The sequence below is a fragment of the Thiomicrorhabdus chilensis DSM 12352 genome (assembly GCF_000483485.1).
Taxonomy (GTDB): Bacteria; Pseudomonadota; Gammaproteobacteria; order Thiomicrospirales; family Thiomicrospiraceae; genus Thiomicrorhabdus; species Thiomicrorhabdus chilensis.
Window position 1 is genome coordinate 2161903 of the sequence record NZ_KI519609.1, and the last position, 57671, is coordinate 2219573.

Genomic DNA, 57671 nt, shown 5'->3' on the forward strand with positions numbered 1-57671 from the left:
ATCCAATTAGGCAAAGAGGTGGTTGATCTGGTCATTGACCCGATTTTTGATGAAGAGCGAAACCGCATCGGCACCGTTGCCGAATGGAAGCGCATGACCAGCCAATTGGCGATTGAAGACGAGATTTCCCATATTGTCTCGCAAGCAGCCAAAGGCGAATTAAGCGGCCGTATCCATACCGAACAACTTAAAGGATTTGAAAAACAACTGTCTTCGTCAATCAACCAGCTACTCAACAGTTTTGCCGATACCACACAGCGCTTGAACGACATTCTTACGCAAATGAGTCACGGCGATTTGACGCAGCGCTTACAGGGGGAATTTGAAGGTGAACTGCTGTCCATGAAAGAAGCGGTCAACGGCGCGCTATCCAACATCAACCAAACGTTTGGACAGGTAAAACAAGGCGCTCAGGAAATTGGCAACATGTCCAAAGAGGTCGCCGATGCGAGTATGGACCTGTCCGACCGCACACAACAGCAAGCCGCCTCCGTCGAGCGCACCACCGCCAATATGGAAGAACTCAACACCACATTGCAACGCTCCGCGGAAAGCACCCAGAAAGCCAATCAGCTTTCCCTTGAATCGGCCAACCAAGCGGAAAGCGGGATTAAGGTGATGCAAGACACCATGCACGCCATGAACGGCATCAGCGAGCTGAGCAAACAAATTGGCGAGATTACCAGTGTGATTGACGGCATCGCCTTCCAGACCAACCTGCTTGCATTGAATGCCGCGGTTGAAGCCGCACGTGCCGGTGAGCATGGCCGTGGTTTTGCCGTGGTAGCCGGCGAGGTGCGCAGTCTCGCTCAAAAATCGGCTGAGTCCTCCAAACAGATTTCCTCCCTGATCTCGTCAGCCTCAACCCAAATCGAGAACGGCACCCAGCTGGTCAACGAGACCAATGAGGCTTTCAAGGAAATGGTGCTTAAAATTCAGGAAGTGGAAACCTTGATTTCAGAAATCTCCACCTCCACCAGCGAACAGGCTGAAGGCGTGTCCCAGGTCAATCAGGACATTTCAAGTCTGGATCAGATGACGCAGCAAAATGCGGCGCTGGTGGAGCAACTTTCGGCCACAGCAGGCAATATGAGCGAACAGGCCAGAATACAGGCGGAATTTGTCGACCGCTTCAAACTATCAGGCATGCAACATGCCAATCCGATTCCCAAGGCTCGCCTTGAAAGCCCAAAGCCAGCGCCAAAAACCTTAACCGCGCCGGCCAGATCCATTGCACCGCTAAAATCACCTGAAACAAAACAGGTTCAAGACTCCGGGGAATGGAGCGAATTCTAGTCCGCTTGCAAAACCAACAGGCCTGCCCATTTTGCACAGGCCTGTTGATATTAGAGGCTAAACGACCTCTTTACACCTCGGCCAGATCCCCCTTATCTTCAAGCCATGACTTACGGTCTGAAGCGCGTTTCTTATTCAACAACATGTCCATCATCTCATGCTCCTCGTCCAGAGGATCAAGCTGCAACTGAACCAAACGACGGGTTTCCCGCATCATGGTGGTTTCCCTTAACTGAAGCGGGTTCATCTCACCCAAGCCCTTGAAGCGCGTGACCTGAATCTTGCCGGGCAACTTTTCGGCTGCGATGCGATCCAGAATGCCTTCGCGTTCGGCTTCGTCCAAGGCATAAAACACTTTTTTACCGACATCGACCCGGTATAAAGGTGGCATGGCGACATATACATGCCCCTGCTCCACCAATCTCGGAAAGTGACGCACAAACAGCGCACAGATCAAGGTGGCGATATGGGCTCCATCCGAATCGGCATCAGCCAGAATGCAGATTTTACCGTAACGCAATCCGCTCAAATCGTCCGACCCGGGATCGACCCCGATGGCCACACTGATGTCATGCACCTCCTGCGATGCCAGAACCTGCCCGGCTTCAACTTCCCAGGTATTCAAGATCTTGCCTCGCAACGGCATGATCGCCTGATAGTTCTTATCACGCGCCTGCTTGGCCGAACCGCCGGCGGAATCCCCCTCCACCAGAAACAGCTCGGTCAAGGTCAGGTCGCTTTCGGTACAATCGGCCAACTTGCCGGGCAGAGCCGGACCCGAAGTGATTTTTTTACGGGTGATTTTCTTGGCTTTTTTGCTGCGATTGCTGGCATTTTGAATCACCAATTCTGCGATTTTCTCGGCCACTTCGGTATGCTGATTAAGCCAAAGGCTCAAAGCATCCTTGACCACACCGGAAATAAACGGCACGCACTCGCGTGACGACAGGCGTTCTTTAGTTTGCCCGGCAAACTGGGGCTCATGCACCTTGGCCGAAAGCACAAACGCCACATTTTGCCAAACGTCTTCCGGGGTAATCTTCACCCCGCGCGGAATCATATTACGAAATTCGCAGAATTCACGCACCGCATCCGTCGCGCCGGAGCGCAGACCATTCACATGGGTGCCGCCTTGCGGCGTAGGAATCAGGTTCACATAACTTTCCAACAAGGTTTCACTTGGCTCCACCAACCAGGCAATCGCCCAGGACACGCCCTCGTAATCGGTCTGGCTTTCACCGATAAAGCCTTCCAAAGGCAGGCGCTCCAGACCATCAAGCGCTTCGTTCAGATAATCCTGAAGACCGTTTTCGAAATGCCAGACATCGGTCTCATTACTGACTTCATCGACAAAGGTCATTTTCAGGCCCGGACTCAATACCGCTTTGGCTCTGAGAAGGTGTTTGAGCTTGGCCAAGGCGTATTTGGCCGAGTCAAAAAACTTGGCATCCGGCCAGAAACGCACGAAGGTGCCGGTGTTTTTCTTGCCGACCTTGCCCACCACTTCCAAAGGAGAAGCCAAATCTCCGTTTTCAAAGGCGATATCAAACAATTTGCTGTCACGACGAATCTGAATCTCTACCCGTTTCGACAGGGCATTGACGACCGAAATCCCCACCCCGTGAAGACCGCCGGAAAACTGGTAGGCCTTGTTGGAGAATTTTCCCCCGGCATGCAAACGCGTCATGATGACTTCAACCCCCGGCACTCCTTCTTCGGGATGGATGTCCACCGGCATGCCACGACCATCATCCAGAACACTCATGGAGCCATCCGCATAATGGGTCACGGTGATTTCACTGGCGAAACCAGCAATCGCCTCATCCACACTGTTATCGATGACTTCCTGCGCTAGATGGTTGGGGCGCGTGGTGTCGGTATACATTCCAGGACGTTTACGGACGGGATCCAAACCGGTTAATACTTCAATTTCAGCCGAGTTGTAGTTTCCACTCACAGTGAAGACTCCTAGTGATAAAATGGGATAAATTTCAATGAATTTTCAGAATCATATCATAGAATCATGCCACAAAACCTCATCAAACTCCCTTGCGGCTGGGAGAATGTGCTCGCCGGTGAATACCAAAAACCCTACCTGCAGACTCTGCAGTCTTTTTTGCAAAAAGAGATCGCCGCCGGCAAACAGATATTGCCCAAACAAGAAGAATGGTTGAACGCATTAGAAAGCACACCGTTTGAAAACGTCAGGGTGATCATCATCGGCCAGGATCCCTACCCAACACCCGGGCACTCACATGGACTCTGTTTCTCAGTTAAACCCGATGTCAAACCCCTGCCCAAATCCTTACTCAACATCAACAAGGAACTGCTGAGCGATCTCAATATCGATAATAACCATATCGGTTACCTGCAACCCTGGGCCAAGCAAGGTGTGCTTCTGCTCAACGCGGTGCTCACGGTGGAAGCCTCAAACAGCAACTCCCACCAGAATAAAGGCTGGGAACAGTTCACCGATGCGGTTATCCAACAAATTAACGACCGCCTTTCACATTGTGTTTTCATTTTATGGGGTGGCTACGCACAAAAGAAGGGACGCTTCATTGACCGCACCAAACACTTGGTGCTTGAGAGCGCCCACCCGTCACCGCTCTCCGCCTATCGCGGTTTTTTCGGTAGCCACCCGTTTTCCCAAACCAATAACTACCTAATCAGTCACGGCAAAAGCCCAATCAACTGGCAACTTTAATCATAAACAAATTTAGTGTCACGACCATTAAATGCTTTTATTGCGGCATGCAAATTTTCAACTGCAGTTCACCTAAAGCCCGTGCTATGCTTCGTTCTTACTAAAATCACGTACTGACAAGGAATCTCCGTGAAAAAAACCAGTTTATGGAGCCGCACCAAAATTTCCACCTTAAGCACTCTGCTACTCGCCATGATGGTCATGGCGGGAATCTTCTTTACGACGGCTTTTTCATTAATCAAATCCGACACCCAGACCATCCAAGAGCACTGGCACCAATATCAGGAAGCGAACACGCCCGAGCAATCCAAACACCATGCTGAATTGTTGGAAACCCAGATCATCGAAGTCAACCAGCTGACCACCTATTTTATCGTCGCAGTCTTGTTGGCAGTGATTGCCTTTATCATTCTGATGTATGCCACCCTGATTGGAAAAATCGCACGGCCCCTGCAAAGAATGCAGAAAGGCATCACCGAAATCACCCAGAGCAATGACTTCTCCACCCAATTGCCGATACAGTATCAGGATGAGGTCGGACAGGTTCTGCAAAGCTTCAATCACCTGACTCAAAACCTGAAAAACGTATTTGACGAAACCAACCAACAACTCGACAAGGTCGCCAACGGTCAGTTCGATCAGCAGGTAAGAGTGGAGGTGGGCGGCGACTTGTTGCGTTTCAAAGATAACGTCAATGCCTCAATTCAAAGCGTATCGCACACCATGCACTCATTGGAATTGGTGGTGGATGCGATTGCCCAAGGTGATTTTTCGGTACGTATGGACAGCGCGGTCAAAGGCGAACTCAAAGAGAAAGTCGATCATGCCATGATCTCCATGGACCAGGTGGTGGACAATATCAACCACGTCATGCAACAAGTCTCAAACTGCGAACTTCGTGAACGCATTGAGGTTAACGCTTTTGGCCGCATGGACGAATTGAAACGCTATATCAATAACGCATTGAACACCTTGGAAAACGGGCTTGACGCGATCAACTCCTCAATCCAATCGCTTTCGGAGCAGAACTTGACCTTCCATATAGATGGCCAATTTTCCGGCGAGATGGAATTGGTCAAGAACCAACTCAACCACACCACCCGGAAACTCAATAACACCTTGCAGACGGTCAATCAAACCTCGGAAATGGTCAACCAGAACGTGACACTCATTTCCGACGGAAACCAAGCATTGGCACAACGCACCCAACAGCAGGCCGCAGCGATCGAACAGACCGCCTCGACCATGGAACAGATGACGGCCTCAGTCACTCAATCGGCCGACAACGCCTTGCGCGCCAGCCAACTAACCCAAGATACTCGACGTCTCGCCAGTGACGGAGCCGACGTGATGCGCTCATCGGTCGATTCGATGCAAAAAATCCAAAGTTCAAGCATTCGCATCAGTGACATTGTGGGCCTAATTGACAGCATCGCCTTTCAAACCAATTTGCTGGCATTGAATGCGGCAGTGGAAGCCGCTCGTGCCGGTGAGCAAGGGCGAGGGTTTGCAGTCGTAGCGGGGGAGGTGCGCAATCTGGCACAAAAATCTTCAGAGGCCGCCAAAGACATTCGCAACCTGATCGATGAAGTGGTAGAACAAGTCAACCAAGGAGCGGATCAGCTAGACGAGACCAACGAAGCCTTTGAGCGCATCAATCAAGGCATCCAACAGGTTAATGACATCGTCATGGAAATTACCGCCACGACCAAAGAACAGGCCGCCGGCATTCAACAGGTCAACCAAGTCATCGGCGAGCTGGACAACGGCATACAACAAAATGCGCGTATGGTTGAGGAAAGCTCGCGAAACTCCATGCAGCTGCTGGAACAGGCCAACCAACTCAACGACGAAGTACACCTGTTCGAATTTGATGAGGCGCCTGCACGCCTGCCAAATCCTTAACTCAAAAACGGGCAGGCCTGCCTGTTTTGAACATCAAAAAAACCAAAACGCCCTGCAAGCGCAGGACCGACAAGCCGACTTAACTTACAAACACTGCCTAAACCAGGCTTCGATTTGTGCATTGACCTCGGCCGCTTTCATTCCGCTGACATCCAATGGCTTGCTGATATAAACATCAATGATACCCGGTTTCTTGATAAAACTGTTTTTGGGCCAGCAGCTACCGGCATTGTGCGCCACCAGATAAACCGGCTTCTGCGCCTTTATCGCCAACATCGAACCGCCGACATTAATTTTTCCCAGTTCACCCACCGGCATACGTGTTCCTTCCGGAAACACGACCACCCAATCGTCACCCTGCAAACGCGCCACCCCTTCACTCAACATCTGATTCAATGCCTTGCGTCCGGCGGAACGGTCTATCGCAATCGGATTAAGCAGCTTCATGCCCCACCCGAAAAACGGCACCTTCAAGAGTTCACGCTTGAGCACGTAAGCCTGTCGCGGAAAAATCTGCTGAAACGCCAGTGTTTCCCAAGCGGATTCATGTCTCGATAGAATCAAACCAGTTTGGCTCGTATCGATATGGTCGGCACCATGCACACGGTACTTGACCCCACAAGTAAAACGCAGCCAGAACAGACAAAAACGCGCCCAATAGTGCATAAAAGCGTAACGTGTCTTAAAGGAGAAAGGTCGGGTCAACTGCCCCAGCACCGAAAACAGCACCAAGGTCAAACCTTGCCCAATTGCAAACAATAACGAACGCAAAAACCAAATCACTTTCATTTTAAAATCGCCTCCACAGCGGCCAGTAAATTGTCATATACCGGAATCTCTTCCAGCAGTGCATCCTGAGTTTCCAAAGTACGTTCCCCTTTGCCCGTTCTTACCAGATAAGGATTTAAACCTTTGGCCAAGGCAACGCGCATATCCGCCAAGGTATCGCCCACCATCGGCGCGCCCTGTAAAGACAAAGCAAACCGGTTTTCTATGGCGGTCAACATACCTGTAGACGGCTTGCGGCAAGGCGTATTATCCCCACCGACATAAGGCGAAAAGTTGATCCAATCGATTTTTGCACCCTGTGCGCCCAAAAGCGCCTGTAATTTTTGATGCATGGCGCTCAGGGTCGCCCGGTCGTAATAGCCTCTGCGTACACCAGACTGATTGGTCGCCACCGCCACCAGCCATCCGGCCTGCTTGAGCTTTGCAATCGCCTCAATGCTGCCGGGTACCGGGTGCCATTCATCTGGCGATTTGATAAAGGCATCAGAATCCTCATTGATGACCCCGTCCCGATCCAAAACGATGATTTTCTGTTTAGCGGTTTGCTGCATAAATCCTATTCCATAAAAATGCAAAAATCCCGCCGAAGCGGGATCGATTCCATTTATTCACGCCTTAAGAACATTGCCATACGTTACAGGCGTGAAATATCCGCGACCTGCAAGAATAACTGATAAATCTGATTCAATAACGCCAAACGGTTCAGACGGACATCTTCATCATCCACCATCACCATCACATCATCAAAGAAACGGTCAACCGCGCCACGAATACCCGCTAAAGACTGAATCGCCGCCGTATAATCACGCCCGGCAATCAAACTGCTGGCCGACTCGCGTAGGCTTTCCAGTTCCTGCCATAAAGCCTGTTCCGCCGCCTCGCTTAATAATGACTCATTCACTGTTTCAGGAATCGAACCGTCAATTTTTTTCAACAAGTTGTTGATACGCTTATTGGCGGCACTCAAACTTTCTGCCGCGTCCAACTCGGCAAACGTCTTGACGGCCTGGATACGTTTGGCGAAATCAACCGGATGCGCCGGGCGGCAGACTCTGACGGCCTCAAACTGTTCGGCCGTGACGCCCTGATCGGCATAATAAGCGCGCAGACGGCTGATAATGAAATCGTAGATTTCATCAATCAGCTGTTCACCGCTTTCAATACCGTCATGCAAGTCCAGGCTATACTGGATCAACAAACGCAAATCCAGATCCAGCTCTTTCTCGATCATGATACGCACCAGACCCAAAGCGGCACGACGCAACGCAAACGGATCCTTGTCTCCGGTCGGCACTTGGCCAATTCCGTAGATACCGGTAATGGTATCGAGCTTGTCGGCAATCGCCAAAGCTTGCGCCAAAGCCGACGCTGGCAACGCATCCCCGGCAAAACGCGGTTGATATTGCGCATCCAACGCTTCGGCGACATCAGCGGTTTCATTCTGCTGTTGTGCATAATAACGTCCCATGACGCCTTGAAGGTCCGGAAATTCGCCGACCATTTCCGACATCAAGTCACACTTTGAAAGACGCGCCGCACGCTCGCATAACTCCGGAGAGACACCCAAAGGTTTTCCGACTTTAACGGTCAGGGTTTCCAGACGTTCGACCTTGTCGAACAGGGTGCCCAGCTTCTGCTGGAACACCACGGTCTTCAATCTCGGTAAAAAATCATCCAACGGCTGTTTACGATCCTGATCCCAGAAGAACTTGGCGTCCGACAAACGCGGTCGAATGACACGCTCATTACCGAATTTAACCGATTCCGGATTGGAGCTTTCGATATTGCTGATGGTGATGAACTTGGCCATCAATTTGCCATCCGCTCCAAACATATGAAAATATTTTTGATGTCCTGCCATGGCTGAAATCAACGCCTCCGGAGGAACCGCCAAAAAGGTTTCGTCAAAATCACCCACAACTGCGACCGGCCATTCGTTCAGGGCGGTGACTTCTTCCAGCAGTTCCTCGTCGATTTCGGCCACGCCACCCGCCTGCCTGGCAACCGCCTCTACCTGCTGACGAATGTCAGCCGCACGTTTTTCAAAATCGGCCTGCACGTAACCTTGTGTGAACAGAGTATTCGCGTAGTCAGACGGCTGATTGATCACCAATTCCTGAGGGGCGTGGAAACGATGACCGCGAGTGGTATTGGAAGTTTGGTGCCCCAGAATCGTTGCTGGTACGACATCCTCGCCCAACAGCATCAAGGCCCAATGCACCGGACGGACAAATTCGACGTCTGAATTACCCCAGCGCATGCGTTTGGGGATCGGCAGCTTCGCCAAGGATTGATTGACGATGTCCGGTAAAAGTCGGGTTGCAGGCAAACCTTTCTGTTCGAGGTTATAGGCCATCCACACGCCTTTTTCGGTGTCGATTTCAATCAACTCTTCAACCGCAACGCCACAACCACGGGCAAAACCCTGTAATGCTTTAGTCGGGTTGCCGTCTGCATCAAACGCGGCTTTTTTAGCCGGACCTTTACGCTCGACAATTTTGTCCGCCTGTTGAGTCTGCAAGGCTTCAATTTTGACCGCCAAACGGCGCGGCGCGGCATAAAGAGTCACTTCCCCATGCGACAGTTCCGCTTCCACCAGGCCTGCTCGAATTCCGTCGGCAAAGGCTTGGCTTAACTTTTTCAAGGCTTTAGGAGGCAGTTCTTCTGTACCGATTTCAACCAAAAAGTCTTCAGTCATTGTTAAATCAGCCATTATTTCTCCTCCTGATTTTTGACTAATGGGAATCCTAAAGCTTCACGCCCTTCGTAATACGCTTCGGCGATCTGTCTGGCCATGGTGCGCACTCGTCCGATAAAACGGGCGCGTTCAGTCACCGAAATGGCGTGACGTGCATCCAGCAGGTTAAAAGCATGAGAGGCTTTCAATACCTGCTCATAAGCAGGCAGCGGCAATTTATCCGCCACCAGGCCTGCAAAAATCTCCTCGCATTCGTCAAACACGCGGAACAACTTATCCGTATCCGCTTTCTCGAAGTTGTAGGTCGACATTTCCACTTCATTCTGATGGAACACGTCACCGTAGGTCACTTTGCCATCCGGCCCGTTCACCCAGGTCAGGTCGTAAACGCTGTTGACCCCCTGCAAATACATGGCAATGCGCTCCAGACCGTAAGTGATCTCTCCAGTCACAGGACGGCATTCCAGCCCCCCTACTTGTTGAAAGTAGGTGAACTGGGTGACTTCCATACCATTCAGCCAGACCTCCCAGCCCAGACCCCAGGCCCCCAAAGTCGGTGATTCCCAGTTATCTTCAACAAAACGGATATCATGTTCCAAAGGATCGATTCCCAGCATACGCAGCGAATCCAGATAGAGTTCCTGAATATTATCCGGCGAAGGTTTGAGCATCACTTGAAACTGGTAATAATGCTGCAAACGGTTTGGGTTCTCACCGTAACGGCCGTCGGTTGGGCGACGACAAGGCTGAACGTAAGCCGCACGCCAAGGCTCCGGCCCGATTGATCTCAGAAATGTGGCCGGGTGAAACGTCCCCGCCCCCATTTCAATATCGTAAGGCTGCATAATCACACAGCCGTGCTCGGCCCAAAACGCTTGTAGGGTTTGAATCATTCCTTGAAAGGTGCGGATATCCGTTGCTGCTTGTGATGACACAATCAAAACCTCTTAAACACTAAAATTAGGGAAACGCCTGCTATATTGACTTAAAGCGTGTAAAATCCGCTAATTATAACGTATTTAATGGACACTTTAGGAGTGTTCGAAGCGCTTATTTAACAAGATTGGCCACAATTCAAATCCGGTACCACTATGAACGAGAAAACTGAGAACCCAAGCCCCGCTCTTCGCATTGATGCCAAAGGCCTGAAATGCCCGATGCCGGTCATTAAACTGCAACAACAAGTGCGCTTGAGCCAACCCGGGGATCGAATTGAAATTGAATGCACCGACCTTGGCGCGGAGAAGGACATCAGCAGCTGGGCAAACGTCAACAAACACCTAGTGGAAGAGTGCCAACACACCGATTTTGGTTTACGCATCAGCCTTCGCGTTGAAGGTCGAAGTCGGGTATAATCGAGTGAAATTTGAATTTAAGCGGCCTCCTTTCTGAACGCCAACTGGCGTGGGCTGGACCCGCACATCAAAGAGAATGCGTAGCAAAACAATGAAAACCAAACACCATTCCATAAAACTATCAGGGTTGACGCTTTTATCCATCGCCCTGTTTGCCTTGACCTTATCGGTTCCTCACATTTCCACCGCCAACCTGCCGCTGGAACGAACCCAACTACCATTACCGGCGCTTAAATCAGACTATCAAAGCGCCGACATCCAGAGCGTTGAAAGCTTTTCTGAAAACGACTGGCAAAAACATGAAGTCAAAATCCCTAAAAACGGTTCCTTAGGGAGCGCCCTGGCCAGCCTCAATATTTCAGCGGCGACCACACACCAGATTGGTCAGCTTGAAAACAGTCGTCTGTTGACCCACTTAAGGGTCGGCGATACCTTGACGATCTGGGTGGACAAACACGCCACCCTGCAAAAGATACTCTACCCAAAATCCAAAACGCTAAGATATGAACTGCAGAAAAACGGCGATCAGTATCAAATCAAAACCGTACAGGAACAGGTTGATCTGCGTACCGAAGTGGCCACCGGAACCATTAGCAACTCATTTTATCTGGACGGACAGAATGCCGGCCTCAGCGCTAAGACCATTATGAACCTGGCCGACATTTACGCTTGGGACATTGATTTCATCCGCGAATTGCGCCCTGGAGACACTTTCAAAGTCATTTATGAGACCAAGTACCTGAACAACGAATACATTGGCGACGGCGACATCATCGCCGCACAGGTCACCACCAATAATCAACGCGAAACCCACAATGCCTTTCTGCTGAAAGACGGCGACGAAATCATCGGTTATTTCAATGAAGAAGGCAAAAACCTCAAAAAAGCATTTCTACGCAACCCGGTTGACTATGTGCGCATCACCTCCACTTTCAAACCCAAACGTTTCCACCCGGTACTCAAAAAATGGCGTGCTCATCGCGGCGTGGATTACGGTGGGCCAATCGGCACGCCGATTCGCGTTACCGGCAATGGAAAAATTGTTTTCAGGGGCTGGGGACGTGGCTACGGCAACTACATCAAGGTGCAGCATGCTGGCAAATACATGACCGTTTACGGCCACATGTCGAAATTCGGAAAATATAAAAAGGGAAGCTGGGTCAAGCAGGGTGATGTCATAGGCTACATCGGAAAAACCGGTCTGGCCACCGGCCCGCACTTGCATTATGAATTCCGCATTAACGGCAAACACCAGGATCCGTTGAAAATGAAATTCCCGGCAGCCAAACCGGTGGCTACCAAGTACAAAAAGCAGTTTAAACAGCAAAGTAACTTAATGCTCAGCCAACTTGAACGCTTCAGTCCAGAGCTGCAGATGGCTAGCTTCGAGTAGTCGAGTTAGCCACATGAACGACAAGCCTTCCACAGAGCGTTACATCGGCCTGATGTCCGGCACCAGTGCCGATGGTGTGGATGCGGCTCTGGTTGAAATTGATGCCCAGCAAATCCGCCTGATCGATTTTATCGACACGCCTATGCCAGTCGAACTTAAGACAAGACTGATTGATTTGAACCAAAACCCGCAACTCTCCCTGAGCGACTTGAGCAAACTCGAATTTCAAGTCGCCATGGAGTTTATCAGCGCCACCCAAAAACTGCTGCTTCAGGCTAACTTATCGAAACAAGACATCCGCGCCATTGGCAGTCATGGCCAGACCGTTTTTCACGCACCCGAGATCCCGATGAGCCTGCAAATTGGCCATCCTGCGTTCATTGCCAAACAAACCGGTATTGATACCGCGGCCGATTTCCGCATTGACGACCTTGCGGTTGGTGGTCAAGGTGCGCCTTTGGCGCCGGCCTTTCATCAACACCTATTCAAAACTAAAACGACCTGTTGCGTGGTCAACATAGGCGGCATTGCCAACATCAGTTACCTTAACCCTGAGTCGGGTGAGGTTTATGGCTTTGACTGCGGCCCCGGCAATGCATTGATGGACGAGCTCTGCCAGCAGGAATTTGGCTGCGATTACGACCGAAATGGCGAAATCGCCGCATCGACAGAACCCAACGCCAACTTGCTTAAACAACTGCTGTTACACCCTTATCTGCATCAACTATTCCCAAAAAGCACTGGTCGTGAAACCTTTCATTACCAGTGGTTTGCAGAACAAGCGGCCTTAATCGACGAGAACACGACCCCAGCAGAACAGATGGCAACCCTAAACGCATTCACCGCCACCAGCATTGCCTTGGGAATCCAACAGCTCAAAATTGCGCCATGTAACATCTGGATTGTTGGCGGAGGCGCCTTCAACCCGACACTGTTAAACAACATTCAGAACCAGCTTCCGGATTTTAATATTCGCAGTAGTGAAGAAATTGACATCAATCCCAATGCAATTGAGGCGATGATGTGTGCCTGGTTGGCGCATCAAAGGATTCATCAACAACCAGTCGCACTGAAAAGCATAACCGGGTCCCAACGTGACGTCACACTGGGCGGGCTCTGGCTGGCAAATTAAACAACATTGCTTCAATTCATAAGAAATAAAAAACCCAAATGAACAGGCCTGCTCATTTGGGTTTTTAGTTAGGTGAACGCCACTTATCGACTATGAATTAACGTCGTGCTTCTTGGGAATCATCCATATGGTTTCCGGTTCCACGTTGTTCAACCGGTAAATAGCAAGAAGTTCCGGCACCCGTATAAATCTGGGTCGGACGGAAAATCTTGTTGTTTTGCAACTGTTCGCGCCAATGCGCCATCCAACCCGCCGAACGCGCCACCGCAAAAATCGGCGTAAACAAACCTGCATCAAAGCCCATCTCTTTATAAAGAATACCCGAATAGAAATCGACGTTCGGATAAACACCTTTATGCCCAAGCAGCTCTTCGCAGATTTTTTCGACTTCCATCGCGGTTTCAAAGGCGATGCTCAATTCGCCCGCACCGGATTTCTTCTGCAACAACTCTGAGGAAATCTTTTGCAGAATGGTAGCACGGGGATCCTTGGTCTTGTATTCGCGATGCCCCATGCCCCAAATCACTTTTTTCTGGGCAAGGCGGTTCTCGATGTAGGCACGTGCATTTTCAGGGGTTCCGATCTCCTCCAGCATCTCGATGACTTTCTGGTTGGCTCCGCCGTGCAAAGGTCCGGACAATGAGGCAATGGCCGAGGAAATGACTGAACATGGATTCGCTAACGTCGAACCGGTCACCATGGTGGTAAAGGTAGACGCATTAATGGTGTGCTCCGCATGCAAAATCAAACACGCATCCAACAATCGTGCCCAATCTTTGTCAGGCTCCTCTCCGGTAACCATATACAAAAAGTTTTCCGCATAGGTCAAATCGTTTCGCGGTGCAATCGGGTCATAACCGTTGCGCATGTGTTCCCAGCTGGCCACCAGCGTCGCCATGTGGGCGATGATCTTAACCGTCACATCATTGATGTAAGTCTGGTTTTCCGTACCACCCTTCATGTATTCGGTACTGGGATAAAAACTCGCCAAACTGGCGACCACAACCTGCAGCATGTGCATAGGATGAGTGGTCTGAGGCAGGTTTTTCATGATTTCACGGATATTGTATTTAACACGGCGATTTTTACGCAGCTCGGCATCAAACGAAGCCAGCTCTTCAGCGGTGGGCAACTCACCAAATAACAACAACAAGGTGGTTTCTTCAAAGGAAGATTTTTCCGCCAATTCCATAATATCGTAACCACGGTAGGTCAAAATCCCCTTCTGGCCATCAATAAATGAAATTTTTGACTCCGTTGCCGGAACCCCCGCTAAACCTGGAATATACTGCATATTTTTTCCCGAAATGACTTTTAAACGACCATTATCAAGCACCTAAGTGCTTTTTACTTGCTAAGGACAGGACGTCCAGTCAGCCAAAACTATGTTAAACACTAAAAGAAGAACCGCAACCACAGGTTGTCGTGGCATTCGGGTTCTCGATCACAAATCGAGCCCCTTGCAAATCTTCTAGATAATCGATTTTCGCCCCAACCAAATACTGGAAACTCATCGGATCGACCAGCAGGGTGACGCCGTTCTTTTCGACAACGGTATCATCATCCGCCTGATCTTCATCAAAGGTAAAGCCGTAAGAAAATCCGGAACATCCACCGCCGCTGATATAAACACGCAACTTCAAGTTAGGGTTTTGTTCCTCTTCGATCAGCCCGCTGACTTTGCTTGCAGCGGCTTCGGTAAAGGTTAAAGGGGTTGGAATTTCAGACATACTCTGTTCTCTCCAATTGCAAAGGCCTCCTTCGTATGAAAATAGCCATACCAAAACAAAGGATTTGCCTTAAATCTAAAAAATTATTATAACAAAAAGCCCGATCTTTTTTATAAAGAGAACCGATATAGGGAAATGCAGGCCATCAACTGAAGTCGACATCTTACAGAAACCGGGAATGCGACTGACACAAAGCGCGTTGTGCCAGGCGTATTTGTTGATTTATGGCAATAGGGCCACTTGAGTCAGACCGCTGTTTTCCGGCAACCCAAACAAGATATTCATATTCTGAACCGCTTGTCCGGCGGCCCCTTTTACAAGATTATCGATGACCGATGTCACCACCACCTTACGACCACCCTGTGGACGATACACGGCCATGCGACACATGTTGGAGCCTTTGGCCATACGTGTTTCCGGCAAGGTACCGGCAGGCATTACATCCACAAATATCTCATCCTCATAGGTTGTCTCAAACAACTGCTGTAAGTCCTGCTGAGTCACCTCCTCGGTCAGGGTCGCATAAATGGTCGACTCCATTCCACGCACCATCGGTACCAGGTGAGGCACAAAAGTCAAAGCCACTGGTTCACCGGTCAACTCGGAAAGCTTGTCTTGCATTTCCGGAAGATGACGGTGTCCTCCTACTCCGTAGGCCTTGAAGCTTTCACTCATTTCCGCCCCCAGCATGGCGACATTGGCACCGCGACCGGCTCCACTGACCCCCGACTTACCGTCGGCAATGATGTCGTCCAGTTCAATCAGTCCGGCGCGCAACAAGGGCATCAAACCCAATAAGATACTAGTTGGATAACAGCCCGGGTTGGCGATGATGCTCGCCTGCTGGATCTGCTCACGGTAGAGTTCTGGCATGCCGTAAGCGACCTGCTCCATCAACTGCGGACAACCGTGATCCAGCCCGTACCACTGGCTCCAAACCTGCAGGTCTGAAATACGGAAATCCGCCGCCAAATCGATGACCTTGACACCTGATGCGGTCAATTCCGGTGCCATGCTCATGGCCACACCGTGCGGCGTGGCAAAAAACACCACATCACACCTACTCAACACCTCAAGTGTCGGCTCACTGAAAGCCAGATCGTAATGACCACGCAAATTAGGAAACCTATCCGCCACCTTAACACCCGACTCACTACGGGAGGTGATCGCCACCACTTCGGCGTGTGGATGCGTCGCCAAAATCCTCAAGAGTTCGACACCGGTGTAACCGGTCCCCCCAACGATGCCAATCTGGACTTTCTTCATTTTATTCACTCGTTACTTAATACTGTTCACAGTCTATTTTATCGAAAATATCGGGCCCAAACAGTACTTTCTCATCGCGACTCGGCCTTTTCCAAAAACTGATCCCGAGTTTGTAAATCGGGTTCATTCACCCATAAAGCCACATGGTTCGGCTGCCAAACCGGACGGTTTTTCATCACAGCGGCAAAAAAATCCTCGCCTAATAACTTGTGCAACCATGCCCTGACAGCTTCATAGCAAGATTCTGCAAACCAGACCTTGTCCACATTGGCAAACTGGCGAATAAACGGAAACACCGCCAAATCGGCCATACTCATCTGCTCGCCGATTAAATAACTCTGAACTTGCAATGCCTCGTCCAGCTTTGCCAAAAACCGCTCACCCCGCTGTCTGTAATAAACTTTGGACTGCTCCGGAAAGCGATCGGCATACTTATAACGATCCAGCCAATGTTTGAAATCGCCGTCATTTTCATCAATCCAGGCGTTTATTCGCTCCAACGTTTCAGTCTGTTGTGAAACCCAAGGGACGTCCACTTTGTCAAAGGCCCATTCCATGATCTCCCGACTCTCTTCAATCACACAACCGTCTTCAAGAACCAGCACCGGCACGGTTGCCTTGGGCGAAGCCTGCAGCATCGGCTCAGGCTTATCCCAAAACACGATCTCACGCTGTTCCACCTGAAGACCAGCCAGGTAAATCGCCATTCTGGCGCGCATGGCATAAGGGCAACGCCGATACGAATATAAAACCGGATGCTTATCCATTGTCACTCTCTTGTTTAAAAACGTTTTGAAAATAAGCAGGCCTGCCCATTTTCGAAAAAGCTCTCAATCACAATTACAAAAAAGCCCGCAAACGCGGGCTTTAAAATACAAACGAAACTGTATTTTCGAGTTTATTCAGTCAGATTTGCGGTGATGGCAAGGCGGCGGGTAGAACCGAAGCGCAGTGGACTTGACTGTCCATGAGCATCGGAAGCGACCTGCCAACAAAGCCAGTGCCGTGAATATGGCTGAATCAACCAAAAATTACATCATTCCGCCCATACCTCCCATTCCTGCCGCCGCATCGGCCGCACCACCATCTTTAGACGGCAGATCTGCGATTGCCGCACCGGTGGTAATAACCAAACCGGCAACGGAAGCGGCGTTTTGCAAGGCTGAACGAGTTACCTTAGCCGGATCGATGATACCGGCTGCCAGCATGTCCACATACTCTTCTTTGGAAGCATCGAAACCGAAGTGACCTTCACCTTCAATGACCTTGTTGACCACAACGGAACCTTCTAAGCCGCAGTTTTCAACGATTTGACGCATTGGCTCTTCCATCGCACGCAAAGCGATTTCAATCCCGACTTGCTGATCATGGTTATCACCTTCAACCTGGACTTTAGACTTGGCGCGAACCAAAGCTACACCACCACCGGCGACAATCCCTTCCTGAACCGCTGCACGGGTAGCGTGTAGTGCATCGTCAACACGGTCTTTCTTCTCTTTCATTTCCATTTCGGTCGCGGCACCCAGCTTAAGTACAGCCACACCGCCGGCCAATTTAGCTAAACGCTCTTGCAATTTCTCTTGGTCATACTCAGAAGTCGTGGTCGCAACCTGCGACTTGATCTGCGCACAACGAGCATCAATATCTTCTTTAGCGCCGGCACCGTCAATCAGCTTAGTGGTATCTTTACCGATAACCGCAGACTTGGTCTCACCCAACATATCCAAAGTGACGCTTTCAAGGCTTAGACCCACTTCTTCAGAAATGACCGTACCGCCAGTCAAGATCGCCATATCCTGCAACATCGCCTTACGACGCTCGCCGAAACCAGGTGCCTTGACAGCCGCGACCTTAACGATACCGCGCATGTTGTTGATTACCAAGGTCGCCAGAGCTTCCCCGTCAACGTCTTCGGCAATGATCAATAACGGACGACCGGCTTTAGAAACCGCTTCCAGGGTAGGCAGCAAGTCGCGGATGTTTGAGATTTTCTTATCGAAAAGCAGAATGAACGGATTTTCCAGTTCCGCCACCATTTTTTCCTGATTGGTCACAAAATAAGGTGACAGGTAACCACGGTCGAACTCCATCCCTTCAACCACAACCAATTCATCCTGCAAAGAAGAGCCTTCTTCGACAGTGATGACACCTTCGGTTGAAACTCTTTCCATTGCGTCCGCAATCATTTTACCGACAGCCGCATCCGAGTTTGCAGAGATGGTTCCCACCTGGGCAATCGCCGCAGAAGTCGTGCAAGGCTGCGCCATTGCTTGGATTTCCTTAACTACGGCTTCAACCGCTTTGTGGATACCGCGGTTCAAATCCATTGGGTTCATGCCCGCCGCAACCGATTTCATGCCTTCACGAACAATCGCCTGAGCTAAAACGGTCGCCGTAGTGGTACCGTCACCGGCCACGTCATTGGTTTGGGAAGAGACTTCCTTAACCATTTGCGCACCCATGTTCATGAACTTGTCTTCAAGTTCGATTTCACGTGCAACCGATACACCATCTTTGGTCACGGTTGGCGCACCAAAAGATTTTTCTAATACAACATTACGACCTTTTGGCCCTAAAGTGACTTTTACCGCATCAGCAAGAATGTTAATCCCTTCAACCATTTTCTCGCGAGCATCAATACCGAATTTGACTTCTTTTGCCATCTTCTATTCCTTTTAATTCTGTTGTTTTCGATTCAATTACTAATTTGAATACCGTTTTAAAACTATCTGGACAGTCCTAAGCGGACTCTTTAGGCAAGCCTAAAGAACTCCTTAATTAGTCGATGATTGCAATGATGTCGTCTTCACGCATCACCATCAAAGTCTCACCCTTGTCGTCTTTTACTTCCTGACCTGAGTATTGACCAAACATAACCTTGTCGCCGACCTTAACCGTCATCGGAATCACACTGCCAGCCTCTGAAGCCTTACCCGGACCTACCGCAACGACTTCGCCCATGTTCTGCTTTTCCTGCGCAGAACCTGGCAATAAAATCCCACCGGCTGATTCTTGTTGTTCTTCAACCTGACGAATCACAACACGGTCATGTAATGGTTTAATGTTCATAGGTTTTCTCCTAAATTAATGCTTATAAATGAATTTGTTATCTGTCAATGAGCACCAATTTTTAGCACTCAACACTTTAGAGTGCTAACCATTTTAGTCATCTCATGATTCATGTCAACTCTGATGGTGACCTTGACACCCAACAAGAAACGGGATGCCGCTCTCAGATATAGAGTCGGGAAGGAATAATTCAAGAGCGAACCTGAAAATTTTTAACTAAAAACCGGCAGGCCTGGTAAAAGAGAGAACAAAAAGAGGGGGATGAAAGAGCGCCATCAACTGTCAGCAAAATGATGGCGGTTTATTCACAATATTAAATTAAGTTATTCAGACAAAACCAAATTATCGCGATGGATCAGAGATTCTTCATCAACATAACCTAAAATCGCTTCAATCTGATGACTGGGCTGGCCGACGATTTTCTGGGCTTCATGAATAGGGTAATTAATGAGGCCGCGTGCCACTTCTTGACCGGCCTGATTGAAACACACCACCATCTCTCCGCGCTGAAAACGACCTTCAACAGACTTGACGCCAATCGGCAGCAAGCTCTTGCCGGAATTCTGCAACATCGCGACCGCGCCATCGTCCAACACCACCTTGCCTTTGGCCTGCAAATGCCCGGCCAACCATTGCTGTCGCGCCGTCAAGGGTTCCAAATCTGGTACCAACAAGGTTCCTTGCTGCTCACCTGCGAACAGCCTCGGTAAAATATCGGCTTCACGGCCCGAAGCGATCAAAGTGGCAGTGCCCGAACGCGCGGCACGTTTGGCGGCCATGACCTTGGTGTACATACCGCCTTTCCCCAAGGCTCCGCCCGTCGGACTGGCCATCGCCTCTATGTCCTTGCGACTCACCTGCGCCTTACCAATCAATTTGGCATTCGGGTTCTCACGCGGATTATCGTCGTACAACCCCTGCTGGTCGGTCAAAATCACCAACACATCCGCTCCGATCAGATTAGCGGTCAAAGCCGCCAGAGTATCATTGTCGCCAAAACGAATCTCGTCGGTCACCACCGTGTCGTTCTCATTGATGACTGGAATCACACCATAAGACAACAAAGTCTGCAGGGTGCTTTTGACATTCAGGTAACGCTTGCGGTTTGACAAGTCATCGTGCGTCATCAGTATTTGCGCGGTGCGGATGTCATAATGGGCGAACTCGGATTCATACGCCTGCACCAACCCCATCTGCCCAACGGCAGCGGCGGCCTGCAACTCATGCAATGCCGACGGACGTGTTTTCCAACCCAAACGCTGCATGCCTTCGGCCACCGAACCGGAAGAGACAATCACCACTTCAACACCTTGCTCACGCAAGCGTACCATCTGCTTGACCCATTTCTTGAGTTCGGCCAGATTCAAACCCTGACCGTCATTCGTCAATAGGGCGCTGCCGATTTTAATGACCCAGCGCTTACTCTGCTTTAACTCTAAACGTTCCATTTACCTAAACTCTACCAGGCCTGCTAAAATTCAAAATCGTCGTCAACCGAAGCGCGCATCGGCACCTCTTCCTCTTGGTGCTCAAGACGATTCTGCTCCAACGCATAAGCGATCTCATTGACCAATTGAGTAGTGCCCTCGCGCTGTACCGCCGAAATTACGTGAACCGGGCCTTGCCACTGGGTTTCTTCGACGATTCGATCACGCAATTCCGCCACCTCATCTTCCAGCAGCAAATCAGCCTTATTCAACACCAGCCAACGTTCTTTTCCGGCAAGCTCTTCACTGTATTTCTCAAGTTCTTTCTGGATGACTTTGATGTTGTCCACCGGATCCGATTCATCCATGGGTGCGATATCAACCACATGCAATAACAAACCGGTTCGCGAAAGGTGCTTCAAGAACTGAATGCCAAGCCCGGCACCTTCGGCCGCCCCCTCGATCAACCCGGGAATATCGGCGATGACAAAACTCGATTCCGGAGAGACACGTACCACCCCTAAATTTGGGTAAAGCGTGGTAAACGGATAATTGGCTACTTTGGGGCGAGCAGCAGAAACGGCGGTGATCAAACTCGACTTTCCGGCATTCGGCATACCCAGCAGCCCCACATCCGCCAAAACCTTCAATTCCAGCATCAGGTTACGCTCTTCACCGTCCTCACCCGGAGTGCACTGGCGTGGCGTACGGTTTCGACTGCTCTTGAAATGAATATTACCCAAACCGTGGCGGCCGCCATGCGCCACCAGAAGCTTTTGTCCGTGCTCGGTCAAATCGCCGATCACTTCGCGGGTATCCATGTCGGTCACCGTGGTGCCCACCGGCACAGGAATAACCATATCCTCACCCGCCGATCCGGTTTTCTGCTGCCCCATTCCGCCCTGGCCATTCTGCGCACGGTAATTTTTGGTATAGCGAAAATCCACCAGCGTATTCAGATTACGGTCGGCCAACAGATAGACACTGCCGCCGTCACCGCCGTCACCGCCATTGGGTCCACCAAACGGAATGAACTTTTCGCGACGAAAACTCACGACACCATTGCCGCCTCTTCCTGCTTCAACATGTATAGGAGCTTCATCTACAAATTGCATGGGATATCCTTTTAACTTCTGTGCGAACAATCAAGAGCCAAAAACAAATTGGCCTTTTTGAACTAAGAATTTTATCATCAGCGGCAAAAAAACCACCAACTAAAAATGAAATGACAAAAAAAACGCCCCGACAAAGCGGGGCGTTTTTTATCAATCGTACTGAATGAATATTATTATTCAGATACAATCGTTACATAGGTACGTACTGGCTTACCTTTAGATACGAAAGCAACGTGTCCGTCTGCTTTTGCAAATAAAGTATCGTCCTTGCCGCGACCAACGTTCACACCAGCGTGGAACTTAGTACCGCGCTGACGAACAATGATGCTTCCCGCTGAAACCACTTCACCACCAAAACGCTTAACACCTAAGCGTTTGGCGTTGGAATCGCGACCGTTTTTAGTACTACCTGCAGCCTTCTTATGAGCCATGGTATAGTCCTCTTCTTAACCCGGTTACCCCCTACTCAGAAGCAACCCGGTTTTGGATTCAATTGAAACTTAAGCTGAAATCTTACCGATTTTAACTTCAGTATAGTTTTGGCGGTGGCCTTGCTTAGTTTTAGATCGGTTCTTACGACGACGGAACTTGATGATGGTTACTTTTTTACCACGACCGTTTGACTCAACGGTTGCAGAAACTTTTGCACCTTCAACAACAGGCGTACCGATTTTGACATCAGCGCCTTCACCAACCATCAATACTTCGTCAAATTCAACTGCATCGCCTGCTTCTGCATTCAAAGACTCAATGCGTAGTACTTGACCTTCACGAACTCGATATTGCTTACCACCGGTTTTAATTACCGCGTACATGGAACTTCTCCCGGATTCAAAATTCTTTTCTATTAGCCGTCAACTTCGGCAAAGGCGGGATTATATAGCTTTTTTAAAATCAGGTCAAAACTATTTACAAAAAAATGCAAATAAAATTCAACAGGCCTGTCCGTTGAGGGCAAGGTCTCGTCAACTTATCTACAAGAACGGCCTTCTGCCCTTTGCAAGAGCCCGATTATAAGCCTGGCAACGACCCTATGAGACCGCCTATCAAAGCGCCTCAAGATTCACGGTAAAATACTAGCACAGACACTCAAATCATACTAGAATAACGGCTTTATATTGACTGGCACCAACCTGCCTCTTGGCCAAACCTATGAACCTATCAGAAATTCGAGAGTTAATTCAAGATGACATCCAGGCGACCGACTCGCTTATTCTTCAACGCTTGTCTTCTGATGTGGTCCTCATTAATCAAATCGGCCATTACATCATCAATAACGGCGGTAAACGCCTGCGTCCCCTGCTCACACTTTTGAGCGCCCGAGCCTGTGGTTACCAAGGCAGCGATCACCAATTGATGGCGGCGGTCATCGAGTTCATCCACACCTCAACCCTGTTGCACGATGATGTCGTGGACGAATCTGACACCCGTCGCGGCAACAAAACCGCCAATGAAGTCTGGGGCAATGCGGCCAGCGTGCTAGTTGGCGATTTTCTCTATTCACGTTCATTTGAGATGATGGTGGAGCCCGGCATTTTACGCATCATGCAAGTCATGTCAGAAGCCACCAATGTGATTGCAGAAGGTGAGGTACTACAACTGCTCAACTGCCATGACGCCGACACCACTGAAGCCCGTTACATGGAAGTCATCCACCGCAAAACCGCCAAGCTGTTTGAAGCCGCAACCCAAATGGGGCCGATACTCGCCGAGAAACCTGAACTGGAAGACGCTTTCATTCTCTACGGCCGGCATATCGGCGCAGCGTTTCAGCTGATTGACGACGCTCTGGACTACATGGCGGATGAAGCTGAATTGGGGAAAAATATCGGCGACGACCTGGCGGAAGGCAAACCGACCTTGCCGCTGATCTATGTACTCGAAAACGGACAAGAAGAAGAACAGTCCGTGGTTCGCCGGGCAATCGAAAACGAAGGCATCGCCCTGCTGGATGAAGTCACCCGCATCATTCAGAAATCGGGCGCCATTGATTACACCACCGGCCTGGCCCGACAAGAAGCGCAAAAAGCCAAGCGGGCCCTAGAAGTGTTGGAGAAGACGCCAATCAAAGAAGCTTTACTGGCTTTGGCTGACCTGGCGGTGAACCGCAACCATTAACCTTTGCCGGCGTTTTATAAAAAACGCCAACACTTGAACAGTCTAGCGTCAGCTTCTGTCGCCTATACCTTGCCTTTGAGTTTCTTCATCGCTTCAGCCATCTGCTCTTCCAGCATTAAGGCTTCCTGTTCCGCCATTTGCTTTTCAAACTCTTGCTTCTGCTGCTCCAGATATTGTTTGTAGAGCTCCAGATTATGCAAATGTGTCTTACTCCAATCGATGCGGCGCATCAACCAACGAACCATAAAGCGAATCACATGGCATTCGTCATGCGACTGGTAAAGTATCTCGGGTTTTGGACGGAAACCATGCATCCTTTCGACGACAATGATCTGCTGCTCATTATGTGGCATGATCCGAATAAAGCCACTGTCGTTCTCATCATAACTGGTGCTGTAATAGACCCTCACCACCCGGTTCATACTGAAAACCGCCTTAGCAAGGATAGTAGATTCAGGTCTCCCGTTTTGCCCCACGGTATGTATAAAAATATTTTGCGACATGATCCGCCTGAAAAAGCTTTCTACTTCATCAAACGGAACCATCCTGCGGGCATGCTCTTCAAACTCACGTTCCTGTTTCAGGGCGTTGGAACGCCGTTCAAGCTGTTTGAAAAAATACTTCACCGACGGCGAAATGGCATTGCGTTCATTCATTGTAAATACCTCTAAACAGGGTATCGACCACCGACGCCATTATTAAAGTCTAATTCGACTAAAAGTTTAGATTTTTTCCGTCAGGACTTCAGCTCAATGCGCTTGACCACCAGCAGAATCAGCAGGCTCATGCCAATCAGCAACAAAGAAGGCAGTGCCGCGCGCTCATACAAACCTTCCGCGGCCAGCTCATAAACCTGAATCGCCAAGGTATCCCACCCATAGGGGCGGAGCAGATAGGTGGCGGGCAACTCTTTCATCACATCCACCGCCACCAATAGAAAAGCCACGGCGACACCCGGCAACACCAAAGGCAAATAGACCCGTCTGAATATCTTAAAACGGTTCGCTCCCAGTGTTTGCGCCGCCTCTACATAACTGGGATGAATGCTTTCAAAGGCGCCTTCAACCGGACCGATCGCAACGGCGATAAAACGGCTCAAATAGGCATAAAGCAAAATACCCAAACCACCGGACACCAATAACAGAAGTTCAAAACCAAACCACTGCTTGACCCACGTCTCAACAATAAAGAGCACAAACAGCAAGCCAATCGCCATGACTGATCCCGGCAAGGCATAACCCATGCTGGCAAAACTCAACAGCAGATTAGCGCTTTTGGAAGGCTTACGACTGCGGTACTTGATACTCAGCAACATCAGCGCCACAGACACCGACATCAAAGCGGCCATGACCCCTAAAGCCAGGGTATTGAACATCCAGCTCCAATACTGATCCTGCCATTCAACAGTGAACGTCTGCCAGCCCCAAACCAGCAACTGCAAAAGCGGCGCGATGAAACTTAGACCAACCACCAACAGACTCGCAACCACCGCCAGAAAGGCACGCCTACCTTGCAACTGAAACGGCCGACTGATCATACATTGATCGGTATAAAACTTGGCGCGCCCGCGACTGTAACGCTCAACCGCAATCAGAATAAAGCTAAACAACACCAAAAGGCTCGCCACCTGAGCCGCCACTTCGATACTGCGGTAATCTTCCCAGGCTGAATAAATCACCGTCGTGAAGGTATCGTAGTTAAACATCGAAACCACACCAAAGTCGGAAATGGTTTCCATTAAGGCGAGAGTGATGCCGGCGACAATGCTCGGGCGAGCCAAGGGCAAACTGACGGTCCGAAAAGTACGCCAGTGACTGGCGCCAAGCATCTGACTGGCCTCCACATAAGTGTGCCGCTGTGCCTGAAAACCTATCTTGGCCAGCATATAGACATACGGATAAAAAACCAGTGTGAATACCGTTATTACGGCGGCATGACCTGAACGAATATCCACCCCCTGGAAGGGAGTAACTGACCTCAAAAAACCTTGCACAGGCCCGGCAAAGTCCAGCAAACCCAAATAAACAAACGCCACTACATAAGCCGGCAATACAAAAGGCAGGAAAAACAATATCTCAAAAGCGCGTCGGCCGGGAAATTCACACATGGTAACCAACCACGCAAGCCCTGTGCCCAGCAAGCCTGCCCCCAAAGCCACACCCAGCAATAGAATCAGCGTATTCATCAGCATGTCAGGCAATAAAGTGTCAGCAAAATGTGCAAACAGTTCCCATTGAGGGTTCAGCCAGGCAAACGCCACCACCACTACCGGAGCAGCTAAAAGAAATGTCAGAAAGATGAATACAAGGCGGCCTTTAAACACAGGCCACCTCAAGGTTTTGAACCACTTCGAGTCTCAAGGCTTATCGATATCCATTACGCTGCATCAACTTCACTGCGTCGGCTTGCAATGCACCGACCTGTTGCAGATTCAGCTTGTCCTGCTCAAACGTCCCCCAAGCCGCCACCAACGGATCCGACTTGACGGCGGGATTGGCCGGAAACTCTTTATTCAAACGTGCAAACAATTCCTGAGCAGAATCACTGGCCAACCAAGCCAATAAGCGGTTCGCGAGTTCTGGGTGTTTAGCATGCTTTAGGATTCCGGCGCCCGAGACATTCACATGAGTACCGGTGGTTTGCTGGTTAGCCCAATATAACTTAAGCGGTACCTCCGGGTTTTTCTCTTGCAAGCGCCCAAAATAATAGGTGTTCACCAAACCAACATCACACTGCCCCGCTATGATCGCATCCATAATATGCGAATCCTTAGCCATAGGAACCGCCGCCAGGTTGTCTACCCAACCCTGTATGACCTGACTGGTTTGCGACTCGCCATGATGCGCCAACAGCGCCGACACCAAAGACTTGGTATAAACCTTCTTGGCCGTTCTCAAACACAAACGCCCTTTCCATTGCGGCTCGGCCAGCTGTTCATACGAAGACAATTCTGAGGGTTTGACGCGTTCGCTACTGTACACAATGGTACGGGCACGAATCGACAGGCCTGTCCATAATCCGTCCGGATCACGCAAATGCGCCGGAATGGACTCCTTCACCAAAGGGGTTTGAATTGGCTGAAATACATCTTGCGAGGCGGCATACCACAGGTTGCCGGCATCCACAGTCATCAGCACATCGGCTGGAGTGGCCGCACCTTCGGCCTTAACCCGCTCAATCAAAGCGTTGTCCTTACCTGTTAAATAAGAAACCTTAATTCCTGTTTCGGCGGTAAAGGCATCAAACACCGGTTTAATCAGATGCTCCTTGCGGGAAGAGTAAACCACCACCTCTTTTTCACCACTGACATCCGCCGCTTGAACCTGAAGCGAATGAAACCCTAAAACGGGCACGGCAAGCCATAAACTCAAAAACCAAATATTGAAACCGCTTAGGGTCGTTTTCACTGCATTGCGCATAAAAGCTCCTTCCTTATCCCAAGTTTGCTGACTTTTAATGTAATTGCTGCCAGTTTTCAATGACACCCGCTTCAAGCAACCCAATGCGATCGGCCATCAACTCGGCCTCTTTGGGGTCGTGGGTGACCAAAATGGCTGAGACCCCTTCCGACTTCAATACAGACTTCATTTCCAACACCAGTGGGTAACGCGTACTGGAATCCAAACTGGAAAAAGGCTCATCCAATAAAATCAAACCCGGTCGCGGAGCCAAGGCGCGCGCCAACGCAACCCGTTGTTGTTGCCCGCCTGACAACTCATGTGGATAACGTTTAGCCATCTCCTGAGGTAGACGCACCAAATCCAACAACTCGTTCAAACGGTTTTGCTGGTCTTTTTTAGACCAATCGGCAATGCCGAATGTAATATTCTGTTGCACGGTCATATGAGGAAACAGCGCATAATCCTGAAATACCATGCCGATTCCACGCTTCTGAGGTGGCACCAAACACCGGCCTTCACAGAGAACACAGGCTTGATTCAAGTGCACCTCTCCGGATTGTGCACACTGCAACCCGGCAATGGCCCGCAACACAGTGGTCTTGCCGCTGCCACTCTGTCCTAGAATGGCGACAATTTCACCCTGTGGCATATCCATCACAAAGTTTTCCAATATTGGACGCTCTCCCAAAGAGATGCTCAAATCCTTCACTGCCAACATGTCGCAAACTCCACTTTTATCATTAAGCTGCTTAACCTAGGACAATATCTTACAAGCTATAAATACAAACATCAATACAAAAAAGAATTATTATCATTTACAAAACAAATAGGATCACAAACAAACCCCTGCTTTAATTTATACAACCATATGTTATGGGATTGCCTCCCCTTCACCGAGGCACAAAAAACCCGCTATATAAGCGGGTTTCAAACAAAATTAAACAGTTTTTAATTTTATCTTAAATTAGAACGGCACATCATCATCGTCAAAATCATTCGGCACATAGGCCGGTGCCTTTTGAGGCTGAGCCCCCCCCATGGGTTGTTGCGGCTGTTGCGGGGGCTGCATACCGCCTTGATTCATAGGCTGCTGCCCCATCTGGCCGCCCATTGGTGCCGAGGCCGGCTGTTGAAATCCACCTTGCCCCATGCCTGCTTGATTCTGGGCTTGATTCTGCCCACCGCCGAATCCGCTGTTATCGTATGAGGTATCACTGCCTCCTTGACGACCACCCAACATCTGCATGCTGCCAGAGAAGCCATCAATCACCACTTCGGTGCTATAACGGTCCTGGCCGGTATTCTGGTCTTGCCATTTTCGGGTTTGCAATTTACCTTCAAGGTAAACCTGTGAACCTTTTGTCAAATATTGACCGGCGATCTCTGCCAACTTGCCGAAAATAACCACACGATGCCATTCGGTTTTTTCTTGTTTCTGTCCAGTGGACTTATCATTCCACTGTTCGCTTGTGGCGACATTAAGGTTGGCAATGGCATTGCCATTGGCTGAATACTTCACCTCAGGATCTCGACCCAATGTTCCGACTAAAATGACTTTATTTACACCACGCATACCGCTCTCTCTTCCAATTAATTTCTATAATGTTAATGACTGACTTTACTTTGCTGAATGTAGCGAATCAAGGATTCTTCATTCTGTACTTTTCGATCCACCTTAAAGTAGGCGCGCTGCTCTTCCGGCAAGATCACCACTTCATATACACCGTCATAAGCCAATAACTTGTTCTGCAAGTCTTCAATTTCATTCTCAGCCACTTGGCCAACCGGCACCGATGCGATGCTCAGAGGCATGGGTTTCTGCATAGTGGCCGCAGCCAGAAACCAAAGCAACCCGATGATTGAGGTAAACATAAAGACACCATTATAACCATAATGCTGATAAAAATATCCACCGAATAAACCACCCAATGCGGCACCTAAAAACTGGCTGGTTGAATAGACGCCGCTGGCGGTTCCTTTTTTATCGGCCGGCGCCAGCTTGACCACCAAGGAAGGTAAAGAGGCTTCCAATAAATTAAAGGCGGTAAAGAAAATCAACAACAAGAAAAACAACGACCAGAAACCTTCATGGAAGTTCATAAATCCAAGCTGCATCAAAGCCACCACGGCGATCGCTCCTACAAAAACCGGCTTCATACGGTCGCGACTCTCGGCCTGAATAATGAAAGGCACCATCAACACAAACGACAACAGCATGACCGGCAAATAAATATGCCAATGTTGCAAACTATCCAGTCCGGCGCCGTCGCGCAACGCCAAAGGCAACACCACAAACATCGCCGTCAAGATCGCATGCAGTACAAACACCCCAAAATCCAGACGCAACAACTGGGGGTTTTTGAGGATTTCACCAAACTGACTTAGATCGGTTTCGGCTTCGCGTTGGAACGCCTGATTTTGAATTTTGGGCATGGCGAAAAGCACCAGTAAAATTCCGATAATTCCCAACAGGGCGGTGACCCAAAAAATGCCGCGCACACCAAACCAGGCCGACAGAACCGGCCCGGCGATCAGCGACAAGGTAAAGGATAAACCGATGGTGATGCCCACGATCGACATGGCCCTGAGTCGAAATTGTTCACTCACCAGGTCGGCCACCGATGCCATCAACACCGCAGCAACCGCTCCCATGCCCTGCAAGGCGCGCCCTAGGATCATCATTTCAATGGAATCGGCCAAGGCACACATCACGGAACCGGCCATAAACACCAACATTCCAGCAATGATTAAAGGTTTGCGTCCATACTTATCAGACAGCATGCCATAAGGAATCTGCAACAGCGCCTGAGTCAAACCGTAAATACCGATGGCGATACCGATTTGCGTTCCGGTCACCTCTGCAAATTCAGCCTCGGCAAACAAGGCGAACACTGGAAAAATCATAAACAACCCGAGCATACGGGTGGAAAAGATTCCGGCAACGGACAGGGCGGCGCGTTTCTCGGTCGGATTCATAGCGGCGGGAGAGGGTTCAGACATTCAGAAATCCTTAATTTCAGCTTCTTAAGTATGAAAAGGTTCGCTTAGGGAAGCTCCAATTGAATCCGTTTGGATTCTGGCAACGCCAAGTTTGTCAGATCAAGGCGTGAAGTTGCAGTCATGTCTAGACCTTACAAAACTTCACAACGCAGAGATGGCAAATTTGGCTAAGCCCCGCAGAATTTCAAACGGATTCAATCAGAGGTTCCTTAGATAAAGTCGCCAATTATAACACCCCTGTTTGTGACTCACGCTATAATTAAAACTTGTCTTTTTTCACCGGTGATAAACATCGAAAACGCAGCATGAGACACAAATCGTGCATCATCCACCGGCTGAGATTCAAGCAAACAGAAACGCTCACCACGACTTCACTGAAAGGGAACATTATGAGATTCGTACACACCCTGCCCCCAGCATTCACAATCGTCTTGGCCCGCTTGACGGCCAGCCTGATTTTCACTTTAGGTTTCCAGTCGATGGCTTACGCACAAAACGACGACATTCACAGCAAGCCGTTGCATCAAGTTCATTTCAGCATCAGCCAGGCCCAACAACTGGACAATGACGTAGCGGAAATCCGTTTTCGTCATATCGCCCAAGCCCCTTCTGCTGAAGGCGTAATGCAAGAAATCAACCAACACATGCAAGCCGCGCTGAAGGTATTGAAATCTCAGCCGCATATACAATTGCAAACCTCTCCCTATCAAGTCTACCCCGCTTATAACAAACAACAGATCATCACCCATTGGAAAGGCCGGCAGTCATTGATTTTGACGACCGAAAAACTGGCAGGCCTGCCTAAATTGCTGACCCAATTGCAGCCATACCTCAGTTATGAATCGACCCAATTCCGCATTTCGGAAGAGGCCCGCCAGAAAACCCTTGTCAACTTGACCCAACAAGCACTGAAACGTTACCAAAAGCAAGCGGAGCTCATTGCCCAAAGTTTTGGCAAGCCGCATTATCAGCTGGTGAAAACCCAAATTCATTCACCTTCAGCAATTCAGCCCCCGCGACCCTACCTGCAAGCCGCTCGAAGCATGTCGGAAGCCGCGCCGGTGATTGAATCCGGGCAAAGCGAATTACGCATTCAAATTGACGGCACTTTGCAATTAGGCTCCCCGTCGCCCTAAAACCGAACCGGTTCACACGCTTTATCGCCCAACCCCATGTTGCAGATGAGTGACAAGCGTCTCATCTTGTTATAATGGTTTTTTTATTCAAACGACGGACGCACATGCTAGAAGAAATCATTATCCAGGGAGCACGAACCCACAATTTAAAAAACATTGATGTCACCTTGCCGCGTGACAAACTAATTGTGATTACCGGCCTGTCCGGTTCTGGAAAATCCTCCCTGGCATTTGACACCATCTATGCGGAAGGTCAGCGCCGCTATGTGGAATCGCTATCGGCTTACGCCCGTCAATTCCTGTCGATGATGGAAAAGCCTGATGTGGATCACATTGAAGGGCTCTCTCCAGCCATCTCGATCGAGCAAAAATCGACCTCTCACAATCCACGTTCCACCGTCGGAACCGTTACCGAAATTTACGACTACTTGAGACTGCTCTACGCGCGTACCGGCACACCGCGCTGCCCGACCCACCTTTGTGACTTAGAGGCTCAAACCGTCAGCCAAATGGTTGACCATACGCTGACCCTGCCGGAAGGCAGCAAATGCCTGCTGATTGCTCCGGTGGTTCGCGGTAAAAAAGGCGAGCACCACCAGCTGCTGGACGAACTTCAGGCACAAGGCTATATTCGCGCACGTATTGACGGCGTAGTGCATGAACTCGATGGGCAGATCCAACTGGATAAAAACAAGAAACACGACATCGATGTCATCGTTGACCGCTTCAAGGTTCGAGCCGACATCAAACAGCGCCTTGCGGAGTCGTTTGAAACCGCTCTGCGCCTGGCGGACGGAATCGCTCGAGTGCTGCCGATGGATGAATCGGACGATTTTGAACTGCTTTTTTCTGAAAAGTTCTCCTGCCCGCATTGCGGCTATTCGGTTCCGGAACTGGAACCGAGAATCTTCTCCTTCAACAACCCGCACGGCGCCTGCCCAAGTTGCGACGGGCTTGGTGTCAAAGACAACTTTGACCCCAAACGCGTCATCACCCATCCCGAACTGAGTCTCGCCGGAGGGGCAATTCGTGGCTGGGACCGTCGCCATAAATATTATTACGACCTGCTCAAAGCGGTCGCCGACCATTACGAATTCGATGTGGAAACGCCTTGGGAAGAACTTTCCGAGGAACATCGCCAAGTCATCCTCTATGGCTCCGGCACCAAAAAGATTCCGTTACCGCACGGCAAATACAGCGACACCCGCCGTTTTGAAGGGGTCATTCCCAATATGGAACGCCGTTTCGCGGAAACCGAGAGCAAGTCGGTGCGAGATGAGTTGGATAAATATCGTGTCAGCACACTCTGTCCGTCGTGTGAAGGCACTCGTCTGAATACCGCCGCCCGCCATGTTTATATCGCGGACCGCACCCTTCCCTCTTTGACCGAACAACCGATCAATGAACTGCATGAATTCTTTAGCCAGCTTCAACTGGAAGGTGCCAAAGGCAAAATTGCCGACAAAATCATCAAAGAGATACACGAACGCTTGAGCTTTCTGGTCAATGTCGGACTCAATTATTTGACCCTGAGCCGAAGTGCGGAAACCTTGTCTGGTGGTGAGGCCCAGCGAATCAGGCTCGCCAGCCAAATCGGAGCAGGCCTGGTTGGGGTCATGTATGTACTTGACGAACCGTCGATCGGGCTTCACCAGCGCGACAACGATCGCCTATTGGCGACCTTGACCCATCTGCGTGATTTGGGCAATACCGTCATTGTTGTGGAACACGATGAGGACGCCATACGTGCCGCCGATTATGTGTTGGACATTGGCCCCGGAGCCGGTATCCACGGTGGTCGCATCATGGCACAGGGAACGCCGGAAGAGGTGACCAATAACCCGGAATCCCTGACTGGGCAATTCCTCAAAGGCACCCGAAAAATTGAAGTCCCGGGCGAACGCCTGGAACCGAGCAAAAACAAGTGGCTCACAATCAAAGGAGCCAGCGGCAACAACCTGCAAAACGTCACTCTGGAAATCCCAGCAGGCCTGTTGACTTGCGTAACCGGCGTTTCAGGTTCAGGAAAATCGACTCTGATTAACGGAACCCTGTCCAAAATCAGCGCCAACGAACTCAACGGCGCCATGCAAATCACCGCGCCTTACGAATCGGTTGAAGGGCTAGAACATTTCGACAAGGCGGTCAATATCGACCAAAGTGCGATTGGACGCACTCCGCGTTCAAATCCGGCGACCTATACCGGACTGTTCACACCGATTCGTGAACTGCTTGCAGCCACGCCAGAGTCGCGCACCCGTGGTTATACGCCCGGACGTTTCAGTTTTAACGTCAAAGGCGGACGCTGTGAAGCCTGCCAGGGGGACGGCATGATCAAGGTGGAGATGCACTTCCTGCCGGATGTCTACGTGCCTTGCGATGCCTGTCAAGGCGCGCGCTACAATCGAGAAACCCTACAGGTGCAATACAAAGGCAAAAACATTCACGAAATCCTGGAAATGACCGCTGAAGATGCCCGTGCTTTCTTTGATGCCATCCCGGTCATTGCCCGCAAGCTGCAAATGCTGATAGAAGTGGGGCTGGGCTATATCAAACTCGGTCAAAGCGCCACCACCCTGTCCGGCGGTGAAGCGCAACGTGTAAAATTAGCCAAAGAACTCTCCAAACGCGATACCGGCAATACGCTCTACATTCTGGACGAGCCCACCACCGGTCTGCACTTTCATGACATTGAACTGTTGCTCAAAGTGATTCGCCATCTGCGAGATCAGGGAAATACGATTGTCATTATCGAACACAATCTGGATGTCATCAAAACCGCAGACTGGATTGTGGACTTAGGCCCCGAAGGTGGTTCCGGCGGCGGCCAGATCGTCGCCAGCGGCACACCCGAACAGGTGGCCAACACCCCTGAATCCCATACCGGCTATTACCTTAAAAACATGCTCTAAAAACGGGATTATGACACTTAATATTTAAAAACAGGCAGGCCTGCCTGTTTTACAGAAGATTCTGGAAAGTCTATGCATTTAAAATCTCGACGACCAGGCCTGCCGGTTTTGCTGCTGCTCTTTTTTCAAAGTTTACCGAGCCTGGCTGATACGAAACTGAATCAATGGCAAAGCGCCGATTATATTGAAAAAGCCTTTGTGGAAATCGCCTTGAAAAACGAATATCAACAAACCGATTTCAGACTGCTGAAATGGGAAGCTCCAATTCGTTATGTCTTCCAATATCACGGCCTAGCGCCTAACCCAATGATTGAAAACCTATTCGAAGTCCATCTAAAACAATTACAACAGATCACCCAACACCCAATAGAACAGGTTGAAAATGCGGATGACGCCAACCTAAAAATCCTGCTTACACAGGATCAACATTACCGAGCGGACATAGCACGTTTCACCCAGAGCACCATCCCAGATATTGAACGCAACAGCCATTGCATGGGATCTTTTAAAACGGGGGAAAATGGCGCAATTATAAATGCTGTAGTCATATTGCCTGTCGATCACATAATGAGCAGAGGCTTGCTGCCGGCTTGTGTGGTGGAAGAAACCACCCAACTATTGGGATTGCCCAATGATTCAGACTGGGTGGCTCCAAGCATCGCCAACGACAGCAGCAAATTAGACCTGCTCACCGGCTTGGATTACCTGTTTTTGAAGATACTGTACTCGCCCGAATTAAAGGCGGGCATGCCTTTGGATCAAAGCCTGCCAATTATCCGAGCAAGGATACAAAAACTGACAAAGGACGGCACAGTGAAAAATGCCCAGCGTAACGTTAATCAACAGGGCCTGTATCCCATACTTTATTAGCATCCATCTGACACAGTCCTATTGAATTTAGGCAGAATGCTCGGTTGCCGCCAGCTTCTGTATAACGTAGCCGGCCAGCATCAATCCGAAGATACCGGGCATATAACTTGCGGTGCCATTGACAACCCTACCACGGGCACCTTCAATCTCCTCCATTGGCCCTGGCTCTTTTGGCAACTCGGTTGAAAAAACCGTCATCACCCCTTTTTTGATGCCCTGCTTTTTCAACCGTTGACGCATATTGCGTGCAAGCGCACATCCGTGGGTTTTGGAAATATCGGACAAGGCGATCTTGGCAGGATCAATTCGACGTCCAGCCCCCATGCTGGAAGCTACCGGAATGCCTTTTTGCACTGCGGAGGCCACCAAAGCAACCTTACAATTCAAGCTATCGATCGCGTCTATGACATAGTCAAAGTCACCCGCCAACAAGGCATCCATATCGTCTGGGCGTATGAATTGTTTGGAGATGGACACCTGGCAATCGGGATGGATGTCATGAATTCGTTCACGCATCACTTCCGCCTTGTTCTGTCCGATTGAAGAGTGCAAGGCGATGATTTGTCGGTTTAAGTTGGATTCGGAGACATCATCATGATCCACAATAGTCAAACGGCCTACCCCGGCACGGACCAAGGCCTCAATCACAAAACCGCCGACCCCACCGACCCCGGCAACCAATACGTGTGACTGTTTTAAATTATCGATTCCAGCTTGCTGAAAAACCAAAAGACTACGTTCAAAAAGCGCAGACATAGACATTCATTCCTTAACTAAATTAAAAATACGCTGGGCATTGCAGCCGGTAACCTTTTCTATGGAGTCAACCGATTCACCGGTTAAACGTGATACAGCGGATAAAGTCTCTAAGATATCGTATAACTGGGCTTGATCCTGTCCAGGCACGATGACATTAGGGGCATCCGTTTCCAGAACCAAGGACTTGCTTCCAAAGTGACTGACCAATTGATGATAACGCCGTGCATTAGAACGTAATATAACTGCATTAACACCAAATAACAGCCCTAAATCAAGATAGGCTTGTGCAATCTGAATACTGGCGCCCAATCCATGTAGAACACCTTTCACAGGATATTGCTTGAGCAAGGCCAACATTTCATTATGCGCTTTATAAACATGCAATGACACCGGTAAATCAAAGCGCAAAGCCAACTTAAGTTGAAGTTCAAAGATTTCAAGCTGTAGCGATTTAGTATTCGCATAATCCTTCGAAAAGTCTAAACCAATTTCACCCAATGCATGGATAGACTCGTTTTCCAAAAGGCTTTCTAAATGCACGAGTGAAGAGAAACTGTTGTGATCGACGAACCAGGGATGCAAACCAAGGGCTGGAAATACGTTAGGATACTGGCTAGAAAGCCTTAAGACTGTACTCCAGTTTTGCAGAGAAGTTCCCATCGTAAGATAATGATGGTTTGAGTTGAGCTGAGCAGATAATTCATCGGCCGTAAAGGCGTCTAAATGACAGTGCGTATCAAAGATCATAAAATTTAAGCCAAAAAAAAGCCGGTAAAACCGGCTTTTTTATATCGTTATAGCTTATTCTGCTGAATCGTTAGCGTCCGTGACCGGACGATCTACCAACTCAACAATAGCCATTGGCGCATTATCACCAGGACGGAAACCACATTTCAAAACGCGGATGTATCCACCTGGACGAGCTTGGTAACGTGGACCTAACTCTGAAAATAACTTACCAACTGCTGCTTTATCACCTAAACGTGCAAAAGCGATACGACGGTTATGAACACTGTCTTCTTTTGCAAGTGTAATCAAAGGCTCAGCCACTGTACGAAGTTCTTTTGCCTTAGCAACCGTAGTACGAATCACTTCGTGCTCAAATAGTGAAGCAGACATGTTTTTAAACATTGCCTTTCGGTGTGAGCTATTACGATTAAACTTACGACCTGATTTACCATGACGCATGATAGCTTCCTTATATTATACTGACTCTTTGCTCACCAAGCTTGCTGGTGGCCAGTTTTCTAATTTAGTTCCCAAACCTAAACCTCTTTGGGCAAGAACGTCTTTAATTTCCTGCAAAGATTTTTTACCTAGGTTAGGTGTTTTCAATAAGTGTGTTTCAGAACGTTGAACTAAATCACCAATGTAGTAGATTTGTTCTGCTTTCAAGCAGTTTGCTGAACGCACAGTCAACTCAAGATCATCAACCGGTTGCAAGAAGATAGGATCAAACTCGTTCTCTTCTTCTTCTGGTGCGGCAACTTCTTTATGCTTAAGATCAACGAACGCATTCAATTGATAGTGCAATACAGTAGCGGCTTGTTTGATCGCATCTTCAGGATCCAAAGTTCCATCCGTTACGACATCAATGATCAATTTATCCAAGTCTGTACGCTGTTCCACACGTGCATTCTGAACTTCATAACTCACAGTATGAACAGGACTGAAACTGGCATCAAGCTTTAAGCTTCCAATTTGGGTTGATTCTGTTTCTGACTGAATAGCTGGACGGTACCCAATACCGGTCTCAACTTTCAGTCTCATGTTCAACTCAGCCCCTTCACTCACATGCGCAATGATGTGATCAGGATTTGCAATCTCTACATCATGATCAACTTCTATGTCTGATGCACGAACAACTGCTGGTCCTTTTTTATGTAAAGTCAATTCTGCACTGCTTTTCGCGTTCAGTTTTACAGAAACTTCTTTTAGATTCAGAAGAATTTCTAAAACATCTTCTCTGACACCCTCAATAGATGAATATTCATGAAGAACTCCATCAATTTGGGTTTCTACAATCGCAGCACCAGGCATAGAAGATAACAAAATACGACGTAATGCATTTCCCAGTGTATGACCAAAACCTCTTTCCAGAGGTTCTAAAGTTACACGACTGTGAAAATCTGATCGTCTTTGAATATCTACTAAACGAGGTGTTAACAGCTGTTCTAACATCTCTTGCATTAGAAGTTATCTCCGTTTGAAAGTATTACTTAGAGTAAAGCTCAACAATTAGGTTTTCAGAAATGTCTGCAGATAGATCTGAACGATCTGGCACAGATTTGAAGATTCCTTCAAATTTAGTGCTATCTACTTCAACCCAACCTACCGTACTGGACTGAGCACTTAATTCAAGTGCAGACGCGATGCGGCTTTGGTTACGAGCTTTCTCTCTAATAGTAATGGTATCGCCCGCAGTCACTTCATAAGAAGGAATGTTTACAGTCTGACCATTCACTAAAATAGCTTTGTGAGAAACTAACTGACGCGCTTCTGAACGAGTAGAAGCAAAGCCCATACGATAAACAACGTTATCTAAACGGCTTTCAAGAATCTGTAGCAAGTTGACACCTGTTGATCCTTTACGACGGTCCGCTTCTTTATAGTAAAGACGGAACTTCTTCTCAAGTACACCATACATACGACGTACTTTTTGTTTTTCACGTAACTGTAAACCATATTCAGTTACACGCTTACGACCTGCACCGTGTTGACCAGGTAGTTGATCGATTTTACATTTTGATTCGATGCTACGAACACCGCTTTTCAAAAATAAATCAGTACCTTCACGACGGGCAAGTTTACACTTTGGTCCAATATATCTAGCCATGTTTACCTCAAATATTAAACGCGACGTTTTTTAGGTGGTCGGCAACCGTTGTGTGGGATTGGAGTTACGTCTGCAATAGCCGTAATCTTGAATCCTGCACTATGTAAACCACGAACAGCTGAGTCACGACCAGGTCCTGGACCTTTAACCATAACTTCCATATTCTTGACACCATAGTCATGAGCCATTTGACCGGCTCTTTCTGCTGCAACCTGTGCTGCGAATGGTGTACTTTTACGTGATCCGCGGAAACCACTTCCACCAGAAGTTGCCCAACATAAAGTGTTACCTTGACGATCTGTAATCGTCACGATGGTGTTGTTGAAAGTTGCATGTACATGCGCTACAGCGTCTGTAACGACGTGTTTGACTTTCTTTTTTACACGCGAATTTGCTTTTGCCATATCTACTCTCGCAATTATGCGTTATCTCTTAATCGGTCTTACTGGACCTTTACGAGTACGTGCATTAGTTTTTGTACGTTGTCCACGTAAAGGCAGACTACGACGGTGACGGATACCACGGTAACAACCCATGTCCATTAATCGCTTAATGTTCATAGAGACATCACGTCGTAAATCACCTTCAATTTTATACTTTTGTACTTCTGAACGAAGTGCTTCTAACTGATCTTCAGTTAGCTCTCTAACCTTAGTGGTTGGATCCACGTTAACAGTCGAACAAATTGCTTTTGAAATAGTTGATCCAATCCCGTAGATTGAAGTCAACCCAATAACAACATGCTTGTTAACTGGTATGTTTACGCCGGCAATACGAGCCATTTTGACGCTCCCTTAAATTCCATCTACTGAAAAACAGAGCATTATACTCGTTTTCCAAATCAATTACTAGATAAATAACAGTAAGTTATTTTCCTTTAAATTTTGCTTTTTTCATCATGCCTTCATACTGGGTAGATTGCATTTGCGCTTGAACTTGGGTCATGAAATCCATAACCACAATCACAATGATCAGCAATGATGTTCCTCCAAAATAGAAAGGGACATTCCAGTAAAGAATTAAAAATTCTGGCAATAAACAAACAGCCGTAATATAAATCGCACCTGCTAGAGTCAATCGACCCATAATGCCATCAATATGTCGTGCAGTTTGTGGACCTGGACGAATACCAGGCAAATATGCACCCGATTTTCTTAAGTTATCTGCTGTTTCATTAGGATTAAATACGATCGCCGTATAAAAGAAACAGAAGAAAATAATCGCTAATGCATACAACAAAATATACAGTGGCTGACCAGGAGACATTGTGGTTGCAATGTCTTTCAACCAACCCATATTCTCAGCGGTACCAAACCAACCACCCAAGGTAGCCGGGAATAAGATAATGCTAGAGGCGAATATAGGAGGAATAACACCTGCCATGTTTAACTTCAAAGGCAGATGGCTTTCTTGACCACCGTACAGTTTACGACCACGCATTTTTTGAGCATAGTGAACAGGAATACGTCTTTGACCCCTTTCAACAAAAACAACAAATGCAATAACCGCAAAAATCAGAGCAAGTAAAACAAATACAGTAATAGCATGTAATGCACCTGTATTTACTTGTTCAAACGTACCGCCTAACGCAGAAGGTAACCCAGCTACGATACCGGCAAAAATGATTAATGAAATACCATTCCCAATTCCACGTTCGGTGATTTGCTCACCCAACCACATCAAGAAAATGGTTCCACCAACCAATGTCGTAACCGCAGTCAACTTAAATAAGAAACCTGGGTCTACAACGACAGACATACCATTTATATTTTGTGACTCTAACGCCACTGCAACACCTAGTCCCTGGAAGGTAGCTAAAACTACCGTACCCATTCGAGTGTATTGAGTTATTTTGCGACGTCCGTGCTCACCTTCCTTTTTAAGCTGTTCCAATTTTGGTGAAACAACCGTCAAAAGCTGCATGATAATCGATGCAGAGATGTAAGGCATGATCCCTAAAGCAAAAATTGAGAGACGCTCAAGGGCACCACCTGAGAACATGTTAAACATGTCTAGGATGGTACCCTTTTGCTGTTCAAACATTGCTGCCAAGGCGACTGGATCAATAGATGGCACAGGAATATGTGTACCTAAACGGTAAACAATTAGAGCACCTAAAACAAATAATATTTTGTTTTTCAGATCACTCATGGCGTTGGATGCAATTGAACTAGTCATAAAGATTAATCTTCGATTGACCCGCCAGCTGCCTCAATTGCAGCTTTAGCACCAGCTGTCGCTTTGATTCCAGACAATTTTACTGCTTTAGTAATTTCGCCAGAGTTCACAACTTTAACTGATTTAATCTTTTCGCCAATTAGATCAGCTGCCTTCAAGGCTGCTAGATCAACGACATCCGCTTCGACTTTAGAAAGGGTGTCTAAACGAATCTCGGTAACATATGACGCTTTACGTGAAGAGAAACCTAATTTAGGCAATCTTCTCTGTAAAGGCATTTGTCCACCTTCAAAACCGATTTTAGGCATACCACCTGAGCGAGACTTTTGACCTTTATGACCACGTCCACCCATTTTACCTAAACCAGAACCTTGACCACGTCCAACGCGCTTTCTAACAGACTTAGAACCTTCTGCTGGTTTTAGAGTATTTAAATGCATTTTAAGCTTCCTCAACCTTTAGCAAGTAGGATACCTTATTGATCATCCCACGATTTTCTGGAGTGTCAATAACGGCAACTGTTTGGTGCATTCTTCTCAGACCAAGGCCAGACACACATGCTTTATGTGCTGGCAAACGCCCAATCGTACTTTTCACCAATGTCACTTTTACATATTTATTATCTGACATTTTACTCACCTAAAATCTCTTCTAGAGTTTTGCCACGCTTAGCAGCGATTTTCTCTGGGCTGCTCATGCTGGTTAAAGCATTAACAGTACTGCGAACAACGTTAACAGGACGAGTGGTACCAACGCATTTAGACAATACGTTTTTAACACCCGCTGCTTCTAACACTGCACGCATTGCACCACCGGCAATGACTCCAGTACCTTCAGAGGCAGGCAACATTACAATGTTAGCTGCACCCTGCTTGTAATTAATTGGATATTGAAGAGTACCATTATTAAGAGGTACATCCTTCATGTTACGACGTGCTTTTTCCATTGCTTTTTTGATCGCAACTGGTACTTCACTGGCTTTACCACTTCCATAACCAACTCGACCTTCACCATCACCGACAACGGCAAGTGCTGAGAAACCGAATACACGACCACCTTTTACAACTTTAGCAAGACGGCGAACGGAGACTAGCTTTTCAACTAGACCATCTTGTCCATCTTGTAATTCACGTGAAGACATAATTCATCCTTCCTTTAAAATTCAAGACCGCTTTCACGGGCTGATTCTGCTAATTGTTGTACACGTCCATGATATTTGAATCCAGAACGGTCGAATGCAACTTTGGTAACACCCGCTGCTTTTGCTTTTTCAGCGATCGCTTTACCAACAATTTGAGCAGCTTCTTTATTACCAGTGTTGCTGACTTCTTTTTTAATGTCCGCTTGTACAGTAGAGCTAGAAGCAATTACATCAGCACCATTAGCTGAGATTAATTGAGCGTAAATATGTTGAGAAGTACGATAGATACACAAACGTGGAACTTCCAACTCTCTAATTTTAGCTCTTGTTTTCTTCGCTCTACGAAGACGGGCTGCTTTCTTATCCATAATTACTTCCAGCCTTATTTCTTCTTAGCTTCTTTACGTAAAATGCGCTCATCAGCATACTTAACACCCTTACCTTTGTAAGGCTCAGGTGGGCGGTAAGCACGGATGTTTGCAGCAACTTGTCCAACAAGCTGCTTATCAGCACCTTTTACAACAATTTCTGTTTGACTTGGCGTTTCAATGGTTATTCCTTCAGGAATAGCATGCTCTACTGGATGTGAAAAACCTAGTGTCAAATTAAGGACTTTACCTTGCGAGTTTGCACGGTAACCAACCCCGACCAACTGTAGCTTTTTCTCAAATCCATCAGTAACACCAACAACCATGCTGTTTACTAATGAACGAACCGTTCCAGCTTGCGCCCAACCATTGGCAGCACCTTCAACCGGAGCGAAGGTAACAGTGCCATCTTCAAGTGTAACTTTAACAGCTGAATTGAACGTCTTTGTTAATGTTGCTTTACTGCCTTTGACAGTAACGTCGCTTCCATTAACATTCACTTCAACACCAGCTGGAAGTACAACAGGATTCTTTGCAATTCTTGACATAATAAATCCTTATGCAACGTAGCAAATAACTTCCCCAACAATACCCGCTTTACGAGCATCACGGTCAGTCATAATACCTTTTGATGTTGAAATTAAGGCGATCCCTAGACCACCAATTACCTCTGGAATTTCATCTTTGTTCTTATATACACGAAGACCAGGACGGCTGACACGTTTGATCATGTCAATAACCGGTTTACCTTCATAATATTTAAGATCAACTGATAATTCAGATTTACCATCTTTTTCATTAACGCTGTACGTTGAAACAAATCCTTCTTCAGACAAAACTTTAGCGATTGCCAGTTTTACTTTAGATGAAGGAATTACAACATTCGCATGACCAGCAATTTGGCCATTACGGATGCGAGTTAACATATCAGCTATTGGATCAGACATACTCATAGATATTTATCCTTACCAACTGGCTTTTCTTAAACCAGGAACATCACCTTGCATAGCTAACTGACGTAGCATGTTACGTGACAAACCAAACTTTCTATATACGCCGTGTGGACGCCCTGTTAAACGACAACGATTCTGTTGACGGACAGGAGAAGCATTGCGTGGCAACTTAGCCAACTTTTCCATTGCTTCCATACGCTCTTCGAAACTTAAAGACATATCGACAGATGCTTTTTTCAATGCAATACGTTTGTCTGCATATTTAGCAACTGCTTTAGCGCGTTTCTTTTCTCTTTCAATCATTGATTGCTTAGCCACAAGAAAACCCTCTATTTCTTAAATGGAAAATTAAAGGCTTCTAGAAGAGCTTTAGCTTCTTCATTTGAACCGGCAGTCGTCGCAAAGTTAATATCCATACCACGGATTTTATCAACCTTCTCAAACTCGATTTCTGGGAAGATAATCTGCTCTTTTAAACCTAGATTGTAGTTCCCGCGACCATCAAACGCATTCGGGTTTACACCACGAAAATCACGTACACGTGGAAGTGCGATATTAATTAGTCGATCCAAGAACTCATACATCTTTTCACCACGCAATGTCACCTTACAACCAACAGGATAACCTTCACGAACTTTAAAACTCGCTACTGACTTACGTGCTAGAGTTCTCACTGCTTTCTGACCTGCAATAGTTTCCAAGTCAGATACAGCGTTATCTAATACTTTTTTGTCACCAATTGCATCGCCCACACCCATATTAATGGTGATTTTTGACAAACGCGGGGCCTGCATAGGTGTTTTGTAACCAAATTTCTCAGTCAATTGTGAGACAACCTGGTCATTGTAGACTTTCTGTAATCTTGCCATTCTTCTAACCTATCTTAAGCATCAACTGCTTTACCAGTAGACTTGAAAAAGCGGATTTTGGTTTCGCCTTCTAACTTAAAGCCGACTTTATCAGCCTTATTAGTCTCAGGGTTCAACAAAGCCACATTTGAAGCGTCCATAGGCATCTCTTTAGAAACAATACCACCTTGAACACCTGTCATAGGATTTGGTTTTGTATGCTTCTTAACCAGATTAATTCCATCAACTAAAACCTTGCCGTTTTCTAAAACGGCAGAGATGGAACCACGCTTTCCTTTATCTTTACCAGTGATGACGATTACTTCATCACCTTTTCTTAATCGATTCATCATTTAATCCTTATAAAACTTCAGGAGCTAATGAAACAATTTTCATAAACTTTTCATTACGAAGCTCACGAGTAACTGGTCCAAAGATACGTGTACCGATCGGCTCTAGCTTAGCATTAAGAATAACAGCTGCATTGCCATCAAACTTAATAAGCGATCCGTCGTTTCTTCTAACGCCTTTTGCAGTACGAACTACAACAGCATTATAGACATCACCTTTCTTGACCTTACCACGTGGTGCAGCTTCCTTAACACTCACTTTAATTACGTCACCAACGCTGGCATAACGACGTTTTGAACCGCCTAACACCTTAATACATTGGACACGTCGTGCTCCACTGTTATCTGCAACATCAAGCACTGTTTGCATTTGAATCATGGTGGTACTCCATCCATAAAAGTAAAATTATTACAGCACAAAAACCGCTACAGTGGTCAGTTCCTATTGGCTTAACCACTATAACGGTTCGAATTAAACTATTATAGCAAATAGTTTAACGCTATGCTACTTAAGTTTATTAACTTTAAATTTTTGCTTTTTCGTCTACACTTACTAAAGTCCAAGATTTATTCTTAGACAATGGCTTACATTCCTGAATAGTGACAGAGTCACCCACACCACAGGTGTTTTCAGAGTCATGAGCCATAACTTTAGTAGACTTGCGAACGAATTTCTTATACTTAGGGTGCTTAATAAAACGATCTGTACGGACAACAATTGATTGCTCCATACCGTTGCTTACTACAACACCTTGCATTGTACGTGCTTTTTTCTCTTGACCAGCCATTCTTACTTACTCACTTTTTGACGAATGATGGTTTTAACTCGTGCAATTGTACGACGAACCGTCTTTAATTGCGCAGAGTTAGATAACTGACCAGTTGCATGTTGCATTCTTAAGTTGAATTGCTCTTTAAGCAAATCAATAAGTTCTGCTTTTAGTTCATCAACTGTTTTGTCATGTAGTTCTTTTGCAGTCATTTACATCACCGTTCTGGTTACAACTTGGGTTTTAAATGGGAGTTTAGCCGCCGCTAAAGCAAAAGCTTCACGCGCTAAATTTTCATCTACACCCTGAATTTCATAAAGGATTCGACCAGGCTGAATTTGAGCAACCCAGTATTCTACACTCCCTTTACCTTTACCCATACGAACCTCAAGAGGTTTGTTTGTAATCGGCTTATCAGGAAACACACGAATCCAAATTTTAGCACCACGCTTTACATGACGCGTCATAACACGTCGACCAGCTTCGATCTGACGAGAAGTCATTCTTCCACGCTCTAAGGCTTTAAGGCCAAAATCACCGAAGCTAACTTTGTTTCCAACTTGTGCCAAACCGCGGTTACGCCCTTTATGAACTTTTCTAAATTTGGTACGTTTAGGCATTAACATAGTTAGTTATCCTTTTATTTACGGCCTTTCTTGCCCTTAGATTGTTTATTATCGTCCAGTGCTAACTTACCTAGCTTTTCGCCTTTGAAAATCCAGACTTTGACGCCGATTTTTCCGTAAGTTGTATCTGCTTCGAACGTTGCGTAATCGATATCTGCACGGAATGTATGAAGCGGTACACGCCCTTCTCTATACCATTCTGCACGTGCAATATCAGCACCATTCAAACGACCTGAAACGGTTACCTTAATACCTTCGGCACCTAAACGCATCGCATTACCCACAGCGCGCTTCATAGCACGACGGAATTGAATACGCTTTTCAAGCTGTTGAGCAATGCTTTCAGCAACTAACTTAGCATCAAGCTCAGGCTTTTTGATTTCTTCAATGTTGATATTTACCGGCAAGCCCGTCTTTTTAATCAAAGATTGCTTTAGCTTTTCAATATCTTCACCTTTCTTACCAATCACAACACCAGGGCGAGCGGTATGAACCGTAACACGAATTCCATTAGCAACACGCTCAATGTTCAATTTACTAATTGAAGCATGCTTTAATTTAGAGTTTAATTCGTTACGAATTTCAACATCACTGACAAGAAAATCAGCATAGTTCTTGCTATCAGCATACCAACGAGCATTCCAATCTTTTGTAATACCTAGTCGGATACCAGTAGGATTTACTTTTTGACCCATTCTGATTCTCCTTATTTCTCGCCAACAGTAACAGTGATATGACTGGTACGTTTTAAGATACGGTTACCGCGACCTTTAGCACGTGCACGCATGCGCTTCATGATCGGCCCCTCATTGACATAAGCGGCTGTAACCTTTAATTCATCAATATCCGCACCTTCATTATTTTCAGCATTTGCAATCGCTGAATTTAAAACAGTCTTCATAAGTGAAGCTGCTTTTTTATCACTGAAGGCCAAAATATTAACGGCTGTCTCGACATCTTTTCCACGGATCATATCCGCGACCAAGCGTACTTTCTGAGGAGAGATGCGAGCGAATTTATGAGTTGCACTTACTTGCATTACATCGTCTCCTATTTACGCTTAGCTTTCTTATCCGCAGCATGGCCACGGTAAGTACGAGTCATTGAAAATTCACCCAATTTATGGCCAACCATATTTTCAGATACGAAAACAGGGATATGTTCCTTACCATTATGAACGGCAATTGTTAAACCGATCATTTCAGGCAGGATCATTGATCTTCTTGACCATGTTTTAATTGGACGTTTATTACCAGATTCTTGCGCCTCAACCACTTTCTTATACAAGTGGTGATCTACAAAAGGTCCTTTTTTAACTGAACGTGGCATCAGTGTCCTTCCTTATTACTTATTTCTACGTCGTACAATCATCTTATCTGTACGCTTATTACTACGAGTTTTCTTACCTTTAGTAGGCACACCCCAAGGAGTTACAGGGTTACGACCACCAGAGGTACGCCCTTCACCACCACCATGCGGGTGATCTACAGGGTTCATAGCAACACCTCGAACAGTAGGTCGAACACCGCGCCAACGAGTGGCACCGGCCTTACCTAATTTACGCAGACTGTGTTCAGAGTTACCAACTTCTCCGATTGTCGCTTTACATTCAGCCAGGATCTTACGCATTTCACCAGAACGTAACTTAACTAGAACATAAGCCCCGTCACGACCCGCGATTTGTGCATAGGCACCTGCTGAACGTGCAATTTGTGCACCTTTTCCAGGGCGCATTTCCAAAGCATGGACAATGGTACCAACCGGAATATTACGCAAAGGAAGGCAGTTACCCGCTTTGATTGAAACATTCTCACCAGACTCAATCACATCACCAGCAACCAATTTTTTAGGTGCTAGGATATAAGCGCGTTCACCATCTGCATATTTAATTAACGCAATATGCGCAGTGCGGTTTGGATCATATTCCAAACGCTCTACAGTCGCTGGAATGCCAGTCTTGTTACGTTTGAAATCGATTAGGCGATAGTGTTGCTTATGACCACCACCGTGATGGCGTACAGTAATACGACCATTGTTATTACGACCACCAGACTTTGATTTTTTCTCTAACAAAGCTGAATGAGGCTTGCCTTTGTGCAATGTCGGCTCTACCACATTGACAACAAAACGGCGTCCTGCAGAGGTCGGCTTAGACTTTTTAATAATTGCCATTATTAGACTCCTTACTCAGCACTTGCAAAATCAATTTCTTGACCAGCAGCCAATTTAACGATGGCTTTACGCACACCATTTCGCTTACCTTTACGGCCTTTGAAAACCTTAGTTTTACCTTTGATGTTGATGACATTCACAGACTGAACCTTAACATCAAATAAACTTTCTACAGCTTGCTTAACTTCTGTTTTCGTAGCAGTAGGCACAACCTTAAACACATACTGACCTGCTTGATCAGCAATGATTGCTGCTTTTTCAGAAACATGTGGGGCAAGCAATACTTTTAAAATTCTTTCTTGGCTCATGCTAATTGCTCCTCTAGTCGCTTAACTGCACCTTGAGTCATAACAACATTCTGGAATCCAACCAAGCTCACTGGATCAATTCCAGCGACATCACAAACATCCGCACTGTAAAGGTTACGACTAGACAAATACAAATATTCATCAAACGCTTCAGTAACAATCAACGCATCTTTAATATTTAACTGTGACAACTTAGCATTGAATTCTTTCGTTTTAGGCGCATCAACCTTAAAATCATCAACAACGATAAGACGACCACTTCGATTAAGTTCAGAAAGAATAGAACGCATCGCACCGCGATACATTTTTCTGTTTACTTTTTGCGAGTAGTCTCGGTTATGACCAGGGAAAGCACGTCCACCGCCAACCCAAATCGGGCTACGACTAGTACCGGCACGAGCACGACCCGTTCCCTTCTGTCTCCATGGCTTAGCACCACCACCACTTACTGCAGCTCTGTTCTTTTGACCTTTGGTTCCAGAACGGCCAGCTACCATATAAGCATTGACAACCTGGTGAACCAAAGACTCATTAAAATCTACACCGAATAAAGAATCTGCAACCTTAACAGAACCTGATTCTTTACCTGTAGAAAGCTCAATTAATTTTAAATCCATCATGCCCACCTTACTTAACAGCTTTACGAACAATGACAGTACTATTTTTAGCGCCCGGGACTGCACCCTTGATCAATAGAAGACCATTTTCTGCATCCACTTTCACTAAATCTAAGTTCTGTGTTGTTTGTCGAACGTCACCCATATGTCCAGACATCTTCTTACCTTTGAAGACGCGACCTGGAGTCTGGTTTTGACCGATTGAACCATTTGCTCGGTGAGACAAGGAGTTACCGTGAGTGTTGTCTTGCGTAGCAAAATTATGTCGCTTAACACCACCCTGAAAACCTTTACCTTTGGTAGTTCCAGTAACGTCAACCACTGAAATTTCATTAAAACGCTCAACAGTCAGCTCTGAACCAACTTCAAGACCTTCAACTTCATCTTCAGCTTCAACGCGGAATTCCCATAAACCACGACCTGCGTCAACACCTGCTTTTGCGAAGTGTCCAGCTTGTGGCTTACTAATACGACCTGCATGCACAGTACCTGTTGTAACCTGAATAGCAGCATAGCCATCAGACTCAAGGGTTTTAAGCTGTGTAATTCGGTTTGGTGCCACTTCTACCACTGTAACAGGAGTAGAAACACCATCCTCATTAAACACACGAGTCATACCGATCTTTTTACCTACTAGACCAATACTCATTTCAATACCTCATTATTATTTTTGTCAGCCATTACGATTGATGACCAACCACTATACGTTTAACGAAATTCTAGCTGTACATCAACACCAGCAGCCAAGTCCAACTTCATCAATGCATCAACTGTTTTATCAGTTGGATCAACAATGTCTAACAAACGCTTATGAGTGCGGATTTCATACTGATCACGCGCATCTTTATTAACGTGCGGTGATACTAGAACAGTAAAACGCTCTTTACGTGTAGGCATAGGAATTGGACCACGTACTTGTGCGCCAGTTCTTTTTGCCGTCTCTGTAATCTCTCGAGCAGATTGATCGATAAGTCTATGATCAAACGCTTTCAAGCGAATACGAATATTTTGAGTCGCCATTATGATTTCTCTTCTTGTAAAAAAAAGAAAAGCAGCGATTTTTTCAAATCACTGCTATTTGAGGTTGCGAATTATAAACAAAACAAAGTTACATTACAACAACTTTGTCTTTTTTATTAATCACTTAGTTTTCAACAGGCCTGTTACAGGCCTGTTGATTAATCGATGATTTTAGCAACAACGCCAGCACCAACAGTACGTCCACCTTCACGAATCGCGAAACGTAAACCTTCTGACATGGCGATTGGGTTGATTAGCTCAACGGTCATCTGAACGTTGTCACCAGGCATTACCATTTCAACACCTGCTGGCAGTTCACAAGCACCAGTTACGTCAGTAGTACGGAAGTAGAACTGTGGACGGTAGCCGTTGAAGAATGGAGTGTGACGTCCACCTTCGTCTTTACCTAGCACATAAACTTCAGCTTCGAACTTGGTGTGTGGAGTAACGGTACCTTTGTGTGCCAATACTTGTCCACGTTCGATGTCTTCACGCTTAGTACCACGCAATAGGATACCTACGTTATCACCGGCTTCACCTTGATCTAGAAGCTTACGGAACATTTCAACACCGGTAACAGTGGTTGTTTGAGTTGGGCGGATACCGACGATCTCGATCTCTTCACCTACTTTAACCACACCAGTTTCAACACGACCAGTTGCTACCGTACCACGACCCTGGATTGAGAAGATGTCTTCTACAGGCATTAGGAATGGCTTGTCAGTTGCACGCTCTGGAGTCGGGATGTAGCTGTCTAGTGCATCGATTAGACGCTGGATAGATGGCTCACCGATTTCAGACTGGTCACCTTCGATGGCTTTTAGTGCAGAACCAATGATAACTGGAGTGTCATCACCTGGGAATTCATAGGTATCTAGAAGTTCACGAACTTCCATCTCTACTAATTCCATTAGCTCTTCATCATCAACCATGTCGGCTTTGTTTAGGTAAACAAGGATGTATGGTACACCTACCTGACGTGATAGCAGGATATGCTCACGCGTCTGTGGCATCGGGCCATCAGCCGCTGAACATACTAGGATTGCGCCATCCATCTGTGCTGCACCGGTAATCATGTTTTTAACATAGTCAGCGTGCCCTGGGCAGTCTACGTGTGCGTAGTGACGGGTTTCTGATTCGTACTCAACGTGTGCAGTTGAGATAGTGATCCCACGCTCACGCTCTTCTGGTGCGTTATCGATTGCAGCGTAGTCTTTTACGTCTCCACCGAATTTCTTACCTTGTACGATTGTCAATGCCGCTGTTAGAGTTGTTTTACCATGGTCAACGTGACCAATCGTTCCAACGTTTACGTGCGGTTTCGTTCTTTCAAACTTTTCTTTTGCCATTTTAAACACCTTATTAAGCAAAGACCCTATCCGAAAACAGGGCCATTAATTTAATTAAAAGATTTAAGAGCCTTTTTGGACACTTGCAATGATTTCATCCTGAATGTTCTTAGGAGCATCATTGTATTTCAAGAATGTCATGCTGTAGTTAGCTCGACCCTGTGTCAATGAACGCATCTGGTTTGAGTAACCGAACATTTCAGATAATGGAACTTCAGCCTTGATCGACTTACCTGTCGGAATATCATCCATGCTTGATACCATCCCACGACGACGGTTAAGGTCACCGATAATATCACCCATGTATTCTTCTGGCGTAGTCACTTCAACTGCCATGATTGGTTCAAGAATAACCGGGTTTGCATCAGCAACACCATTCTTGATACCCATACCGGCCGCAACCGAGAACGCCATTTCGTTGGAGTCAACATCATGGTAAGAACCATCGATCAATTCGACACTGACATCAACCATAGGGAATCCGGCAATGACACCGTTTTCAAGCTGGGCTTTCGCACCTTTTTCAACCGCACCAATATATTCACGTGGTACAGCACCACCAACGATACTGTTGATGAACTCAAAACCACTGCCTGCTTCGCGAGGAGCAATTTTAAAGACAACGTGACCGTATTGACCACGACCACCAGACTGACGAACAAACTTACCGTCCGCCTCAACAGCACTTTTGATCGTTTCACGGTAAGAAACCTGAGGTGCACCGATATTCGCTTCAACGTTAAATTCACGCTTCATACGATCAACAATGATATCCAAGTGAAGTTCACCCATACCAGAGATAATGGTTTGGTTGGTCTCTTCATCCGAATGGACACGGAAAGAAGGATCTTCAGCCGCAAGCTTCTGCAGAGCGATACCCATCTTCTCTTGGTCAGCCTTTGTTTTTGGCTCGATTGCAATCGAGATAACCGGATCCGGGAACTCCATACGTTCAAGAACAATTTTATGATCCGGATCACAAAGCGTATCACCTGTAGTCGTATCTTTTAGACCGACGGCACAAGCAATCTCACCCGCACGCACTTCTTTGATCTCTTCACGAGAGTTAGCATGCATCTGTAGGATACGCCCGATACGTTCACGCTTTTGCTTAACCGAGTTGAACACAGCACTACCGGCATTCAATACACCGGAATACACACGGAAGAATGTCAGAGTCCCTACATATGGATCCGTTGCGATTTTGAATGCCAAGGAAGCGAATGGAGCATCATCACTTGATTCACGAGCTTCTTTGGTACCGTCTTCCAACTCACCTTGAATAGGAGGCACATCAACCGGAGCTGGCATGAAGTCAATCACACCATCTAACAAGGTTTGAACCCCTTTGTTCTTGAACGATGAACCACAGAACATTGGAACGATTTCTACATCGATACAACGCTTACGGATACCCGCTTTGATATCATCTTCAGACAAGTCACCTTCATCCAGGTACTTATCCATCAACTCTTCAGAAGCTTCAGCAGCAGTTTCAACCAGGTTTTCACGCCACTCTTGGCAAAGCTCAACCATATCTTCCGGGATATCTTCATAGGTGTACTGCATACCCATGTTTTCTTCTTCCCAGTAAATCGCTTTCATTTTGACCAAGTCGACCACACCACGGAACGTGTCTTCAGCACCGATAGGCAACTGCATAGGAACCGGGTTAGCGCCCAAACGGTCAATAACCATTTGATTAACATTCAGGAAGTTTGCTCCAGCTCGGTCCATCTTGTTGACGTAACCCATACGTGGCACGCCATACTTATCCGCCTGACGCCAAACTGTTTCTGATTGAGGTTCAACACCTGATACCGAACAGAAACAGGTAACCGCACCATCTAGAACACGCAGTGAACGCTCTACTTCAATCGTGAAGTCTACGTGACCCGGAGTATCGATAATATTGATTCGATGCTCAGGGTACTGCTTTGCCATACCGCTCCAGTGAGCAGTTGTCGCAGCAGAAGTGATGGTGATACCACGCTCCTGCTCCTGTTCCATCCAGTCCATTGTTGCACCACCATCATGTACCTCACCAATCTTGTGAGACACACCTGTGTAGTAAAGAATACGTTCAGTAGTTGTGGTTTTACCCGCATCAATGTGCGCCATAATACCGATATTGCGGTATCTTTCAATTGGGGTTTTACGTGCCACGTTAATTAACCTTTTAATTAAATGCCAAAACAATAAAGGCCCTTAACCGGGCCTCAATCAGATTACCAACGGAAATGTGAGAAAGCCTTGTTGGCTTCTGCCATCCGGTGTGTATCTTCTTTCTTTTTAATCGCAGAACCACGATTTTCTAGCGCGTCACCTAACTCGCCAGCCAATCGGAGCATCATGCCCTTTTCACTGCGTTTTCTGGAAGCTTCAACCAACCAACGCATGGCTAAAGCCATCTTACGTTCAGGGCGAACCTCTACAGGTACCTGGTAAGTAGCACCACCTACGCGGCGTGACTTAACTTCAACCATTGGTCCAACGTTATCAAGAGCTTCTTTTAAAAGCGCGGCATGATCCCCACCTTTCTTACGCTCAACCACAACGTCTAAAGCACCATAGACAATTTTTTCGGCAACGGATTTTTTACCGCTAACCATGATCATATTTACAAACTTTGTTAAAGTCTTATCTCCGAACTTAGGATCAGGTAACACCTGTCTTTTCGGAATTTCTCTTCTTCTAGCCATTCTTAACTCTTCCGGTATAAATGTAACACTAAAATTGCAAAACGTATGTTAAGGATTATTTATTATCCATTAACCCTTAGGACGCTTCGCACCGTACTTAGAACGACCTTGTTTACGACCATCAACACCAGCACAATCTAATGCGCCGCGAACTGTATGGTAACGTACACCAGGCAAGTCTTTTACACGACCACCACGGATTAGGATAACCGAGTGTTCCTGTAGATTATGTCCTTCACCACCAATATAGGATGAAACTTCATAACCATTCGTTAAACGTACACGCGCAACTTTACGCAGAGCAGAGTTAGGCTTCTTAGGGGTTGTTGTATAAACACGCGTACATACACCACGACGCTGAGGACAAGCCTGCAACGCAGCAACATTAGATACCTTACGCTTATCTTTACGCGGCTTACGCACCAACTGGTTAATAGTAGCCATTCAATTTTCTCCAAATTTGAGATTAACTCTTACATACAAACAAATCTACGGCCATTTTGGCCGCAAATAAGGATTGAAGATTTTAGTTACCTATTCAGAATAAGTCAAGCATAAATACTTGAATTTATTATCTGAATTAGATTTCGTTACCAATATCTTCGACTTCCACTTCATCTAGCGCATCCACTTCTTCCGAAGACTCTACTTCCTCCGGTTTCATAAATGCTTGCAGTTCACCCATCGTCGCTTCGGTAGCGGCTTTACGAGCCTGATGATAAGCGAAACCTGTACCTGCAGGAATCAATCGACCCACAATTACGTTCTCTTTCAAACCAATCAACTTGTCTCGCTTGCCACTTACAGCCGCTTCAGTCAAGACACGAGTCGTTTCCTGGAAGGATGCAGCGGAAATAAATGACTCAGTCGCCAAAGAAGCTTTAGTGATACCCAGCAACACACGTTCAAAGGAGGCTTCCACCTTACCTTCTTCACGCGCTTTTTCATTCAATTCAATCACACGTGCATACTCAGTCTGCTCGCCTTTGATCAGGCCTGTATCACCAGGTGCCTTAATCTCAACTTTACGCAACATCTGACGAACGATCGTTTCAATATGCTTATCGTTGATCTTAACCCCTTGCAAGCGGTATACATCTTGAACTTCGTCAACAATGTATTCTGCTAGTTTCTCAATGCCCAAGAGTCTCAGGATGTCATGAGGGTTAGGGTTACCTTCTACAACGATATCCCCTTTCTCAACACGCTCACCTTCAAAGACACTGACACTTCTCCATTTCGGAATCAATGTTTCATACTGCTCGCCACTGTCTTGAGTAATGATCAGACGCTGCTTACCTTTGGTCTCTTTACCAAAACCGACCACACCTGCAACTTCAGCCATAATGGAAGGCTCTTTAGGTTGACGCGCTTCAAAGAGGTCAGCCACACGTGGCAGACCACCCGTAATATCTTTTGTTTTCGAACTCGCTTGTGGAATTCTAGCCAAGACATCACCGGCACCAATCTTAGTGCTTTCTTGCACCACTACGATACCGTTTTCAGGCAAGTAGTAGATGGCCGGAGTTTGCGTACCAGGGAAGCACATGGCTTCACCGGCATCATCAAGCAATGCAATATAAGGTCTGGCTTCTTTTGCAGAAGTCGCACGCTCTTTTGCATCCTTAACGACGTGAGTCGTCAAACCGGTTAACTCATCGATGTTCTCTTCGACTGTCCCCTCAAAGTTCCCGAACTGAACCACACCTTCGGCTTCCGTAATAACCGGGTGAGTATGCGGATCCCACTGAGCAAGGATATCGCCCGCCGTCACAGAACCACCATCTGCAACCGATAAGACCGCACCATAAGGAATCTTATAGCGCTCTTTCTCTCTTCCGGTTTCATCGGCAATTGAGATTTCACCCGAACGTGAAGACACGACAATCTGACCATCCGAGTTTACGATTGTTTTCAGGTTATACCACTTCGCCGTACCGGTATGCTTGATTTCAATCTGACTTTGTGCCGATGAACCAGATGCCGTTCCACCGATATGGAAAGTACGCATAGTCAGCTGAGTACCCGGTTCACCAATGGATTGCGCCGCCATAACACCAACAGCTTCACCCATATTAACCAAGTGACCACGAGCCAAATCACGACCATAACATTGCTGACATATACCGAAACGTGTTTCACACGTCATCGGTGAACGAACAGTAACATGGTCGATCCCGTTATCATCAATCAAGCTGACCAACTTCTCATCCAACAAAGTACCGTTTGGAATCAATAATGTGCCGTCAGCAGCCTGAACATCTTCACTTGTGATACGACCCAGCACTCGATCCTTCAGGGTTTCTACAACATCACCACCCTCAATGTGAGCGGTCATCTTAACGCCGGAAATCGTTCCACAATCGTTTTCAGTGACGACAACATCCTGTGCAACATCCACCAAACGTCGCGTTAAATAACCTGAGTTGGCTGTTTTAAGTGCCGTATCGGCCAAACCTTTACGTGCACCGTGTGTTGAAATGAAGTACTGAAGTACGTTCAAACCTTCACGGAAGTTTGCTGTAATCGGTGTTTCGATAATCGATCCATCCGGCTTAGCCATCAGACCACGCATCCCACCAAGCTGACGCATCTGAGCGACAGAACCACGAGCACCGGAGTCTGCCATCATATAGACAGAGTTAAATGACGTCTGCTTGACCTCATTCCCCTCTTTATCGATCACGGTCTCAAATTGCAATTCATCCATCATAGACTTGGTGACAAGTTCGTTCGTATGCGACCAGATATCGACCACTTTATTGTAACGCTCACCATCTGTTACCAAACCTTGAGCAAACTGCCCCTGAATTTCCGCAACCTGGCTTTCAGCTCGGTCAATAATCTCGGCTTTAACGTCCGGAATCAACATGTCGTCAGAACAGAATGACAGGCCTGCCAATGTTGACCATTTAAAACCGGCATACATAAGCTGGTCGGCAAAAATGACTGTCTCTTTTGGCCCCAACACTCGGTAACAAGTATTCAGAACCGAGCTGATATTTTTCTTGGTCAAACTCAAGTTCAACAAGTCAAAGCTCAGGCCTTTTGGCAGTATTCTGCATAGCAGTGCACGACCGGCAGTCGTATCGACAATACGTGAGCTGACGCTTTCAGTTCCATTTTCATCGATAACGGTTTCTTCTACCTTCAACTTGATTTTAGTATGAAGGTGCACCACCTTAGACTGAAGAGCTCGATCCACTTCCTGCCAGTTAGAAAAGGCTTTACCTTCCCCTTTGGCATTCACACTTTCACGCGTGATGTAATACAAACCAAGTACAACATCCTGTGAAGGCACAATAATCGGATCACCGTTTGCAGGTGACAACAGGTTATTGGTAGACATCATCAA

At 47.2% G+C, this 57671-nt stretch carries 65 protein-coding genes (2 of these 65 only partly in view); 10 read left to right on the forward strand and 55 right to left on the reverse strand.

Annotated features, from left to right (window positions below):
* Positions 1–1296, forward strand: partial view of a methyl-accepting chemotaxis protein gene (locus B076_RS12725; RefSeq protein WP_051347303.1) — the 3' portion only. Its footprint begins 1047 nt before the window's first position; 1296 of the gene's 2343 nt are visible here — the last part of the coding sequence; its start codon lies beyond the left edge, outside the window; its stop codon occupies positions 1294–1296.
* Between the two features lie 70 nt (positions 1297–1366).
* Here B076_RS12725 and parE read toward each other — a convergent pair whose 3' ends face one another.
* The gene (parE, locus tag B076_RS0110250) at positions 1367–3253 is read right to left on the reverse strand and encodes a DNA topoisomerase IV subunit B (protein WP_028487232.1); all 1887 of its coding nucleotides are present in this window, start codon (positions 3251–3253) and stop codon (positions 1367–1369) included.
* A 66-nt stretch (positions 3254–3319) separates the two neighbouring features.
* Between parE and ung the strand changes: the two genes are divergently transcribed.
* Both ung and B076_RS0110260 read left to right on the forward strand, forming a co-directional pair.
* Positions 3320–4003, forward strand: coding sequence for a uracil-DNA glycosylase (gene ung, locus B076_RS0110255; protein WP_028487233.1), 684 nt, complete (start codon positions 3320–3322; stop codon positions 4001–4003).
* A 129-nt stretch (positions 4004–4132) separates the two neighbouring features.
* Positions 4133–5908 (forward strand): methyl-accepting chemotaxis protein, encoded by a 1776-nt coding sequence (locus B076_RS0110260; protein WP_028487234.1) that lies wholly within the window; start codon positions 4133–4135, stop codon positions 5906–5908.
* Positions 5909–5992: 84 nt separating this feature from the next.
* Here B076_RS0110260 and B076_RS0110265 read toward each other — a convergent pair whose 3' ends face one another.
* From B076_RS0110265 to glyQ, 4 genes are all read right to left on the reverse strand, one after another.
* On the reverse strand, positions 5993–6697 hold the full coding sequence (locus tag B076_RS0110265; RefSeq protein ID WP_028487235.1) for a lysophospholipid acyltransferase family protein: 705 nt from the start codon (positions 6695–6697) through the stop codon (positions 5993–5995).
* A complete protein-coding gene (gene gmhB / locus B076_RS0110270; protein WP_038150537.1) occupies positions 6694–7248 on the reverse strand; it encodes a D-glycero-beta-D-manno-heptose 1,7-bisphosphate 7-phosphatase in 555 nt (184 codons plus the stop codon). The genes B076_RS0110265 and gmhB overlap by 4 nt, the downstream gene beginning before the upstream one ends.
* An 83-nt stretch (positions 7249–7331) precedes the next feature.
* Positions 7332–9410 (reverse strand): glycine--tRNA ligase subunit beta, encoded by a 2079-nt coding sequence (glyS, locus tag B076_RS0110275; protein WP_038150539.1) that lies wholly within the window; start codon positions 9408–9410, stop codon positions 7332–7334.
* A complete protein-coding gene (gene glyQ, locus B076_RS0110280; protein WP_038150540.1) occupies positions 9410–10288 on the reverse strand; it encodes a glycine--tRNA ligase subunit alpha in 879 nt (292 codons plus the stop codon). The genes glyS and glyQ overlap by 1 nt, the downstream gene beginning before the upstream one ends.
* Before the next feature lie 198 nt (positions 10289–10486).
* Here glyQ and B076_RS0110285 point away from each other — a divergent pair, with 198 nt between their 5' ends.
* From B076_RS0110285 to B076_RS0110295, 3 genes are all read left to right on the forward strand, one after another.
* Positions 10487–10750: a sulfurtransferase TusA family protein gene (locus B076_RS0110285; RefSeq protein WP_051347304.1), complete on the forward strand. Its 264-nt coding sequence runs from the start codon at positions 10487–10489 to the stop codon at positions 10748–10750.
* Between the two features lie 76 nt (positions 10751–10826).
* Entirely contained in the window at positions 10827–12143 is a 1317-nt protein-coding gene (locus tag B076_RS0110290; RefSeq protein ID WP_245566351.1) for a M23 family metallopeptidase, read from the forward strand.
* A gap of 13 nt (positions 12144–12156) precedes the next feature.
* Complete coding sequence (locus B076_RS0110295; protein WP_028487241.1) at positions 12157–13275, forward strand: anhydro-N-acetylmuramic acid kinase; 1119 nt, start codon at positions 12157–12159, stop codon at positions 13273–13275.
* 97 nt (positions 13276–13372) lie between these two features.
* Here the strand turns inward: B076_RS0110295 and B076_RS12730 are convergent, their stop codons facing one another.
* The 10 genes from B076_RS12730 to rplU form a co-directional block, all read right to left on the reverse strand.
* Positions 13373–14569, reverse strand: a complete 1197-nt coding sequence (locus B076_RS12730; protein ID WP_051347383.1) for a citrate synthase — start codon at positions 14567–14569, stop codon at positions 13373–13375.
* A 94-nt stretch (positions 14570–14663) separates the two neighbouring features.
* Positions 14664–15005: an iron-sulfur cluster insertion protein ErpA gene (gene erpA, locus B076_RS0110305; RefSeq protein WP_028487242.1), complete on the reverse strand. Its 342-nt coding sequence runs from the start codon at positions 15003–15005 to the stop codon at positions 14664–14666.
* A 222-nt stretch (positions 15006–15227) separates the two neighbouring features.
* Positions 15228–16271 (reverse strand): N-acetyl-gamma-glutamyl-phosphate reductase, encoded by a 1044-nt coding sequence (argC, locus tag B076_RS0110310; RefSeq protein ID WP_028487243.1) that lies wholly within the window; start codon positions 16269–16271, stop codon positions 15228–15230.
* A 71-nt stretch (positions 16272–16342) separates the two neighbouring features.
* Entirely contained in the window at positions 16343–17038 is a 696-nt protein-coding gene (locus tag B076_RS0110315) for a glutathione S-transferase (protein WP_028487244.1), read from the reverse strand.
* Positions 17039–17302: 264 nt separating this feature from the next.
* Positions 17303–18934 carry a chaperonin GroEL gene (gene groL, locus B076_RS0110320; protein ID WP_028487245.1) on the reverse strand — a complete coding sequence of 544 codons (1632 nt, stop codon included), beginning with the start codon at positions 18932–18934 and terminating at the stop codon, positions 17303–17305.
* A gap of 115 nt (positions 18935–19049) precedes the next feature.
* Complete coding sequence (locus B076_RS0110325; protein ID WP_028487246.1) at positions 19050–19340, reverse strand: co-chaperone GroES; 291 nt, start codon at positions 19338–19340, stop codon at positions 19050–19052.
* Positions 19341–19663: 323 nt separating this feature from the next.
* Complete coding sequence (proB, locus tag B076_RS0110330; protein WP_028487247.1) at positions 19664–20788, reverse strand: glutamate 5-kinase; 1125 nt, start codon at positions 20786–20788, stop codon at positions 19664–19666.
* A gap of 23 nt (positions 20789–20811) precedes the next feature.
* Entirely contained in the window at positions 20812–21882 is a 1071-nt protein-coding gene (cgtA, locus tag B076_RS0110335) for an Obg family GTPase CgtA (RefSeq protein WP_028487248.1), read from the reverse strand.
* Between the two features lie 173 nt (positions 21883–22055).
* Positions 22056–22313, reverse strand: a complete 258-nt coding sequence (gene rpmA / locus B076_RS0110340) for a 50S ribosomal protein L27 (RefSeq protein WP_028487249.1) — start codon at positions 22311–22313, stop codon at positions 22056–22058.
* A 69-nt stretch (positions 22314–22382) separates the two neighbouring features.
* A complete protein-coding gene (rplU, locus tag B076_RS0110345) occupies positions 22383–22697 on the reverse strand; it encodes a 50S ribosomal protein L21 (protein ID WP_028487250.1) in 315 nt (104 codons plus the stop codon).
* Between the two features lie 337 nt (positions 22698–23034).
* Between rplU and ispB the strand changes: the two genes are divergently transcribed.
* Positions 23035–24000: an octaprenyl diphosphate synthase gene (gene ispB / locus B076_RS0110350; protein WP_028487251.1), complete on the forward strand. Its 966-nt coding sequence runs from the start codon at positions 23035–23037 to the stop codon at positions 23998–24000.
* A 62-nt stretch (positions 24001–24062) separates the two neighbouring features.
* Here ispB and B076_RS0110355 read toward each other — a convergent pair whose 3' ends face one another.
* From B076_RS0110355 to B076_RS0110380, 6 genes are all read right to left on the reverse strand, one after another.
* Positions 24063–24656, reverse strand: coding sequence for a hypothetical protein (locus B076_RS0110355; protein ID WP_028487252.1), 594 nt, complete (start codon positions 24654–24656; stop codon positions 24063–24065).
* Between the two features lie 80 nt (positions 24657–24736).
* Positions 24737–26323 carry an ABC transporter permease gene (locus B076_RS0110360; RefSeq protein ID WP_028487253.1) on the reverse strand — a complete coding sequence of 529 codons (1587 nt, stop codon included), beginning with the start codon at positions 26321–26323 and terminating at the stop codon, positions 24737–24739.
* A gap of 40 nt (positions 26324–26363) precedes the next feature.
* On the reverse strand, positions 26364–27419 hold the full coding sequence (locus tag B076_RS0110365) for an extracellular solute-binding protein (protein ID WP_051347385.1): 1056 nt from the start codon (positions 27417–27419) through the stop codon (positions 26364–26366).
* A gap of 34 nt (positions 27420–27453) precedes the next feature.
* Entirely contained in the window at positions 27454–28119 is a 666-nt protein-coding gene (locus B076_RS0110370; protein ID WP_028487255.1) for an ABC transporter ATP-binding protein, read from the reverse strand.
* A gap of 246 nt (positions 28120–28365) precedes the next feature.
* Entirely contained in the window at positions 28366–28974 is a 609-nt protein-coding gene (gene ssb, locus B076_RS0110375) for a single-stranded DNA-binding protein (RefSeq protein WP_028487256.1), read from the reverse strand.
* A 32-nt stretch (positions 28975–29006) separates the two neighbouring features.
* Positions 29007–30401, reverse strand: a complete 1395-nt coding sequence (locus tag B076_RS0110380) for an MFS transporter (protein WP_028487257.1) — start codon at positions 30399–30401, stop codon at positions 29007–29009.
* 389 nt (positions 30402–30790) lie between these two features.
* Here B076_RS0110380 and B076_RS0110385 point away from each other — a divergent pair, with 389 nt between their 5' ends.
* The 3 genes from B076_RS0110385 (at position 30791) to B076_RS0110395 (ending at position 35319) form a co-directional block, all read left to right on the forward strand.
* A complete protein-coding gene (locus tag B076_RS0110385) occupies positions 30791–31537 on the forward strand; it encodes an SIMPL domain-containing protein (protein WP_028487258.1) in 747 nt (248 codons plus the stop codon).
* 104 nt (positions 31538–31641) lie between these two features.
* Positions 31642–34449 carry an excinuclease ABC subunit UvrA gene (gene uvrA, locus B076_RS0110390; RefSeq protein ID WP_028487259.1) on the forward strand — a complete coding sequence of 936 codons (2808 nt, stop codon included), beginning with the start codon at positions 31642–31644 and terminating at the stop codon, positions 34447–34449.
* Positions 34450–34521: 72 nt separating this feature from the next.
* Complete coding sequence (locus B076_RS0110395; protein WP_051347305.1) at positions 34522–35319, forward strand: DUF2927 domain-containing protein; 798 nt, start codon at positions 34522–34524, stop codon at positions 35317–35319.
* A gap of 27 nt (positions 35320–35346) precedes the next feature.
* Here the strand turns inward: B076_RS0110395 and B076_RS0110400 are convergent, their stop codons facing one another.
* The 34 genes from B076_RS0110400 to rpoC all read right to left on the reverse strand — a co-directional run.
* Positions 35347–36075 carry a tRNA threonylcarbamoyladenosine dehydratase gene (locus tag B076_RS0110400; RefSeq protein ID WP_407635174.1) on the reverse strand — a complete coding sequence of 243 codons (729 nt, stop codon included), beginning with the start codon at positions 36073–36075 and terminating at the stop codon, positions 35347–35349.
* Between the two features lie 6 nt (positions 36076–36081).
* Positions 36082–36825, reverse strand: coding sequence for a TatD family hydrolase (locus tag B076_RS12735; RefSeq protein WP_028487262.1), 744 nt, complete (start codon positions 36823–36825; stop codon positions 36082–36084).
* A 54-nt stretch (positions 36826–36879) separates the two neighbouring features.
* On the reverse strand, positions 36880–37266 hold the full coding sequence (gene rplQ / locus B076_RS0110410; protein WP_028487263.1) for a 50S ribosomal protein L17: 387 nt from the start codon (positions 37264–37266) through the stop codon (positions 36880–36882).
* A 15-nt stretch (positions 37267–37281) separates the two neighbouring features.
* Positions 37282–38268 carry a DNA-directed RNA polymerase subunit alpha gene (locus tag B076_RS0110415; protein WP_028487264.1) on the reverse strand — a complete coding sequence of 329 codons (987 nt, stop codon included), beginning with the start codon at positions 38266–38268 and terminating at the stop codon, positions 37282–37284.
* Positions 38269–38293: 25 nt separating this feature from the next.
* Entirely contained in the window at positions 38294–38914 is a 621-nt protein-coding gene (gene rpsD, locus B076_RS0110420) for a 30S ribosomal protein S4 (RefSeq protein ID WP_028487265.1), read from the reverse strand.
* 14 nt (positions 38915–38928) lie between these two features.
* Positions 38929–39318, reverse strand: coding sequence for a 30S ribosomal protein S11 (gene rpsK / locus B076_RS0110425; protein WP_028487266.1), 390 nt, complete (start codon positions 39316–39318; stop codon positions 38929–38931).
* Positions 39319–39339: 21 nt separating this feature from the next.
* Positions 39340–39696, reverse strand: a complete 357-nt coding sequence (gene rpsM, locus B076_RS0110430) for a 30S ribosomal protein S13 (protein ID WP_028487267.1) — start codon at positions 39694–39696, stop codon at positions 39340–39342.
* Between the two features lie 85 nt (positions 39697–39781).
* On the reverse strand, positions 39782–41092 hold the full coding sequence (gene secY, locus B076_RS0110435) for a preprotein translocase subunit SecY (RefSeq protein WP_028487268.1): 1311 nt from the start codon (positions 41090–41092) through the stop codon (positions 39782–39784).
* A 5-nt stretch (positions 41093–41097) separates the two neighbouring features.
* Positions 41098–41532, reverse strand: coding sequence for a 50S ribosomal protein L15 (gene rplO / locus B076_RS0110440; RefSeq protein WP_028487269.1), 435 nt, complete (start codon positions 41530–41532; stop codon positions 41098–41100).
* Between the two features lies 1 nt (position 41533).
* Positions 41534–41722: a 50S ribosomal protein L30 gene (gene rpmD / locus B076_RS12740; protein WP_038150541.1), complete on the reverse strand. Its 189-nt coding sequence runs from the start codon at positions 41720–41722 to the stop codon at positions 41534–41536.
* 1 nt (position 41723) lies between these two features.
* The gene (rpsE, locus tag B076_RS0110445; RefSeq protein ID WP_028487270.1) at positions 41724–42233 is read right to left on the reverse strand and encodes a 30S ribosomal protein S5; all 510 of its coding nucleotides are present in this window, start codon (positions 42231–42233) and stop codon (positions 41724–41726) included.
* 14 nt (positions 42234–42247) lie between these two features.
* Positions 42248–42601 (reverse strand): 50S ribosomal protein L18, encoded by a 354-nt coding sequence (gene rplR / locus B076_RS0110450; protein ID WP_028487271.1) that lies wholly within the window; start codon positions 42599–42601, stop codon positions 42248–42250.
* A 14-nt stretch (positions 42602–42615) separates the two neighbouring features.
* A complete protein-coding gene (gene rplF, locus B076_RS0110455; RefSeq protein ID WP_028487272.1) occupies positions 42616–43149 on the reverse strand; it encodes a 50S ribosomal protein L6 in 534 nt (177 codons plus the stop codon).
* A 9-nt stretch (positions 43150–43158) separates the two neighbouring features.
* Entirely contained in the window at positions 43159–43554 is a 396-nt protein-coding gene (gene rpsH, locus B076_RS0110460) for a 30S ribosomal protein S8 (RefSeq protein WP_028487273.1), read from the reverse strand.
* Positions 43555–43566: 12 nt separating this feature from the next.
* Positions 43567–43872 carry a 30S ribosomal protein S14 gene (gene rpsN, locus B076_RS0110465; protein ID WP_028487274.1) on the reverse strand — a complete coding sequence of 102 codons (306 nt, stop codon included), beginning with the start codon at positions 43870–43872 and terminating at the stop codon, positions 43567–43569.
* An 11-nt stretch (positions 43873–43883) separates the two neighbouring features.
* Positions 43884–44423 (reverse strand): 50S ribosomal protein L5, encoded by a 540-nt coding sequence (gene rplE / locus B076_RS0110470; RefSeq protein WP_028487275.1) that lies wholly within the window; start codon positions 44421–44423, stop codon positions 43884–43886.
* Positions 44424–44437: 14 nt separating this feature from the next.
* Positions 44438–44752: a 50S ribosomal protein L24 gene (gene rplX / locus B076_RS0110475; RefSeq protein WP_028487276.1), complete on the reverse strand. Its 315-nt coding sequence runs from the start codon at positions 44750–44752 to the stop codon at positions 44438–44440.
* 10 nt (positions 44753–44762) lie between these two features.
* Positions 44763–45131: a 50S ribosomal protein L14 gene (gene rplN, locus B076_RS0110480; RefSeq protein WP_028487277.1), complete on the reverse strand. Its 369-nt coding sequence runs from the start codon at positions 45129–45131 to the stop codon at positions 44763–44765.
* Between the two features lie 145 nt (positions 45132–45276).
* The gene (rpsQ, locus tag B076_RS0110485) at positions 45277–45540 is read right to left on the reverse strand and encodes a 30S ribosomal protein S17 (RefSeq protein WP_028487278.1); all 264 of its coding nucleotides are present in this window, start codon (positions 45538–45540) and stop codon (positions 45277–45279) included.
* A gap of 2 nt (positions 45541–45542) precedes the next feature.
* Positions 45543–45734: a 50S ribosomal protein L29 gene (gene rpmC / locus B076_RS0110490; RefSeq protein WP_028487279.1), complete on the reverse strand. Its 192-nt coding sequence runs from the start codon at positions 45732–45734 to the stop codon at positions 45543–45545.
* On the reverse strand, positions 45735–46148 hold the full coding sequence (gene rplP / locus B076_RS0110495; protein WP_028487280.1) for a 50S ribosomal protein L16: 414 nt from the start codon (positions 46146–46148) through the stop codon (positions 45735–45737).
* A gap of 14 nt (positions 46149–46162) precedes the next feature.
* Positions 46163–46843, reverse strand: coding sequence for a 30S ribosomal protein S3 (rpsC, locus tag B076_RS0110500; RefSeq protein WP_028487281.1), 681 nt, complete (start codon positions 46841–46843; stop codon positions 46163–46165).
* A gap of 11 nt (positions 46844–46854) precedes the next feature.
* A complete protein-coding gene (rplV, locus tag B076_RS0110505) occupies positions 46855–47187 on the reverse strand; it encodes a 50S ribosomal protein L22 (protein ID WP_028487282.1) in 333 nt (110 codons plus the stop codon).
* Between the two features lie 11 nt (positions 47188–47198).
* Complete coding sequence (gene rpsS, locus B076_RS0110510) at positions 47199–47477, reverse strand: 30S ribosomal protein S19 (protein ID WP_028487283.1); 279 nt, start codon at positions 47475–47477, stop codon at positions 47199–47201.
* A gap of 15 nt (positions 47478–47492) precedes the next feature.
* Positions 47493–48320 (reverse strand): 50S ribosomal protein L2, encoded by an 828-nt coding sequence (gene rplB, locus B076_RS0110515; RefSeq protein ID WP_028487284.1) that lies wholly within the window; start codon positions 48318–48320, stop codon positions 47493–47495.
* A gap of 11 nt (positions 48321–48331) precedes the next feature.
* Positions 48332–48628 carry a 50S ribosomal protein L23 gene (rplW, locus tag B076_RS0110520; protein ID WP_028487285.1) on the reverse strand — a complete coding sequence of 99 codons (297 nt, stop codon included), beginning with the start codon at positions 48626–48628 and terminating at the stop codon, positions 48332–48334.
* Positions 48625–49245, reverse strand: a complete 621-nt coding sequence (rplD, locus tag B076_RS0110525; RefSeq protein WP_051347386.1) for a 50S ribosomal protein L4 — start codon at positions 49243–49245, stop codon at positions 48625–48627. The genes rplW and rplD overlap by 4 nt, the downstream gene beginning before the upstream one ends.
* A 10-nt stretch (positions 49246–49255) precedes the next feature.
* Positions 49256–49894: a 50S ribosomal protein L3 gene (rplC, locus tag B076_RS0110530; RefSeq protein ID WP_028487287.1), complete on the reverse strand. Its 639-nt coding sequence runs from the start codon at positions 49892–49894 to the stop codon at positions 49256–49258.
* Positions 49895–49953: 59 nt separating this feature from the next.
* Positions 49954–50265, reverse strand: a complete 312-nt coding sequence (gene rpsJ, locus B076_RS0110535) for a 30S ribosomal protein S10 (protein ID WP_028487288.1) — start codon at positions 50263–50265, stop codon at positions 49954–49956.
* 158 nt (positions 50266–50423) lie between these two features.
* Complete coding sequence (gene tuf / locus B076_RS0110540; RefSeq protein WP_028487289.1) at positions 50424–51614, reverse strand: elongation factor Tu; 1191 nt, start codon at positions 51612–51614, stop codon at positions 50424–50426.
* A gap of 63 nt (positions 51615–51677) precedes the next feature.
* Positions 51678–53780, reverse strand: a complete 2103-nt coding sequence (gene fusA / locus B076_RS0110545; RefSeq protein ID WP_028487290.1) for an elongation factor G — start codon at positions 53778–53780, stop codon at positions 51678–51680.
* A 62-nt stretch (positions 53781–53842) separates the two neighbouring features.
* Entirely contained in the window at positions 53843–54316 is a 474-nt protein-coding gene (gene rpsG, locus B076_RS0110550) for a 30S ribosomal protein S7 (protein WP_028487291.1), read from the reverse strand.
* Positions 54317–54385: 69 nt separating this feature from the next.
* Positions 54386–54760: a 30S ribosomal protein S12 gene (gene rpsL, locus B076_RS0110555; protein WP_028487292.1), complete on the reverse strand. Its 375-nt coding sequence runs from the start codon at positions 54758–54760 to the stop codon at positions 54386–54388.
* A gap of 136 nt (positions 54761–54896) precedes the next feature.
* Positions 54897–57671, reverse strand: partial view of a DNA-directed RNA polymerase subunit beta' gene (gene rpoC, locus B076_RS0110560; RefSeq protein ID WP_028487293.1) — the 3' portion only. Its footprint extends 1446 nt past the window's final position; the window shows 2775 of its 4221 coding nt (coding positions 1447–4221); its start codon lies beyond the right edge, outside the window; its stop codon occupies positions 54897–54899.

Excerpts from the sequence above, each read along its gene's own strand:
- B076_RS0110325 (WP_028487246.1), bottom strand. The coding sequence starts at position 19,340 with ATGAACATTAAACCATTACATGACCGTGTTGTGATTCGTCAGGTTGAA.
- rplW (WP_028487285.1), bottom strand. The coding sequence starts at position 48,628 with ATGAGCCAAGAAAGAATTTTAAAAGTATTGCTTGCCCCACATGTTTCT.
- rpsD (WP_028487265.1), bottom strand. The coding sequence starts at position 38,914 with ATGGCTAGATATATTGGACCAAAGTGTAAACTTGCCCGTCGTGAAGGT.
- rpsJ (WP_028487288.1), bottom strand. The coding sequence starts at position 50,265 with ATGGCGACTCAAAATATTCGTATTCGCTTGAAAGCGTTTGATCATAGA.
- glyS (WP_038150539.1), bottom strand. The coding sequence starts at position 9,410 with ATGGCTGATTTAACAATGACTGAAGACTTTTTGGTTGAAATCGGTACA.
- B076_RS0110290 (WP_245566351.1), top strand. The coding sequence starts at position 10,827 with ATGCGTAGCAAAACAATGAAAACCAAACACCATTCCATAAAACTATCA.
- rplP (WP_028487280.1), bottom strand. The coding sequence starts at position 46,148 with ATGTTAATGCCTAAACGTACCAAATTTAGAAAAGTTCATAAAGGGCGT.
- argC (WP_028487243.1), bottom strand. The coding sequence starts at position 16,271 with ATGAAGAAAGTCCAGATTGGCATCGTTGGGGGGACCGGTTACACCGGT.
- rpmC (WP_028487279.1), bottom strand. The coding sequence starts at position 45,734 with ATGACTGCAAAAGAACTACATGACAAAACAGTTGATGAACTAAAAGCA.
- B076_RS12730 (WP_051347383.1), bottom strand. The coding sequence starts at position 14,569 with ATGCAGTATATTCCAGGTTTAGCGGGGGTTCCGGCAACGGAGTCAAAA.
- B076_RS0110380 (WP_028487257.1), bottom strand. The coding sequence starts at position 30,401 with ATGTCTGAACCCTCTCCCGCCGCTATGAATCCGACCGAGAAACGCGCC.
- gmhB (WP_038150537.1), bottom strand. The coding sequence starts at position 7,248 with ATGCAGCAAACCGCTAAACAGAAAATCATCGTTTTGGATCGGGACGGG.
- rplQ (WP_028487263.1), bottom strand. The coding sequence starts at position 37,266 with ATGCGTCATGGTAAATCAGGTCGTAAGTTTAATCGTAATAGCTCACAC.
- rpsL (WP_028487292.1), bottom strand. The coding sequence starts at position 54,760 with ATGGCTACTATTAACCAGTTGGTGCGTAAGCCGCGTAAAGATAAGCGT.
- B076_RS0110285 (WP_051347304.1), top strand. The coding sequence starts at position 10,487 with ATGAACGAGAAAACTGAGAACCCAAGCCCCGCTCTTCGCATTGATGCC.
- rplE (WP_028487275.1), bottom strand. The coding sequence starts at position 44,423 with ATGGCAAGATTACAGAAAGTCTACAATGACCAGGTTGTCTCACAATTG.
- rplX (WP_028487276.1), bottom strand. The coding sequence starts at position 44,752 with ATGAATCGATTAAGAAAAGGTGATGAAGTAATCGTCATCACTGGTAAA.
- rplF (WP_028487272.1), bottom strand. The coding sequence starts at position 43,149 with ATGTCAAGAATTGCAAAGAATCCTGTTGTACTTCCAGCTGGTGTTGAA.
- rplC (WP_028487287.1), bottom strand. The coding sequence starts at position 49,894 with ATGAGTATTGGTCTAGTAGGTAAAAAGATCGGTATGACTCGTGTGTTT.
- rpsE (WP_028487270.1), bottom strand. The coding sequence starts at position 42,233 with ATGTCTTCACGTGAATTACAAGATGGACAAGATGGTCTAGTTGAAAAG.
- rplU (WP_028487250.1), bottom strand. The coding sequence starts at position 22,697 with ATGTACGCGGTAATTAAAACCGGTGGTAAGCAATATCGAGTTCGTGAA.
- rpsQ (WP_028487278.1), bottom strand. The coding sequence starts at position 45,540 with ATGGCTGGTCAAGAGAAAAAAGCACGTACAATGCAAGGTGTTGTAGTA.
- rplR (WP_028487271.1), bottom strand. The coding sequence starts at position 42,601 with ATGGATAAGAAAGCAGCCCGTCTTCGTAGAGCGAAGAAAACAAGAGCT.
- erpA (WP_028487242.1), bottom strand. The coding sequence starts at position 15,005 with ATGTCTGAAATTCCAACCCCTTTAACCTTTACCGAAGCCGCTGCAAGC.
- rpsM (WP_028487267.1), bottom strand. The coding sequence starts at position 39,696 with ATGGCTCGTATTGCCGGCGTAAACATACCAGTTAACAAGCATGTTGTT.
- tuf (WP_028487289.1), bottom strand. The coding sequence starts at position 51,614 with ATGGCAAAAGAAAAGTTTGAAAGAACGAAACCGCACGTAAACGTTGGA.
- rplV (WP_028487282.1), bottom strand. The coding sequence starts at position 47,187 with ATGCAAGTAAGTGCAACTCATAAATTCGCTCGCATCTCTCCTCAGAAA.
- B076_RS0110355 (WP_028487252.1), bottom strand. The coding sequence starts at position 24,656 with ATGAATGAACGCAATGCCATTTCGCCGTCGGTGAAGTATTTTTTCAAA.
- cgtA (WP_028487248.1), bottom strand. The coding sequence starts at position 21,882 with ATGCAATTTGTAGATGAAGCTCCTATACATGTTGAAGCAGGAAGAGGC.
- ispB (WP_028487251.1), top strand. The coding sequence starts at position 23,035 with ATGAACCTATCAGAAATTCGAGAGTTAATTCAAGATGACATCCAGGCG.
- B076_RS0110295 (WP_028487241.1), top strand. The coding sequence starts at position 12,157 with ATGAACGACAAGCCTTCCACAGAGCGTTACATCGGCCTGATGTCCGGC.
- uvrA (WP_028487259.1), top strand. The coding sequence starts at position 31,642 with ATGCTAGAAGAAATCATTATCCAGGGAGCACGAACCCACAATTTAAAA.
- B076_RS12735 (WP_028487262.1), bottom strand. The coding sequence starts at position 36,825 with ATGATCTTTGATACGCACTGTCATTTAGACGCCTTTACGGCCGATGAA.
- B076_RS0110370 (WP_028487255.1), bottom strand. The coding sequence starts at position 28,119 with ATGTTGGCAGTGAAGGATTTGAGCATCTCTTTGGGAGAGCGTCCAATA.
- rpmD (WP_038150541.1), bottom strand. The coding sequence starts at position 41,722 with ATGTCAGATAATAAATATGTAAAAGTGACATTGGTGAAAAGTACGATT.
- ssb (WP_028487256.1), bottom strand. The coding sequence starts at position 28,974 with ATGCGTGGTGTAAATAAAGTCATTTTAGTCGGAACATTGGGTCGAGAT.
- B076_RS0110395 (WP_051347305.1), top strand. The coding sequence starts at position 34,522 with ATGCATTTAAAATCTCGACGACCAGGCCTGCCGGTTTTGCTGCTGCTC.
- glyQ (WP_038150540.1), bottom strand. The coding sequence starts at position 10,288 with ATGATTCAAACCCTACAAGCGTTTTGGGCCGAGCACGGCTGTGTGATT.
- rpsS (WP_028487283.1), bottom strand. The coding sequence starts at position 47,477 with ATGCCACGTTCAGTTAAAAAAGGACCTTTTGTAGATCACCACTTGTAT.
- B076_RS0110265 (WP_028487235.1), bottom strand. The coding sequence starts at position 6,697 with ATGAAAGTGATTTGGTTTTTGCGTTCGTTATTGTTTGCAATTGGGCAA.
- groL (WP_028487245.1), bottom strand. The coding sequence starts at position 18,934 with ATGGCAAAAGAAGTCAAATTCGGTATTGATGCTCGCGAGAAAATGGTT.
- rpsK (WP_028487266.1), bottom strand. The coding sequence starts at position 39,318 with ATGGCAAAAGCAAATTCGCGTGTAAAAAAGAAAGTCAAACACGTCGTT.
- ung (WP_028487233.1), top strand. The coding sequence starts at position 3,320 with ATGCCACAAAACCTCATCAAACTCCCTTGCGGCTGGGAGAATGTGCTC.
- rplO (WP_028487269.1), bottom strand. The coding sequence starts at position 41,532 with ATGCATTTAAATACTCTAAAACCAGCAGAAGGTTCTAAGTCTGTTAGA.
- rpsG (WP_028487291.1), bottom strand. The coding sequence starts at position 54,316 with ATGGCTAGAAGAAGAGAAATTCCGAAAAGACAGGTGTTACCTGATCCT.
- B076_RS0110385 (WP_028487258.1), top strand. The coding sequence starts at position 30,791 with ATGAGATTCGTACACACCCTGCCCCCAGCATTCACAATCGTCTTGGCC.
- B076_RS0110315 (WP_028487244.1), bottom strand. The coding sequence starts at position 17,038 with ATGGATAAGCATCCGGTTTTATATTCGTATCGGCGTTGCCCTTATGCC.
- proB (WP_028487247.1), bottom strand. The coding sequence starts at position 20,788 with ATGGAACGTTTAGAGTTAAAGCAGAGTAAGCGCTGGGTCATTAAAATC.
- B076_RS0110365 (WP_051347385.1), bottom strand. The coding sequence starts at position 27,419 with ATGCGCAATGCAGTGAAAACGACCCTAAGCGGTTTCAATATTTGGTTT.
- rpmA (WP_028487249.1), bottom strand. The coding sequence starts at position 22,313 with ATGGCTCATAAGAAGGCTGCAGGTAGTACTAAAAACGGTCGCGATTCC.
- secY (WP_028487268.1), bottom strand. The coding sequence starts at position 41,092 with ATGACTAGTTCAATTGCATCCAACGCCATGAGTGATCTGAAAAACAAA.
- rpsH (WP_028487273.1), bottom strand. The coding sequence starts at position 43,554 with ATGAGTATGTCTGATCCAATAGCTGATATGTTAACTCGCATCCGTAAT.
- B076_RS0110400 (WP_407635174.1), bottom strand. The coding sequence starts at position 36,075 with ATGTCTGCGCTTTTTGAACGTAGTCTTTTGGTTTTTCAGCAAGCTGGA.
- rplN (WP_028487277.1), bottom strand. The coding sequence starts at position 45,131 with ATGATTCAAATGCAAACAGTGCTTGATGTTGCAGATAACAGTGGAGCA.
- B076_RS0110415 (WP_028487264.1), bottom strand. The coding sequence starts at position 38,268 with ATGCAAGAGATGTTAGAACAGCTGTTAACACCTCGTTTAGTAGATATT.
- rplD (WP_051347386.1), bottom strand. The coding sequence starts at position 49,245 with ATGGATTTAAAATTAATTGAGCTTTCTACAGGTAAAGAATCAGGTTCT.
- rplB (WP_028487284.1), bottom strand. The coding sequence starts at position 48,320 with ATGGCAATTATTAAAAAGTCTAAGCCGACCTCTGCAGGACGCCGTTTT.
- rpsC (WP_028487281.1), bottom strand. The coding sequence starts at position 46,843 with ATGGGTCAAAAAGTAAATCCTACTGGTATCCGACTAGGTATTACAAAA.